Genomic DNA, 55832 nt, shown 5'->3' with positions numbered 1-55832 from the left:
AACAACTGTCTGGACCAAAACAACCCGGTCGATCAGGGCTACGACCTGGACACCGTGCCCGACTGGCTCTCCGGCCCGACCTCCGCTGCGTCTATCACGCTTGTGCACGAGAACCACAGCGACAACACCCAGACCAGCCCAGTCTCGGGTCCGAAGGTCTATGCCGTCAGCGTCCCGCTGGCATGCCCCGGCTCCGTCGTCAGCGGCATCACCGTGCCCCTGTTCACCAACGGCGTCCAGGCCGGCCGGCCCGCCTTGCACATCCTCGGGTTGGGCGTCCGGCCGATGGCCGTGACCGGAAGCGGATCCAGCGCCCAGCACTGGGTCGGCACCTGGGCCTCGGTCCAGGACACCGACGAGGTGCGGTTGTCCGACGACAGCACGGCCACCGCCAACGGCCAGACCCTACGCATCCCGGCCCACGTCAGCATCGGCACCGACAGCGGAAACGGGGTGCGCATCCATCTGTCCAACGCGATGGGCGCCACCCCGGTGACCTTTGACGCGGCCTCCGTCGCCCCACAGGACACCACCGCGGGCGGCGCCACAGCAGCCGCGGCACCTACAACGCTGACCTTCGACGGTTCCCCCTCCGTCACCGTCCCCGCAGGCGGCGACGCCACCAGCGACCCGGTCCCACTGACCGTCCAACAGCAAGCGACCGTACTGGTCAGCTTGCAGGTGCACGGCGCGGTGTCCGCCATGCCCGGCCACGCCGTGGCCCGGACCCCTGTCTGGGCCAGTGACGCCGCCGACCGCACCGGCGACACAGCAGCCGCCCACTACACGCGGACCACCTACACCGGTCTGCCGTACCTCTCCGGCATCGACGTCACCACCTCGACCTCACACCCCACCGGCTCTCTGGTCCTCTACGGAGACCAGAGCGTCAACGGGGACACCGCGAGCGAAGACGGCCGCCATCACCTGAGCGACGCGATCACCAGCGCACTGGTCAACGATCCCCACGGGAACGCCTCCGTGGACTACGGCGTGCTCAACGCGGGGACCGACAGCGGCAACCAACTCCCGCAGATCACCAACAGCGCCACTCCCATCAACGCGCTCAACCCCGAGGACCGCTACGTGCTGGTCCAAGGCAACGTGCGCACCGTCCTCGTCTCCACCGGCGCCGCCGACCTGCTGAACTGCACCGGAAGCGCCTACAGTTGCGCCACCGACGTGGAGGAACGACTGGCCTCCCTCGACACCCGGCTGGGCTCGTACTCCACCGACGACGGCCAGCTCTACATCAATCAGCAGCCGATCACCCAGAACTCCAACATCACCGTCTATCTCGCCACCATCCCGCCTTTCACCGCCGCTCACCCCGGCACCGCGGCCCAGGAGGCCGCCCGCGAGCAGGTCAACAACTACCTGCTCGACGATTACCCCGGCCGGTTCGTCGACTTGGCCGCGGCGGTCTCCACCGACGGCACCGCCACATCCTCGACCGTCAAGGCCGCCGACCTCTCGGACGGCAACCCGTCCGACGCCTACTACACAGACCTCGCCGGCGCATACGTCAACGACGCCGACTCGGGCGCGTTCAACTACCCGCCCAACTGACCCCGCTGCCACCACCCCCTGGCCCCGCCGCTCCCACCACGTGCGGCGGGGCCAGGCCGGTTCGTGCCGACCGACGCCGAGGTCCGCTGTTCTCCCTGAAAAACACTCCCAAGACGCTGTCGAAACGCTCCTCGGTGACCCGCTCAAGCGTCGCGAACGCGGCGACGGACGCGGCGACGGACGCGTTCGCGAGAAGTACGCCCAGGCCCCGTCCACGGCTGCGGATCGTCTCGTAGAGCCGGTCGAGGTGGGCCAGGTTCGAGATGTCGCCGGTCGCCGCGGGGGCCGCTGAACCGATCACTTCGACGGCCCTGTCGACGGCGGTCTCGCGCCGGCCGGTGATGAACACGTGCGCGCCCGCGGCCGCCAGCCCTACGGCACTGGCCAGGCCGCTTGCGATGCCGCCCCCGGTGACGAGAGCGGTCTTCCCCTCAAGCAGTTCTTGGGGGTTGAGGAACATCGGAACGAAAACCGGCGCTAAGCCCTGGGCGTGCTCGGAGAGGCTTTGACCTGGAGTACGAGGAGTTCGCCGAGGCGGAGGCCGACCTGCGGACCTGGGTGGACGCGCGAGCCTGGACGACAGGCGAGGGCCCGAAGGCCCTGTTCGACGCGGCGGTCGGCCGGCTGCGCGAGCGCCGGGTGCTGCTGCCCGGCGTGACGACGCTGACCCGCCTGGTCGCCTGGTCGCCTCGGTGCGGGAGGCGGCGAACCAGCGGTTGTGGGCCTTCCACCTCCCCGACCTGCCCGGGGGGCCTGCGTCCGCTGCGCGATCCGGACGCCGCCGACGAGGTATGACACTCGGTGATGGGTTGTCAGTGGCGCAGGACGCTGACGACCCATCACGCCGGGCTCAAAGCTGGAGGCGAATCAGCAAACCTAAGTGAGGTTGGAGTACCTCAGAGGTGCAGGTCAACCGTGCAAGGTTTCACCTGGGGAGAGGTTGCTCCTAGGTGGCTGCGAGCGTTGTCAGAGTGAGTTGGCAAGATCGCGGCTATGAACAGCACTCCGACCACTCCACCGCGGCCGTTCGACGTCACCGCGGTCTTCCCTCAGCTGGCGCCCCTGGCGCCCCTGGCGCGCACGGCGACTCGGTTGCACCCCCGCCCCGGGTCTCCGTCACCGCAGGACAGTTCCATCGGCGGACCGCTGCTATGGCCCGCCGACGAGCCGTGGCCGCACTGCGACGGACCTCATGTGGTGGACGGAATGAACGAGGCTCTGTCCCCAGCGGACGTGAGGCTGGAACGGCAGATCCGTGCCGCCTCGCGCGGCAGGGGCCTGACCCCGCAGGAGCGAGAGGCCCTGGAGCGAATCCGCCCTCCTCGGAAGTTTCCGCTGAGGGTGGCCATCGCACCGTATGAGGGCTCCATAGCGATGCTGCCGGTCGCACAGTTGTACCTGCGGGACGTGCCCGATCTGCACACGCCTGAAGGAGCAGACCTGCTCCAGGTCCTGTGGTGCCCCTTCGACCACCCGATCATGCCCAAGACCGCGCTGTTCTGGCGGTCAGCAGCCACGGTCACCGACATCCTCACGACGCCCCCCGAACCGCCCGCGATGCAGTTCGACGGCTACCTGCCCGAGCCGTGCCTGCTCAACCCGGAGCAGGTCACCGAATACCCCGACCACCTGGAGTTGAGCAAGGAACTCCAGGAGCAGCTAGGGAACTGGAGCGTGTGGCAGGCAGCCGACACTGAGGTGGACAGCGCCTACGCGTCGTATCCGCAGGAGTTCTACGACAGTGAGTTGGCCGGCGCACCCGGCTGGAAAGTCGGCGGCTGGCCTCGCTGGGGCGCCACCGACCCCGCCCCCCGGCTCTGCCCTGCCTGCGGCAGTGACATGGATGCCCTACTGACCGTCGCCACGTTCGAGGGTGACGACGACAGCAGCTGGCTCCCGAACGAAGTTTGCGAAGACCGAGAACACACCGGTGCGTCCTCCAGCCACACTGGGCCGGAGGGGCAGGCCGTGATCGACTTCTTCCGCGCCCAAGGCATTGAGGTGCACGACCGCGGTAGCGTCCCCCGCGATGCCCGCGTCGCGCCCCTCGGCACCAACCCTGCTCCAAGGCAACCGACCGCCGTCCAGATCGGCAGCGGCTACGACCAGCAGCTCTACGTCTGTCCGGCAGCGCCAGAGCACCCCCACTCCGAGCTGATGCACTAGCCGGCCCCATACACCAGCCCCCGCCCCTCCCGAACCCTCCGTGTCCGAGAGAGCCTTGGGCCTATCGGTGCGTGGTGGGGCGGGCCGGTGTGGACGACGCGGACTCATCCGCTCGTACCTGCGGCTGTACCGCTGGCCCCCAATTCTGGGAAAGTACCCCGCCCCCGGTCAGCGTCGGCGATCGCCCGGCGCGAGCAGGCTGGTAACTTCGGCGATCGCCTCCGGGGAGGGGTGGAAGTACTTCCGTACATTCTCCGCCTTCTTGTGCCGGGACTTCGCCATCAGCATCAGCAGACTCGCCCCTCCCTCGCCGAGGTGGGTCAGGCCGGAGTGCCGCCACTCATGCAGATCCCAGCCCGTACCCGGCTCACCGCCGAGGGCCGTGTGCTCGTCCAGCAACATCCGGGCCTGCCCGTAGGAGAGCCGGGCGAGCCCAGTGTCCGGGCAGACGTCGCGCGGGCTGACGACCTTGCCGGGACCTGGCTTGCGGTGGGTGACGAACACCGGCCCGCGCGTACGGCCTTTGAGCAGGCGGGGCAGCAGCCGGGCGGTGCCCGCGTCAGTTCCAGGGCCTCGCCGATCTCGTCGTCCGTGACGGCCGCCAGTGGTCGGCCCTCGCCGAGCCGCTCGGCGGTCTTACCTACCCCGATCCCGTAGTTGCGGGCCGTGTTCGGGTTGCCGAGCGAGTCGAGGAAGACGTCGGCCGCCGCGCGGACGGTTAGCGCCTTCCCCGCGGGCAGTTGTGACGGCGGACACCACTTTCCCCTTGCCGCAGATAACAGGGACGCTTCATGTACAGCCTGCCGGCCGTTGCCGCAGGTCGCGATCAGCTCACGCCGAGCCCGCTCCTCAGCCGTCAGTCCGCTGCCATCGAGATACCTCATTGCTCCGGCATCGCGCGATCCTCGCCTGCGTCACGACCCCACGTAAACGGGGACCGGACGCTGAGTCCTCGGCCCGGCTCCTACGATGAGGTTCATGGCACGCGTCGAAGATCCGCCGGAACCGTTCTGGGACATCAACAGCGACCGCGGAGTCCAACTGCCGTTGACCGACCTGGCGATTCTGGAGGCTGAGGGGCTGTTGAACGTCACGCTCCCCGTCTCCCTGCTCAGTCTCCTCCGCAAGCAGAACGGGGGTCTGGTCGTGGCCGGTCGGGACGCCTTCCCCACAAGCCGGCCGACCTCATGGGCTCCCGATCATGTGCCCTTCGACGTCGTGATGGGCATCGGCCGCCGCGAACAGGCGCTGTCCATGCTCGACAGTCCGTACCTGGTCGAGGAATGGGGTCTGCCCACGGACGTCGTAGTGGTCTCGGGTGATGGCCACTACTGGATCGGGCTCGATTACAGGATCTGTGGTCGGAACGGAGAACCGTCTGTTACGTGGTTCGATGCGGACGACAACTCGGAACTGGACCTTGCCCCGGACTTCCCTTCCTTCATCGGGCGCCTCACCTCCTCGCTCGACTTCGACGGCGAGCGCAGCGAGGGTTCGCCTGACTGAACTCGCTCGCGAAGCGCTCATACGGGGGCCAACTCCCCGCCCAGGAGCTGCATGGCCGGGGCGAACCTCCCTTGTCGCTGCACTACGCCATCTAGTCCAGCGGGTTCGGCTTCATGTCCCTCGGTTGGTGTCGAACACCGTATGAGCCCGGTACGACCTCGATGCCGGGCAGGACGGCGCTGCCCCTGTTGGAGCCCGGACTGCAGCGCACGGCTCGCGTTCCTGACGCCGCGGCCTCAGTGGCCGCTCAGAGGTGGGCGTCCAGGAACTGCCGTACCTCGGCGATGGTCATGGGTCCCGTGCCGTGCGCCACCGCCTCTCGGTCCTTCAGCAGGACGTAGGACGGGGCCCCGGTGATCCCGTATCGCTCGGTCGCGGCCGGACAGCGCGTGATGTCGATGCGGACGGCCGTCAGGCGGCCCGTGTACTCGTCGGCGATGCCACTCACGACGAGGTCCATCGCCCGGCAGGGCTCGATCGCCTTGGGCCATGTCCCGGTGAAGTACGCGAGGACCGGGACTCCGCTCATCCCGAGGATGAAATCGAACTCCGCGTCCTCACGGGGTTGGTGAACCCGCTTCGCCATGGAAGCTCCTGACCTTGCGTTCCGTCATTCCATTCCCATCATCCCCCGCTCGGTGCGGCAGGCCGGCCGGGGCGGTCGTCCGGCCGGCGTGTCGGAAGGGAGGGACGGGGCCGGCTGCGCGTGGTTCCCGGCCGCGTGGTCTCCGACTGCTACGTCCCGGACCCGACCCGCCAACGATCTGGGCCAGCAGGCCCGGCCTACGCTTGGTTGATCAAGGTCGATCCACCGCAGGACTCGATGGTCTCCGGTGTCGAGCGGGCGGCATGCATGTGAGGCAAACAGCCCATGGTGACCTATGCCTGACAGGGTGTCCATGGGCGTTGGCAGGACGATCATCACAGGTGCCGACTGATCAGGAGTGCCCCGTTGTCCAAGAGTTCACGGGTCACCACCATGGGGCAGCCCCCTCGCGCTGCGACGCGGCCAGATGCGCGTGACGGATCACGACCAGTTCTACGTGATCACCTGAGCCCGACCGCGGTCCCCGCAAGACTGGGTGCCTCTTCCCTCATCGTCCGGGAGGGGGCACCCTGACCCGTTCAAGGAGACTTCCCCATGCTGGTCCGTGCGTCCTCGTTCACCGTCGACCTCGGCGAAGGCGGCTACCTGATCGGCTTCACCGATGACTACGAGTACCCCGAACAGATGCCCTTCGGCTGGCGCTGCGGGCCGGCCACCGACACCGGCGCCGTCGTTCTCACCACCACCGACACCGGCCCTCTCAAGCTGACCGTCCAGATCCACGACGCCCCGCCGGCACCCGAAACCAGCGCCGACTGGGAGCCTGCCGAGGAGATCAGCCTGCGGCCCGACATCCCCGCCCTCCACGTCGCGACCCTCGAACAGGGCGACATCCTCGACGCGTGGCCGGACGAGGAACCTGCCCTGGAATTCCCGTTCTCATCCGAGGGCTCGGACTGGGTGCGGATGCGCCTGTACTGCGACGCCGACGACCCCGAACCGGGCATCGGCGACCACGGGGAACGCCACCTGGTCCAACTCTGGCCCGCGCCCCCCACACCCCCTGTACACCCCGACATCACCGAGGCCGACCGCCAGGCCCGCGCCGAGTACGCCGCGGACATGGCCATGCCCCTGGAGGACTACGCCACCGTGTACACCGACATGTACACGGACACGGACCCGGACCCGGACACGGACCGCGGCGAACAAGACTGACGCGCGTTCCCACACCGGCCAGGGCGGGACTGAAGAAGAGCGGTGTAACTCCTGATCATGGAGGATGCACTGATGAGCAGTAACAACACTGCTGAGGAGGAGAGTTCAGAGGAAGCTGCCCACGGTGGTGTGAAGGAGATCGGCGGCCGGCTACTGATCGCCGCACCCGTCGCCTACGATGTGGCGGCCGTACGAGCGGATTCAGACGGCCGTGCACGACAGTTCCAGGATGCTGGGTGGCCTCGCCGGTGCGGGCTATGGCGCCGAGTTCGGGACGGAGGTCCGCTCCATCGAGGGGACTGTCGGGACCGTGGTCGGCGGCAGTATCGGCGCGGACATTGTGGACGGGATCGAGGAGCTGTTCTGGATGAGGACTTGGCTGGATGGGCTGTTCCGAAAGGGGCGGCCCCGGACCGCAGATGAGAACCCGCTGGAGAGCCGGGCTGAGCTCTCGCCGGAGGAACGCGCGGTTCTGCTCGTGGGAATCCTCGAAGACCCCACGGCGCGCGAGGACGAAAAGTACGACGCGGCGATGTACATGGAGGACTTTCCGGGCCCGCTCGTCGAGTCGTGCCTGATCCGGACCATCCGTGCCGAGGACTTCAGCAGCGTGCTGGCCCAGCACTGCGCGGCGTCGCTCGCCGGCATCTGGGCCCAACAGGACAGGATCGACCGGGACTTCTTCTCAGAGCTTCACCGGACGGCTTTGGATGAGGTCCTCGGCATCCTCGGAACCCGTGCCCCGCACTTGATCCCGCCCAGGGACGGGGAAAGCTGAAGGTCCTTCCAGTAATGGCCTGTTGGTTCAGGCTTGCGCTCTCGGCCTGGGAAGCTCGCGTGGTCTCGTGCCCGTTGTGCCACTGACCGGCGAACAAGGCGGGCGGCGCCTCGGAGGCGTTTCCGGTGACGGCGATCTCGTCAGTCCGTGCGGGGTGAGGCAGCGGATCGCGAAGGAGGGATCCTCTGCCTCGATCGTCGGCGGGTTGTCGGCTCCTGGAGCTGCCTGGCGTCGGGCCGATCAGCGCGGCGCAGGTCGGCGCGGTTTTGGCCGTATGCCGCTGAGGACGCTGCTCAGCCCGCCTGTTCCTGTTCCTGTTCCTGTTCCTGTTCCCATTCCATGCCGGTCGTCGGCGGGAGCACTCGGAGATTCGCCCCGGGCTGCACCCAGCACAGTTCCGTGCCCTCGAGTTCGACGACGGCGCTCCAGCCGGGGGGCAGTTCGGCGAACTCTCCGTACGGCTCCCGGTGCATCCGCATCACCCGGGCCGGGGGAGCCGCGTCATCCGGTGGGCTCTCCAACGGGAGCACCGAATCACCGGGGAAGACGCTTCGCCCCAGGCTGACGCACCGGGCGTGACAGGCCACCTTGTGCGCCGAAGGCCGCTCGTACACGATCGCCACTTGCAGTCGTCCCGAAGGCTCGGTACTACTCATGCTGAGGGTGCCTCCATCAGGGGTCGGAACCAGTGTCACCCAATCGGGCACGCAGGGTCACAAACAACCACCTCCGCGCGGTGACGGCGATGGAGTCGCCTGCCTTCGCCCACCGAGCCGACGTCGGGCCACGCTGAGCCCAATACCATCGCCGCTGCTCTCGGAATGACCCAAACCACGGATGCTCCGTGGCGGTGGGTTCTGAGGCCGACCGCCAAGACCGTTGCGCCTACTGCCAGGTCCGTCAGGTCACGGAGTACGTACATCCACTTCGTGACTTCGAAAGGTCGAACATGCTTGATCGTGACAGGCGAACGCATTTGCTGCCGCTGAAGTTGAACGCGGGTCCGGCGTCGACCGCACTACTCGCGCTTGTTGGTGTCAGCCGCTGCACGCGGCATTGACAAGGATCGTTGTCACTGAGCGGATGGCCCAGAGCCGGCCCGGCGCCCCAGCTGTACAACCAAGACCAGCACCGCCGTGACCGCCAGCACACCATTCAACGAGTCAGCAATCATGACAACGGCGAAGGGTGCGCCGACCATGTGCGGCACCTTGGCAATGATCATGCCAAGGCCCATTAGCAAGGGAAACCATATCGACACGAAGCGCACACCCTGGCGGGGGCTCGCTCCTTTCCGGATCTTCGCCCGCTCCCACCAGCGGTAACCGAAACTGAGAAGAACCAGCAAGCAGCCCATCGCGACGACGGACCAGTCCATGAACCTGAGCATCGATACCCCTCTTCGGCACGGATCTGCCGTACGTGTTGTGTCGGTTGTGCGTGCTGTCCATCGGTGACCAGGGGGCAGCCCAGGTCGCAAGGCGAAGACCTGTGACGACCACGAGCGTAGCCGTGGTCGCGTCAGTGCGAGAACGCCCATGCGTGGTGATCCCGATCGTGGCTGTCAGACCCACCACGATCACCCGAGACCCCAAGGGCGCGGAGATGCGACGAGCCTGCGACATGGGAAGCGCGGCTGGCCGCACAAGATTGCTGCAGCTCCTGGCCCAAAGGTCAGGAGCCATACGATCGCTGTACGGATCCAGTCGATGGCGTTCGTCGACGCGCCGGTCCCCCCACGACGGTGTTGCGGCTGCTTACCGTCGTGCAGAGAGCCTGTCAGGCCAGTCATGCGACGGGAGTGAACGGCTCAGCTTCTTAGCGCGATCTTTGCCGACCCGGCCTCCAGGCGGAGCGAGCCAGTGTGCGAATGACTCTGGCGCCGTGTCACGGTTGACCAATCATCAGAAGTCGCGATCTGGCCGCGGTACTTGCCCTTGCGTGACCAGGCCGGAATGGAGCCTTATGAACGACGGATCGAGCTGGCCCATGGACAAACTCACCGCGCTCCGTCTCGGCAGGAGGCTGGTTGCGGAAGTCCCAGCGTCCAGACAAGGTCGAACTTCGGAGGACGGCCGCCGCGGGATCCGAGGCTCTTGCGGTTGCGGGACTGGTGACCAGCATCAGGTGACGGGTGCTGCGGTGGACCAGACCCTCGGCTGGCTGGGGGTCGGCGGTGCGCTGCGAGCAATTGTCAATATCTGTGGATCAGTTGTGCCCGCTCCAGCGCTGAGAGTGGGAAGCTGGTCTTCTATCAGGCAGTCCCCGTGCGGCAGGGGCGGTGCCATGGGGACGCCTGTGCGAAGATCGCGCAGTGAACGATCTACGCTTCCGTCTCGCTGATGACGGTGATCTTGCCACTTTGGTGCGCCTGCGGGACGACGCCGCCCGTTGGATGCTTGCCCAAGGAGTCGCTGGTCAGTGGCGGCCTGGCGAGCTGGGCGGAGACCACTTCCGCAGGATCATGGAGAACGGGGAGGTATGGCTCGCCGAGGCTGCTGATCGTGTGGTTGGCGCCTGGGAGCTCTGGTGGGAGGACGAGGACGCCTGGGGGTCGCAGCCGCCGACGGCTGGCTATATACACCGGCTGATGGTGGCCCACGGAAGCGTTCCGCCCGGGACAGGACGGCAGCTTCTGCGAGTCGCGGAACGCCGCGTGGCCGAGGCGGGTCGACTGTTGGTCCGTCTGGACTGCCTGGCCACCAACGAGCGCCTGAATGCGTACTATCTCAACGCTGGCTATCGGGTTGTCGGACACAAGGAGGGCAAGCCGCAGCCGGGTGGTGTGCCCAAGTCGTTCACGCTCCTCGAAAAGTCCCTACAGGACAAGTTGGGGCAAGTCGAAGCGGGCGCAAGTGTCAATTCTTGAGGACGGGCGCCTGGCTGAGAGGTGGCTGTCGCTCGGCGATGAGAGTCGGCAGGTCCCGCATGTCGTAGAAGACGACGGTGTCGCGGCCTTCGAGGCGCCCGGCCGGGGTTAGTCCGCCGGCGTAGCCGAAGGCCCGCATGCCGGCGGCACGGGCAGCGTGCACGCCGGGTTGGCTGTCCTCCACCACCACACAGGCTTCGGGATCGACGCCCATCTGCTGGGCGGCGTGGAGGAACAGGTCAGGCGCGGGCTTGCCACGAGAGACTTCGCTGGCACTGTAGATGCGGCCTGCGAAACGTTCGTAGAGCCCGGTGCGGCCCAGAGTGTGCCGCATCTTGTCGTGGGAGCCGCTGGAGGCGACGCACATGGGCAAGGTGAGCGCGTCGAGTGCTTCCGGCAAGCCGTGGACTGGCGCGAGCCCGGCGTCGACGGCCTCGCGGTGGAGCTGTTCGAATCTCTGCGACCAGATCGCGGCCGTGGCGGGGCCGAGCTGAGCGGCGATCTGTTCGTGGATGGCGGCGTGCGAGCGCCCGATGAACCGATTCACGACTTCGTCCTCGGTCAGCGGCCAGCCCAGTTCGGCTCCGAGGGCGACTTGGACGCGTGCGGCGATGCGCTCGCTGTCGACCAGCACGCCGTCGCAGTCGAATATGACGAGTTCAATGGGCTTGATCATCCCCGCAGCATAGGCCCTGCTGTTCACGCGGCGGTGGTGTTCCCAGGGCGTTCGTCCAGGATGCCGTTCTCGAACTTGGCTCCGGATCGAACCAAGGCGACGAGGCGTGCGCCGGTGATCGCGCGCCAATGGCCCTCCTGAGCAAGCGCGGCATCCGTGCGGTGATCCCCGTGCCCGCAGATCAACGTGGTCATCGGCTGCGGCGGGGCAGCCGGGGCGGGAGACCGCCGGCGTTCGACCGTGAGACCTACAAGCAGTGCAACGCCGTCGAACGGTGCATCAACCGCCTGAAGCAGTGGCGCGGCATCGCCACGCGCTGCGAGAACACCGCGGCCATTTGCCTGGCCGGACTCCACATCGCTGGCATCTTCCTCTGGTCCGCCTGCTGACTCGGGGAAGCTGTGTGGTGTCAGCTGACGTGGATCGGTACGCCCATTGTCAGACGCCGCTGGCAGCATCACCGCTGTGAACGCCATCTTCACCACCCCACCGCGGCCGGTCGACATCACCGCGCTCTTCCCTCGACTGGCCCCGCTGGCACGGACGGCGACCCGGCTGCACCCGCGGCCGGGATCGCCGACCGTGCACGACAGCTCCGTCGGCGGCCCCCTCCTGTGGCCCGCCGACGAGCCGTGGCCCCACTGCGTAGAGCCGCACGACAGTGAAGCGGCAGACGAGATGCACGCTCCGGACGAGATCCGGCTCCTGCGTCGCATCCGTGCGGCAGCGGCCGAGCGGCGGCTCCGCGACCCCCAGGCACCCGCGATCACGCCCGAGGAACGGGAGATCGAGCAGTGGCTCCGCGAGGGCCACCCGTGGTTCGACGGCCCGATTCCCATGATCCCCGTGGCCCAGCTCTACGCCCGCGACGTCCCTCTCCCGGCCAGCCCTCCCGGAGCCGACCTTCTCCAGGTCCTGTGGTGCCCTTGCGACCACGAGGAGTTTGCACACCCCCGAACCGCCCTCTTCTGGCGTTCCTCCGGCTCCGTCACCGACGTCCTCGAGGCCCCGCCCGAGCCGCCCGTGATCCAGTTCGACTGGTACCTGCCGGAACCGTGCCTGCTCGCACCGGAACAGATCACCGAATACCCCAGCCCCATGGAGCTGAGCAAGGAACTGCAGCAGCAGTTGGGCGACGTGAACCTGTGGGAGACAGCCGGATTCGCGTGGGACAGCACCGGAGCGTTGGACCCGCAGGAGTTCTACTTCCGCAACCTGTGCCACGCCCCCGGGTGGAAGACCGGCGGCTGGACCCGCTGGGGCCTCACCGACCCCATGCCGCGCTCCTGCCCCGAATGCGGCATCGAGACGACCCCGCTCCTCACCATCGCCTCCACGGAATGGAACTCCGGCAGTAAGAGCTGGATGCCCGATGAGGAACGGACGAACCCGACTCCGTTCCTCATCGGCATCCCGCCCGCGGACTTCACTCTCCTCAACATCACCGACGGCTACGACCTGCAACTCCACGCCTGCCCTGCCTCCCCGGACCATCCACACATCGAGCTGGTCCAGTGAGCCCTCGCGGAAGTCCTCCGCGCCGACGCATACGCCGCGATCGGCGCCGCGATCGACTCTCCAGCCAGCGGCCTTGGCCAACTGCCAGATGATCCGAACTACAGGCCCTAGACCTGCCACAAGATCAATGATCAGAGTGCTCGCTGGCGGACTCGCACGCGGGGTCCGCCACGAACCGGCTCAGCCGATAGGCGGTCGGTTGCACCAGGGGGCCACACAGTATGTCGATCCGGATCATCGACCCGTCGATTCGTGCCTCCCGAAGGCGGTGCAGGTGCGCCCGCAGCTCTGCCTTGTCCCCGGTCTCAAAGATCACTTCCCACCGGCCCGCGTCCAGCGCAGTGCGAGCCGCAAGCCGTTGTCTCTCGGCATCTTGCCGCCGCTTCCTTTTCCTCTGTCCTGGCACCGGCCCAGAATCGCTGGTCGGCGTCGGTGCGGCAACGCGATTGAACCGATCCCACGTCCCGCCCAGTGATCATTTGTCAGTCAGGCTCCAGCCCGCGACGCCGGCCACCTGGTCGTCGGTCCGGGTGTGTCGCTGGTCGACGCGCAGGGAGTGCGGTTTGAGCCGTGACTGCCGGACCAGGCACTTGAGGAGGGTGGCTGCGGGCGAGACCCTAGGCAGGTCATCGATGCCATCGCTTCAAGCTCCGGAGGGAACGCGGCGGTTCAGCCGTCGGAGCTGTGCGGTAACCGGGGGAGGGCATGCAACTGGCAGCGGACAGGGGCCGTTGGCGGCACCCGTCAGCGAGCCTTCACCGCGCTGACGGCCCGGCCCGGCGATGCCGGTGACCTCGACGGGGACGTCTCGGAGCGCTCTGCGATCGTCCGAGCTCACCAGCACGCTGCCGGGCCCCGCGGAAACCCCCGGGCGTCCAGGTCAGACGGATTTCCTTCGCGAAGTGCGCGTGCTTCGGCAGTTCGTCGCCCTGTGGCGCACGACGCTGGGACGGCCGCGCGCGGAGGCGCGCGGCCCGGGGGACGGGTCGCGGCTTGTTCCTGTATGGCGGTCGCTCAGCGGCACCCGTACCCTTAACTTCGCCGTCCTGCGCTACAACCCCGACGGCAGCCAGGGCAGCGGCTTCGGCACCGCAGGCGTCGCGACCGCGGACTTCGGCGGCAGCGACGCGGCCCCTGGCGTGGCATTCCAGTCCGACGGCGAGATCGTCACCGCCGGCGGGGGCGGACCGAACAGCTCCTTCGCCCTGGCCCGCTTCGAGGGCGGCGGCAGCGCACCGCCGCCACCGGCCGGCGTGGACGTGTCGGTGACGACGTCCGGGCCCGCCACAGTCAGCATCGGTGACCGGCCCACCTACACCCCTCCCGGTCAGTCAACCTGCGCTCACGGACAGACTCAACCACCACATCCCCAACGGTCGGGCCCCACAGACGCCACCGCACATCCAACCGCCACAACCACCTGTCCGGCGAACCAACCCGGCCAGAGCCATAGGTGATCGATTCCAAGGGGGTGGCGGTGACGGTCTGCTGACGTTCCTGCGGTTCGAATTGGTCATGCTGGTCCGTAGATGGCACTGTCAGCCTTGCTGATCAGTGCCCAGTAGCGGTCGCCGTAAGACCAGTGCCACCACTCGGTGGGGTAGTTGACGAAGCCCGCGCCGCCCATGGTTCGGGCCAGGATGTCGCGATTGCGACGTGCTTGGTCTGATAGCCCCGAGGCGTCCAGCGGACAGTACTTCTCGTCTCCGGTGCGGTGGCCGTTCACAGCGCCCCCCCATGTCCAGTTCGACGCCATCGGCATCAACGAGCGTTAGATCGAGGGCCGCGCCGGCGCAGTGTGGCGCCACCTCGACCGGGGAGACGAAGGCGCTGGCCTGGCGCCGCAGGTCGACGGGGTCGGTGATGCCGGAGCGGCGTAGGCGGTCCTCGTAGAGGGCAGACCGCCGCGCCTGCTCGGTGCTGCTGCGATGTCCTTCTATGACGAGGAACTTGACGCCGTCGGGAAGCATCTCCGATGCCGAGCGCAAACGCTCGAGCACGCCGATCCGGACCCGGCCGTATGATCCCGCCTCGTCTCGCTCCCGGGGGTCCAGCACAATCACCGGGACCGAGGCGATCTCTGCGAGAGGTTCACCGCAGTCCTGCAGCGGGATATTGAGCACCTTGGGATCACTCAGCAAGATCATGGATCCTGAGCCTAACTAAGTGGTCGGCTGCAGAAGTTCTTCGGGGTTGACTCTCCGGAGCCGGTCGTGGGCGTGTGCGTTGTCAGGCGTCGAAGGCGGTCAGGTGGAGCTGGGCGGCGCGGTCGGGGGCGCTCTGAGCCTGAGGTGGCCGCGACCCTTTCAGCGCAACATCGTTGGAGGTTTCGCCAAGGTTCGGGCCGTTTTCGCCGACGCGCTATCGCGCTGAATCGGTGTCGTAGTCGTGGCGGGCCCGCTCGACGCTGTCGAGGTTGGTGGCGGCCCATTCGGCGAGATGGGCGAAGAGCGGGGCGAGGCTGCGACCCAGGTCGCTGATCTCGTATTCGACCCGAGGGTTCTACCACCTGACCGGGCCCGCCCTCAGCACACCCCGGCAACGGGCCGAGGCGATCGGCGACGCGCTGGGCGAGCCCATCCGGTTCATCGAGCAGACCCGCGACGAGGCGCATGCACAGATGCTGCGGTTCATGCCCGAGCCCGTGGTCGAGACCACCCTCGATGCCATCGGCGAGCCCAACCCCGCTGAGCAGCGGATCAGCCCCGACGTCGAGCGGGTCCTCGGCCGCGCGCCCCGCACCTTCGCCGACTGGGTCCAGCGCCACATCGCCGCCTTCCGGTAATGCCTGTGTAATGCCTGTGCCCGCGCCTGCGCCGTCGGCCTCGACCGGAGGTTCAGAGGCGAGGGAGCCCAGCATCGGTGGATGAAGCCGGAGCTGGACCCCCTCGCGACCGCTCCTCCCGTACGAGGACGTCACACTCTCTGACAGCCCCGCCACCCGTGACGGAGCGTCACCGGTGCGCGGTGGCAAACCCCGGCTTCACGGAAATCTCGCCAGGGCCGGCTATGCACTCGACCGCGTACGGATGAACGTGCGCGGGAAGGACTGCGTGTCCAACCCGGGCGATCGGGGCTGCGGTTGACGCTATGGCTGTGCGGTCGTCGGCTGGATGACCGGCGTCAGGAGGTTGAGGCGCATGCTTGTTCTGGGCCGCTCGCAGGTCGAGGCCCTGCTCGACGTGGACGCGCTGATCGATGCCCTGGAACCGGCGATGGCAGACCTCAGCGCGGGTCGTGCCTCGGTGCCCGACCGCGTCGCCGCCCTGGTGCCCGAACGCGATGGATTCCTGGCCGCCATGCCGGGTTTCCTGCCGTCGGCCGGGGTGCTCATGACCAAACTGGTGTCGCTCTTCCCGCACAACGACGGGGTATCGCTGCCCACGCATCAGGCGCTGATCGTGGCGTTCGATCCGGACACCGGCGAGCCCGCTGCCCTGCTGGACGGTACGGCCATCACCGCGGCGCGGACCGGAGCCTGTTCCGCGCTGTCGGCACGGCTGCTGGCCCGCGAGGACGCGACGGTGCTGGCGCTGCTGGGCACCGGAGTACAGGCCCGGTCCCACGCCCGCGCGATCTGCCGGGTCCGCCCGATCCGGCAGATCCGCGTGGCCGGCCGGGACCCGGCGAAAGCCGCTGCCCTGGCCGAGGAACTCTCAGCCGTCCTGGAGGCCGAGGTCCAGGCCGTATCCGGCTACGCCGAGGCGCTCGAGGGCGCGGACATCGCCGCCGCGACGACCCACGCCGTCGAACCCGTGATCCGTCGCGCCTGGCTGACACCCGGGGTGCACATCACGTCCGTGGGCTACAACCCGGCCGGCCGCGAGATCGACGACGCCACGATCGCCGAAGCGCTGGTGTGCGTCGAATCGCGCCGGGCAGTGCTTGCCCCGCTCCCCGCGGGCAGCAACGACCTGCTCATGCCGATCCGCGACGGCCTCATCACAGCCGACCACGTACACGCCGAACTGGGCGAACTCATCGACGGCAGCAAGCCGGGGCGCACCGCGCCGGACCAGATCACCCTCTACAAGTCGGTCGGCGTGGCAGTCCAGGACGCCGCGGCCACGGCCCTGGTCGTCATGTCCGCCCGCGAGCAGTCGATCGGGGAGGAGGTCACGCTGGGGTGATGCCGCTGAGCAGGCGATCGTGGCGGCGGGATCGGCAACGCACGGCTGACCGGCGGAGCACGTTCGCCCGTTCGCGGCTGAGCACGATGGCGTACCGCTGGTCGACGCGGGCAGGATCACCGCCGTTGCCCTGAAGGCGACCACCCGATGGCCGGGTCCTGGTCGGTTGTCACAGGGATGGTGTTCTGCCGGACGTGGCTGGTGTCGCGCCGAGTGGGGTAGCCGGTCCAGGGTAGGCGGTCCAGGGTTGTGAAGGCGCTGGGTCACCCTCGCGAACTGGTCCGCGCGGCGACGCGGGCACCAGGTGCGATCACGATCCGGACGTTGCCGCAGGCAAGGGTGACTGAGCGCCTCCGCCGGCCGCTCTGAGCACCGAGGCCGGTCGCGCGAGCCAAGAGCTCAGGGGTTCATCGGTCGCTGGGAGTAGGTCCTGTGCCTCAGGCGCGCCTCGCGCTTGCTCGCTAGGGTCGATCACCATGGAGATCACGGGAATCGTTCGCCGTCGGGCGGTGGAGCGTAAGCACGACGTTCTTGAGCGGCTCGTCAGCGAGCGGGACGTATGGGTGTCGACGGCTCACCCCGGTCACGGGCCGCACCAGGTGCCGCTGTGGTTCTTGTGGGATGGGCGTGCAGTGTGGATGTGCACCAGCGCCACTTCCGTGACTGCGCGGAACGTGCGCGAAGAGCCGCGCGTGCGCCTGGCGCTACCGGACACCTTCGACGTGGTGCTCCTCCAGGGTGAGGCAGAGTGCTTCCCGGACCAGGACGTGCCCGGAGGCGCAGCTGACGCGTTCGCCGACAAGTTCGGGTGGGATCCACGCGCGGAAGAGGGATCCTTTCTGTATGTACGAGTGGTCCCGAGGACTGTGCGCGCTTGGCGCGGCGAGCCGGAACTACGCGGGAGGGTCATCATGCGCGACGGGATGTGGCTGGAATAGCGCTTGATCTCTCCGCTTCGCGCCGGAGGCCGGGGCCGGGGCTGCGGTGCTGGTGCCCGCTGTCCGTCCTGCCGAGCTCTACCGCCAGCCGTGGTGTGGTGACCTGTGACCTGTCCTGGAGGTGCCGCCGGGAGACGGCTCCGTGATCGGCCGCGCGGCGGTGGATGACGGCTGGACCGTAAGCGATGCCGTAGGCCGGCAGCCGGGCCGGGTGGCGTCGGCTGCTTGTTCGCCCGGACGGTGTGTCAGATGATGGCGAGCCGGTCCACCAGCAGCTCGACCCTCCGCTCGGTGTCCGCCGGCGGCAGTCGTCCGGCCCGGGTCAGGGTCGCCACCCCGTGCAGGGCCGCCCAGAACGTCTCGGTGAACAGCCCCGGGTGGACGCCGTCCCCGGCGGCCTCGCCGAGGCACTCCAGCAGCGCGGCGAAAGCGTCCTTGAGAGGTTCCGGGGTGTCCTCCCGTGCGTACGGGAGACCGCCGTCGAGCTGGAAGATGGCGTCGTAGACCGCCGGGTTGCGTGCGGCGAAGTCGAGGTAGGCGCGGGCGAGGGCGTACACCCGCTCGCGCGGGCCGTCCGCGGCGGCGGTCGCGGCGCGCACCGCCGCGGCCAGTTCGGCGGCGCCCTCCAGGGCGACGGCACCGATGATCTCCCGTTTGCCGCGGAAGTGGCTGTAGAGGACGGGCTGGCTGTACTCGATGCGCTCGGCGAGCCGGCGCGTGGTGACCGCGTCCCAGCCTTGCTGCTCGGCGAGTTCGCGGGCCGTCGCCACGATGAGACGTTCGCGGCCCGCCCGTTCGCGTTCCTTGCGTTCCTGTACCGACATGATTCGATCCTAGCATCACTAGACAATCGAGCGGCAGCAGTACTAGCGTTGACTCATCACCTAGCAATGATAGATACCAAGAGAGGTCATCATGCTCAACGCACTCGAGGTCGTCACCACCGTGATCGTCGGCGTGATGGTGGGGGTGGAGTTCGCCGTCGCCTTCGTCATGAACCCGATCCTCAACGCGCTCCCGGAGGACAGCGGCCAGCTCGGCCACGCCCACGGGGGCCGGATGCTGGGCGCCGTGATGCCGTTCTGGTACATCGGCTCGCTCGTCCTCGTCGCGGTCTGGGCGGTCGCCGGACGCCACCACCCCGGAACCGGCCTCGTCGTCACCGCCGGAGCGCTACTGCTCCTCAGCGTGGTCATGTCCGTCCTGCTGCTCGTCCCGATCAACAACCTGAACAAGACGTGGACCCCTGAGAGTCGGCCCGCCGACTGGAAGCAGCAGCTGGACCGCTGGAACCGCTACCACTACGTCCGCCTCGCCGTCATCATGGCCGCCTTCGCCCTGCTGGCCGCCGCCCTCGCCTGAACCCCCGGGCCGAGACCGCGCGGGTGGCGGCACTCCTCCACTCCGCAGGCGGTAGCCGACGATTCGCACGGATCTGCGCCGCCCTCGGAACCCAGGACCAAACCTCTTCCGCAGGCGGCGCTGCCTCTGTCGAGATCGCGTCTTCGGCGATGCCAGGCCGTTCGAGAGGCACGGACCTCCGCCTTCTCCGACGGCCTGGCATCCCGGCAGGTCAACCGCTCGCCGGCCGACGGATGCGCTGCGACAGGGCAGGGGCCGTGCCTGTACCTCGTTCGCGTCGAAACGCCCACGCCCGGAATGCCAAGCGCCCGCGCCGGGAACATCCGGTCCGGTCGGCACGGTTGCATCGACCGAGGGACCGGCGCCGCACGGCCGGGGAACACGGAGACCACAAGGTCGTCCGCCCCACCAGGATCCGGTCCCGGGGATCGCGGTACGCCCGCCGTGCTACTTGGATCAAGACGTTATTTCTGCAGGAGGACTGTTTCATGACTGACCGGCCCTTGACGCTCATGGCAGTACACGCCCACCCCGACGACGAGGCCACCGGAACCGGAGGGGTCCTCGCGCGATACGCGGCGGAAGGCATCCGCACGGTTCTCGTGACCTGTACCGACGGCGGTTGCGGTGACGGACCGGGGGGTGTCAAGCCGGGCGATCCCGGGCACGATCCGGCGGCGGTCGCCTTGATGCGCCGTCAAGAACTCGAGGCGAGCTGCGATGTCCTGAAGGTCAGCGATCTGGAGATGCTGGACTATGCCGACTCCGGGATGATGGGCTGGCCGAGCAACGACGCCCCCGGTTCCTTCTGGCGGACCCCCGTACGGGAAGGTGCGGCCCGACTGGCGGAACTCATGCGGCACTACCGACCTGATGTGGTCGTCACCTACGACGAGAACGGCTTCTACGGCCACCCCGACCACATCCAGGCCCACCGCATCACGATGGCGGCGCTGGAGATGACCGCGCTGACACCGAAGGTGTACTGGACCACGATGCCCCGCTCGGGGATGCAGCGGTTCGGCGAGATCATGCGCGAGTTCCATGAGGACATGCCGGAGCCGGATCCTGCCGAGGCCGCCGAGATGGCCAAGATCGGCCTCCCCGACGACGAGATCACCACCTGGGTGGACACCACCGCGTTCAGCGGTCAGAAGTTCGACGCGTTGGCCGCGCATGCAAGTCAGGGCGAGAACATCTTCTTCCTCAAGATGGGCAAGGAGAGGTTCGGCGAGTTGATGGGCTTGGAGACCTTCGTACGTGTCCAGGACGCCACCGGCGCGGCCGTACCCGAGAAGGATCTCTTCGCCGGACTGCGCTGATCCGTCCGACCGGCCGGGAAAGCGCATCGACCGCACGTCGCGATCGAGCGGTCACACACCCGGAGGCCTGTCCACGCGAGTCGCGCTCCGGCAGCTCGCGTCCAGGCCCTCGCCGACGGCGTCGACGCCTGCCCACGATGCCGGCCCGCACCGTACTCGTCGCCCAACCGTCCGGCAACGGCATCGGTGGGAGACCCGTGGGCTGCTGACTCGCAAGATGGCGACAGCTCAGGCCACAAGCCCGGCGGTCTGCTCCGTTGAGGACAGACCGCCGCTGGAAGCAGTTCCGGCGAAGGCCGAAGGCGCGCGGTCGAAGGCCAAACGCCTGGCCCGGACCGAAGTCGGGAGCCGGCTGCCGGCACGGATCGACGCCTGCGTCGGCACATCCCGATCCAAAGGGTCAGTCGGCAGCCTCGTCGGACAGTGTCAGATTGGCCCCCGAGGCCGGGTCGAAGACGTGCAACTTGGCCGTGTCCACCCAGAGTTCGGCTCGGCCACCCTCGCGGACCTGCGTGGAGGCGTCGAGGCGGGTGACGATCTGGTGCCCGCCCGCGCCGGTGTCCGTCAATCCCGAGTCGGCCGCGAGTTCGGCGAGTTCGGAGGTGGCGGTGGGCTGCCACTCGTCCTCGGTGAAGTAGGCGTAGACATCGGATCCCAGGGATTCGACCACGTCGATGTCCACGCTGAACGTCGTACCCCCTCCGGCCTTGCTCCGGTCCACCAGGGCGGCGTCCTCGAAGGCCTCCGGGCGCAGCCCCACGATGAGGTCCCTGGGGGCGTTGTGCCGCTCCAGGGTGCGGCGCAGCCGGTCGCTGAGGTCAAGGACGCCCACCGACGTACGCAGGCGGTTGTCCTCTGTGGTGGCGTGCAGGAAGTTCATCGCGGGCGAACCGATGAACCCGGCGACGAAGAGGTTCTTCGGTTGCTCGTAGAGGCGTTGCGGGGTACCGATCTGCTGCACCAATCCGCCGCGCAGCACCACCACCCGGTCGCCCAGCGTCATGGCTTCGGTCTGGTCATGGGTGACGTAGACCGTGGTGCTGCCCAGGCGTTGCTGGAGGCGGGAGATCTGGGTGCGCATCTGGACGCGGAGCTTGGCGTCCAGGTTGGAGAGCGGCTCGTCCATCAAGAACGCCTTCGGGTCGCGCACGATGGCCCGCCCCATCGCCACCCGTTGGCGCTGACCGCCGGAGAGGTTGGCGGGCTTGCGGTCCAGATGCTCCGTCAGGTCGAGGATACGGGCGGCTTCTTCGACCTTCTCGCGGATGGTCGCCTTGTCCACTTTGGCCAGCCGGAGTGCGAAACCCATGTTGTCGCGCACGCTCATGTGCGGGTAGAGGGCGTAGCTCTGGAAGACCATGGCGATGTCGCGGTCCTTCGGGCTTCTGTCGTTGACGACCTGCCCGTCGATCCGGAGGGTGCCCTCGGTGATGTCCTCCAGCCCGGCGATCATGTTGAGGGTGGTGGACTTACCGCATCCGGACGGACCGACGAGGATGACGAACTCGCCGTCTCCGACACTGAGGTTGACGTCCTTCACCGCCACCGCACCATCGGGGTAGCGCTTGGTGATGCCTTCGAGAACGATCTCTGCCACGGTCGGTCCTTCTTGTCCTGACGAACGGCTGCCGCCGGTCAGCCCTTGACGGCTCCGGAGGTGAGCCCGGCCACGATGCGCCGCTGGAAGAGCAGCACGAAGACGATGATGGGAATGGTGATCACCACGGCGGCCGCGGCGATCGAACCGGTGGGCTGAGCGAACTGACTGCTCCCGGTGAAGAAGGCGATGGCCGCCGGCACGGTCCGGGCCGCCGAGGTCGAGGTCAGCGAGATCGCGAAGAGGAAGTCGTTCCAGCAGAAGATGAACACCAGGATCGCCGTGGTGAACACCCCCGGCGCCGCGAGCGGAGCGATCACCAGCCGGAACGCCTGCGCCGGGGTGGCACCGTCCACCTTGGCCGCCTTCTCCAGGTCCCAGGGGATCTCCCGGAAGAAGGCCGACAGGGTGTAGATGGCGAGCGGCAGGGAGAAGGTCATGTACGGGATGATCAGACCGGTCCAGGTGTCGAAAATTCCGATGATCCGCTCGATGTTGAACAGCGGCGAGACCAGCGAGATGGGCGGGAACATGGCGATCAGCAGTGACATGCCGATCAGCAGGCTCTTGCCGGGAAAACGGAGCCGGGCGACGGCATAGGCCGCCATGGTGCCCAGCACCACCGCGATCACCGTGGAGATCAGGGCGATGCCGATGGAATTGATCAGCGACCGGGTGAACTCGGAGGTCTGGAAGATCCCGCGGTAGTTCTCCCACGTCCACTGGGTCGGGATGAAGCTGCCGTCGGTGAGGGTGCTGGGAGCCTTGAAGGACAGAGAGATGATCCAGCAGACCGGGAACAGGGCATAGACGATCACGATGATGTTGACCAGGGCCCACCCCGCCATCCGTCGCCGTCCGGTGGCGGACATCAGCGTCCCCCTTCCTGGGAGCCGGGGGCGGCTGCCCCGAACAGTTTGATGAAGGCGAAGGCGATCAACGCCACGCACAGGAAGATGAGGACGGAGATGGCCGAGCCGATGCCGAGGTTGAGCGCGGTGAAGAGGTTGTCGTAGCCCAGGATGGACACCGAGCCGGTGTTGTGCGCGCCGGACGTGAGGATGTAGATGTTGTCGAAGATCCGGAAGGCGTCCAGGGTACGGAAGAGCAGGGCGACCAGGATGGCCGGCTTCATCAGGGGCACGGTCACCAGGAAGAAGCGCTGCCAGGCTCCGGCGCCGTCCACCTGGGCCGCGCGCAGCGTCTCCTCCGGCACCAGCGCGAGGCCCGCCAGCAGCAGCAGGGCCATGAACGGGGTCGTCTTCCACACCTCGGCCAGGATGATCAGGCCGATGGCCGGCCACTGCTCGGTGAGGGGAGCGGAACCGGAGGGCAGGAGATCGGCCAGGTAGCCGGTTTCCGGGGTCCAGGCGTACTGCCAGGAGTAGGCGGCGACCACGGTGACGATGCCGTACGGGATCAGGACGGCGGTGCGAACCGTCCCGCGGCCGAAGATGGTGCGGTGCATCACCAGCGCCAGGGCGAATCCGAGGACGAGTTCCACGACCACGGAGACCACGGTGATGAACACCGTGACCCACAGTGCCTGCCACCAGAACTCGGAGGAGAGTACGGCGCCGTAGTTGCTGAACCCGACGAAGTGCGCTTGTTGCGGGAAGCGCAGGTCGTAGCGCTGGAGTGAGAGGTAGATCGCGTAGACGATGGGGTAGGCGGTGACGGCGAGCATGACGATCACGGCGGGCGCGCACAACAGCCAGCCCAACCGGCGCTCCTGCCGGGCCCCTTCGGACAGAGCGCGGTCGTCTCTGGGGGGCGGCGCGTCCTGAGAGGCGGTCGGAGCCGATGGGGTCACGGGATCAGCCCCTTTGAGCTGAGGGCGTCCTTGATCTGGTCACCGATCTTCTGCACGTCCGGTCTCGGCTGGATCCCGTTCGGCGGCGACAGGGTGTGCGAGATCGCGATGGACACGTTCTGGTATGCGGGGGTCTTGGGCCGGATGCTGGCGTTTTCCAGGGCCGTCAGAACGGTGGAGGCGAAGGGGTAGTTCTTGACCAGAGCGGGGTCCGAGTAGAGCGGGCGGAGCGTGGGCGGGAGCCCGCCCTCCAGCGCCGCGGTCAACTGGTTCTGCCGGTTCCGCAGGCACAGCGCCGCCTCGAAGGCGAACTCGGAGTGCCGGGAGTAGGCGCCGATGGCCAGGTCGATGCCGCCGATGGTGGGCCTGGCCGGCCGGTCCGGGTCGACCGCCGGGTAGGGCGCCCATCGGAACTGCTTGAAGAGCGAGGGGTTGTTGGCCTTCATCGAGGGATACACGAAGGGGTAGTTGATCTCGAAAGCGGCGCTGCCGGACTCCATGGCCAGCCGGTTCTGGTCCTCCATCTGATTGGACAGGGACGGGTCGGCCGCGGCCGAGGTGGCCAGGGTCTTCATGACGGAGGCCGCGCGCACGGCGGGCGGACCCAACTTGGGAGCCGTGGCGGTCGCGTTCAGGATGGAGCCGCCGGCGCTCTCGACCAGCGTGTTGAACCAGACCGTGAGTCCTTCGTACTGCGCGCCCTGGATCTCCACGTAGTGCGGCTTGCCCTGCTTCGCCAGACGACCGGCCATCCCGATCATCTCGGCCCATGTTCTGGGCGGCGTGGGGACCAGGTCCTTGCGATACCAGAGCAGTTGGGTGTTCGTGTTGTACGGGACGGCGTACAGCCGGCCCTTCCAGGTGGCCGTCCGCAGCGGGACCTCCAGGGTGTCCCGGGTGGCCGCCGTGCGGTTGGCCCCGGTCCACGGCAGGATCCAGTTGGCTTCCGCGAACTCGGCGGGCCAGGTGACATCCAGCCCGATGATGTCGACCGTGGCGTCCTTGGCGGCCAGTCGGCGCACCAGCTGCTGGCGCTGCCCGTCCGCCGTACGGGGCAGTTTGTTGTAACTGATTCGGTAACGCCCACCGGACCGCTTGGAACAGGCACTTGCCGCACTGGCCAACGCACCTGAATCATCCGGGAAGTTGTACCAGTTGAGCGTCACCGGCCCGCCACCTCCGCCCCCGCAGCCGGCCAGCAGAGCTGCCGACAGACACAGGGCGAGCAGAACCCGCAGGAGGCCACGGATGCCGGACGAACGTGCCACCCTCACACCCCTTCCGGACCAGTACGGGAAAATCCGGACAGAGTGGAGGGAAGCCCGGACCCGCGAAAGGCTAGGCCCGCGCCCGGCTTCACCCCGTACGCCTCTCCAAGAAGTCATCCGATCGGCCGCACAGGACACGGATCACGCCGCACTGGGCGCACGGAACCGCCCCGCGGGTGTGAGGAGCTCAGGGAGTTTCGCCGGAAGAACCCGTGTCCGCCTCCGCCGCGCAGGCAGGGCCGGCAGGCAACACCTCATCCCGTCGTCACAGGTCACGGCCGGACGACCGCGACTGGTCCCACCGCTCACCGTTACCGGCCCACGCTCCTAGCATCCAGTCATGGCACCTGACACCACACCCCAGGACCGGTCACGGCAGAGCACCTCGGCGGCGGATACAGGATCGGTCTTCGATGCCGTCATCGACCGCCGGAACAGCAACTCCATGAAATGGGCCAGTGCACATCAGTTCCTCACAGCCGACGAGGCCGCGGCCGACCCGCTGCCGATGTGGGTTGCCGACACCGACTTCAAGGCCCCCCAGGCCGTGATCGACGCGCTCCACCAGGCCGTCGACTACGGAGTCTTCGGGTATCCCGGTGGCGCGACCGACAGCTACCTCGACGCCGTGACCGGCTGGCAGGCCAAGCGGTTCGGATGGGAGGTCCCCCGGGAGTGGGTGATGCAGACCGCCGGCATCATCACCACGCTCAAGACAGTTGTGCAGGCGTTCTCCGCGCCGGGCGACTCGGTGCTCATCCAGCCGCCGGTCTACGTCCACTTCCACGAGGACGTCCTGCTGAACGGCCGTCACCTGGCGTTTGCGCCGCTGCAGCGGACCGACGACGGATACCGCTTCGACGCCTCGACGTTCGAGGCCGCGATCTGTCCCGACACCAAGCTGTTCATCCTCAGCCACCCTCACAACCCCACCGGGAACGTGTGGGCGGAGGACGAACTGCGGACCATGGGCGAGATCTGCGCCCGGCATGATGTCCTGGTCGTCTCCGACGAGATCCACCAGGACCTCATCATCAACCAGGACCGCAAGCACATCCCATTCGCCTCGCTCGGCGAGGAGTTCGCACGGAACAGCATCACCTGCACGGCTCCCAGCAAGACGTTCAACCTTCCCGGCCTGCAGAGCGCCAACGTCTTCGTGCCTGATCCCAGGCGGCGGGCGGAACTGGCCCGCCAGTACGAGCGCAACGTGTTCCCGCTGGTCAACCTGCTGGGCATGGTCGCTGCCGAGGCGGCCTACGTGCACGGTGTGCCCTGGCTGGAGGAGCTGCTCACCTACTTGCGCGGCAATCACGCGCACTTCGCGCAGGCGGTCAATTCCGCCACGACCAAGGTGCGGGTCCTTCCGGCCGACTCGCTGTATCTGGCGTGGATGGACTGCCGGCAACTGGGGATGGACGCCGAGTCGCTGGACAAGTTCATGCTCACCCGGGCACGGCTGTGGCTGGACAAGGGACAGAAGTTCGGGATCGAGGGCCACGGCTACATGCGCGTGAACCTGGGCTGTCCCCGCTCCACGGTGGACGAGGCCGTAGACCGCCTGCTCGCGGCCGTCGCAGACGCGCCATCGTCCCCGAATCCTGGTGCGCCAGGGCCGGTTGCGTAATCGCCGGTTCCGGGCCTGCGCGTACGGGTGGATCGTGTTCGGCGAACGGCAGGCGGGCGAGGAACACAGCGGGCGTGGAACACAGAGGGTGTTCTGCGTGCGGGCGGAGGCGGCCGCCAGTCCGTCAGGCGGCGCCGATGCGTACTTCGGGGTCGGGGGCGTCGAGCGGGGGCAGGAGGAGATCGGAGAGAGATCTTCGTCGTTCGGGCGTCACGGGGGTTCGGCCTGACCCCGTGCGCTTCGGCCTCGCTCCGACGCGTCACAGCCGCCAGGCGCGCAGGGCGTCGGAGATGGCGTAGATGTCCAGCCGGGTCTCGCGGATCTTTCTGATCAGGTCGGACAGAGCCCCGTAGGGAGGGTCGATTCCTTCCCCGGACTGGTCCATGTACTGGCCGGTGACGAACGCGGCGAACAGGCTGTTGCGGTGGGGGAGCGGTTCAAGACACACGATGGTGTGCAGGAGCGCGGCGGCGCGCCACGCGGCGTCGGGGTTGGACGTGGCGAGGGTCGGCATGCGTGTCTTGTGGCGCGCGACGGCGGCCACGAGGGCCGAGTAGTCGGTGACTGACACGTCGTCATTGCCGAGGGCCGCGTCCTGGACGTCCAGGAGCCAGGGGACATCGATGTGCAGGGTCATCAGGCGGCGGTGGCTCCCGCGCCGCGCTGGGACGGGGGGATCTCGTCCGGGAAGGCCTCGTCGAACTCGGCGCGCAGCCTGTCCGCCCACGAGACCGCGCCGGCCACGAACTGCTTGCGCTGCATTTCGCGGACGCCGAGGTCGTGCATGTACTGCTTGAGGCTCTTGCCCTCGGCCGCGGCAGACACACGCACGGCTTCCATTTCTTCCTCGGTGAAGGTCACGTTCAGTGATGGCATATCGGCATGGTACCTAACTGGTACCTTCTCGCGCGACCTGATCGGACGACCCGGCCGCGAATCGGCGACCCGGGCTGCACCCGGCCTGCCGGACGGCATCCAGGACCCGCTCGAAGACCCGTCGTCGGGCATCCGCCGTGACCGGCCGGGCGCGGAGCTCGCGTGGACGAATACATCGCGGCCCGTCGGGGCGGACCAGGGCGGAGGAGTCGACAGGAGTCGGCGTCCGTGCTCCGTCCGGAGGCTCAGTTGACGGGTTTTGGCGAGCCCACGGGCACCGGTGATGCCGACCCGCGTTCCACGGTGTCGGTGTGGAGCGGAACTCCACCGGCCTGAACCGCTCCATACGGACGATGAACTCGCACGCAACCGGTTCTGGCGGAGGTGTCCGTTGGTGTCTGGCTGTCAGGCGCCGGTGTGTTCGGTGAGGCAGACGTACTGGCGGGGTTCTTGGTCGCCGAGGCTGCTGTAGTCGAGGACGGCGGGGTAGGTCAGGCGGGTTCCCGGCCATTGGGGCGCGCAGTCCTGCGGGGTGTCATGGAAGACGATCGCGTAGTTCCCCGGTTCCGTGACCGCGCCGGCGGATTCGCCGAGTTCGGCGCCGCACTGGTACCTGGGTGCGTCCATCAGAAGCGCGGCGTTGCGTGCGGTGCCGTCGCTGCTGCCTGTCCAGGCGACGCAGTACGACACACCCGGGTCTCCGCCGTAGGGCGGCTCGGAGATGATGTTGACCCTCTGCAGGGCGGGAGCGCCGCCGCACAGGGCGTTGATGCCCTTGAGGTAGTACGGGGCGCCGGCGGCGCAGATGTCCTTCCTGGTTTCACAGCTTGCCGGGCCCTCGGCGGATTTGTAGGTGACGGGCAGGCACGTGGCCGTCTTTCCCGGCGACGCCGTCTTGGCGACCGGCGCACCCTGGGCCGCGTCCGGGGAACCCGACACCGAAGCGGAAGCCCTCGCCGTCTTCGCAGGTCCGTGCCCGCCGGGGGAGACCGTGGCGGAGGCCGTCGTGCCTGGCCCGGCCCCTGTGCCGTGGTGCCACCCGCCCGCGTCCTGTCCGGCGATCAGATAGGAGCCGACCGCGGCCGCGGCGAACACGGTGACACCGGCCGCGGCGACCAGCCCGGTCCGGCGGCGGGTGATCCGCCGCCGGGCCACGGTCCACGCCGCATCGTCCTCGGAGACGGGCAGGTCCCACTTGGCCGTAACCAGATCACCCACCAGAGTCGGTGCCTCGGCCCCCGACTGCAGGACCTGGGTGCTCTGGGCGGCGAGCAACGCCGTGCACTGCCCGGCCAGCGCAGCAGCCGTAGGCCGCTCCGCGGCTGTTTTGGCCAGCGCGGACGTCACCAGCGCGAGGAGCTCATCGGGCACCCCGGCGGTGTCAGGGTCGCCGGACATCACCCGGAACGCGACCGCGTCCGGTGCGCCGGTGCCGAACGGCAGGCGCCCGGTGGCCGCGTAGGCGACCAGGGCTCCCCAGGCGAAGACATCCCCGGCAGAACCCGTAGCCCCGGTGCGGTAGCCCTCGGGACTGATCCAGCCCGCGGTGCCGGTCATCACGCCGGTCCGGGTCACCGAGGTGCCGTCCAGAGCGTGGGCGATGCCGAAGTCCAGAACCCGCGGCCCGTCCGGCGCCAGGATGACGTTCCCCGGCTTCACGTCACGGTGCACCACCCCGGCCGCGTGGACGGCGGCCAGCGCGGCCGCGGTCCCCGCCGCCAGCGCGTACAACCGGGCCCCGGACAGCGGGCCGTGCACGCCGACGTGCTCGCCGAGCGTAGGACCGGGGACATACGCGGTGGCCAGCCAGGGGACGGACGCGCCGGGGTCAGCCGCGAGCAGCGGCACCAGACAGGGCCCGGTAACCCGCCGGGACACCTCCACTTCCCGCTTGAACCGGGCCCGGAACTCGCCGTCGCCGGCCTGCGCGGAGTGAATGACCTTGACCGCCACCCGCCGCCCTTGCGGATCCAGGGCGGCATGGACGGTTCCCATGCCGCCCGAACCGAGCTGGCCGATGACCCGGTACGGACCTATCCGGCGCGGATCACCGGGCCGTGCGGGGTGGACACGCGTGGACAACGAGGCTCCCTGGGACAAGAAGGAACAAGTGGGCCGGCGGGCCGCGCGTCTGGCGCGGGTGGTGGGCCGACCGCCGGTGGGACAGAGCGGTTGCGTGCACTGGGCATGGAGGGCGCGGGCGACGACGCCGTCGGCGCAGCGGTCCGGCGCTTGCCTCGGTACTCCGCGTACGTGTGTACGTTGCGGTACTGAGCCTGGACCTCGCCTCCCGGAAACGGACTCGTGCCGCCGAGGTTCCTGCGATGGCCGACGTGACGGCGCGTCACACGACCTGTGTGGCACGCGGGGTGAAGATGTCCGGCTCGGTGGGCCCGGCGGGCAGGAAGCCGCCGGTCAACGCCACCCCACGGCGGTCACGGCGGCCATGGGTCCCGCCACCGCCGCGACCGTGTCCGCCTGTTGCCCTCCTGCCGCAATCGGCGGGACTGTTGGCCACCGGGAAGCGTCAGGCGACAGGATCGGCCATGAGGGGGCTGCGGCGGGAGAGGCGGTTGTGGTCTCCATACGAGCTCCTTACGGCCCTGACCAGCAGGCACGGGTGACGCGAAGAATCAGGTGCACAGATTAGCCACGACGCGAACACAAGATCTACACGTGAGCCGGAATCGTGATCTTGACGTGAGGCGCCCCCGGAGGGGGCCAGAACACGGACTGGATCCTCGTCCTTCTACTGCCTCCCGCTGCCTCCCGCTGCCTCCTGTGACTGGACACGGTCACGGATCGACCCCCGTGGGCGGCGTTCACACGCCACTTGTGGACCAGTGTTGAGCCGGTGTTCGGCCTGTGTCGGTAGCGGCATGGACACTGACCGCGACCTGGCAGTTCGCCCGTTTCCCGAGCGCGGCGCAGTTCTGGCCGGCCACCCGGCCGATGCGCGGCCGCACTTGGGGAACGGCACGTCTCAATCACCCACACCTCAGGCGTGACCGCCCCGGAGAACCGCTGGGCGATCCGCCGCCGCACCGGCAGCGGATCCCGCGGCGACTGGTTCACCTGCTGGAGCAGACGCTCCCAAGTCCCGTCGGCCGACCACAGGCGGTACCGTTCGTGGACGGTCTTCCGCGGCCCGAACCGTTCGGGCGGGTCAGGCCACTGCACCCGGGTGCGAACCCGGTGCGGATCCCGTCGATCAGCTGCCGGTGATCCCGCCACCGGCCACAACGCCCGTTACTGACCGACAGGAACGGCCGTGGCCGCTCCCGCCCGGTATCAGTCAGATCACCTCGCCCCGTGTCCACATCGACGACCGGGACATGAAGCGGTCACGTGATCAGCCGCCAGGCGTTCATGAACCGCAAGGCTCGGAGACTCCTTGGAACAGACGGTGCTGACGAGGGTCAGGTGGTGGCCAGCAGCAGGTCTTCTCCACTTGACGGGCGAAGGCCGTCGGTGCGATCGGTGAAGTAGCGCTCGGTGAGCAGGGCTCCCGGCACGTGCCCAGGGTTCTTGAAGCCGGCTTCGCGGGCCAGCGTCAGCATTTCCTGCGGGGTGTAGAAGCTGATGAACGGCGTTCCGGACGCTCGTGCGCCTTCCTCGCTCGACCGGAGGCCGGGGCGGTCGGAGGCTTCGACGAGTTCGGTGGGCAGCAGGAAGGTCATGGCAAGCGTTGAGCCCGGCGCAAGCCCGGCAACCTGTCGCAGGGTGGCGGTGGTGGTGTCTTTGGTGAGGTACATGGTGACGCCCGTGGAGACGATGACCGCCGGCCGACCGGGATCGAAGCCGGCGGCACCCGACTGCTCGGACCAGGACGCGTCGGCCTCGAAGTCGACTGGCACCAAGTGCAGCCGGTCGGGGATGCCGTAGCCGAGCTCGGCCAGGCGCCGGCGCTTCCAGGCTTGGGTGCCGGGCTGGTCGACCTCGAAGATCTGCAGGCGGGAGGCGAGCTCCGGCTTGCGCTGGGCGAAGGTGTCCAGGCCGGCTCCCAGGATGACGTACTGGGTCACGCCGCGGTCCGCATGCTCGGCAATCAGGTCCTCGATGAAACGAGCGCGGGCGACGATGGCTGCGCGGAACCCACTGGTGGCCTGCGGGTCCATGTCCGGGCGGTCGCGCCAGTCGGCGCCGGGGGCCGCGAGCTGCAGGCCGATCTCGTCCTCGATCACATGCGGAGGCGGATCGACCTGGAGGTGCATCGCCCGCCAGAGGGCGGTCCGCACCGCGGTGTCGTCCGGTGCCTCGATCTGCTCATGGGGCATAGTGTTCACCCTTCGGCGCGGTCAGTTCTTGGCGGGAGCCTTGAGGCTCCACAGACGCCCGTCGGGGTCCCGGACGGTCATCTCCTGGGTCCCGTAATGGGTGTCCTCGAACGGCGTGACCACCTCGACAACAGGATCGGGACGGAACGAGTCCGCGTCCGGCGCCTTCAGGACAATCCGCGTCTGTGGCTCTTGATCCTGGGGAACCTCGGCGATGAATACGTAGGGACCGTCGCCGTTGCGGAGCTGGCCGGAGTTGTGGTCTGTCGCGAACTCCAGCTCGTAACCCAGTGCCTGGAAGAACTTTGCCGCCTTGCCCCAGTTGTGGGTCGTCAGGAACACGGCTTCGATTCCTTCGGTCGTCATGTCCCGTTCTCCCTCTCAGACGATTGCTGGTTGCTCCCATGAGCATCGTCGAGGTATGCGCGCAACGCGGCAGCGACGAGCGCCGACAACGACATGCCCGACTCGATGGCGTGGTACTTGACCTGCTTGATCAGTCCGATCGGCAGGTACACGTTGAACTGCTTGACGTCCTCATCACCCACAACAGGGATGCTAGCATCCTAGCAAGCTAGCATCACCGATATGGCCGGGTCATCATGGTGACGAGTGTTTCTTCGGAGCTCGCTGCGATGGCGTAAGGTGAGGGATACCGACGCGGGGTGGAGCAGCTCGGTAGCTCGCTGGGCTCATAACCCAGAGGTCGCAGGTTCAAATCCTGTCCCCGCTACTGCCGCAGAGGGCCCGGATCCACAGGATCCGGGCCCTCTGCCATTCCCGGACGATCGCCCGTCTGGCTCCTGCCTGGTACGAGGCGGGGCGGCTGGGCATCGCGGTCTGGCTGCGCGGGCGGTGTTCGGCGTCGTGTCGGTGCGGCCTCGGCGGCAGGATCCGCTCTGGGTGCGGCGTGCGGCGTGCGGCGTGAAGCGTGCGGCAGCTGGTGGTGGGGGCGGGGGTTCCAACCCCGGCCTGGACTCGTGACGGCCCCTGCCTGTCCTCAGCGGCGTTCTCCGAGGTGTTCACGGGCGCATCGATCGACTTGTGCTGGAGTGCGCTCGAACTCGTAGCGTTGCAGACACCACTACGGCGTTACGAAGCCCGTGTCGGCGTCCGCCTCTCATGGGATGCCGGCGTCGGAGTTCGCCGCTCGGATCGATGAGGGGCTTCGTGCGTTCGAACGACAGGGAAAGGCATGGGACACGACATGCAGAAGCGCAGTCTGCGGGACCTCCAGGTGTCGCCCATCGGCCTTGGGTGTATGGGCATGTCCGCCTTCTACGGATCCGCCGATCAGCAGGAGGGCATCGCGACCATCCGGCGCGCCCTCGACCTCGGGGTGAACTTTCTCGACACCGCGCAGATGTACGGGCCGCTCACCAACGAGTCGCTCGTCGGCGAGGCGATCCGGGGGCACCGCGAGGAGTACGTGATCGCGACGAAGTTCAACTACCGGATGGACAGCGCCGTGCCGGGCGACATCAGCACGGTCGGCCCGCAGGACGGCTCGGCCGAGCACGTCCGGAGCTCCGTCCACGGCTCCCTGAAACGTCTTGGGACCGACCGTATCGACCTGTACTACCAGCACCGGGTAGACCCGAACGTACCCATCGAGGAGACGGTCGGCGCGCTGGGCGAACTGGTGGCCGAGGGCAAGGTGCGGTGCATCGGCCTGAGCGAGGCGAGCTCGGAGACCATCCGGCGCGCCCACGCGGTGCACCCGATCACTGCGGTGCAGAGCGAGTACTCGCTGTGGTCACGGGACGTGGAGGCCGAGGTGTTGCCGGCCTGCCGTGAGCTGGGCATCGGGTTCGTGCCGTATTCGCCGCTCGGCCGCGGCTTCCTCGCTGGGCGGTTCACCTCGACGGATGAGCTGGACGCGAACGACTGGCGCCGGGAGAACCCGCGTTTCCAGGACGCCAATCTGGAGGCGAACCAGCGGCTGGCCGCAAAGGTGAAGGAGATCGCGGCCGAGAAGGACGTGACCCCGGCCCAGCTGGCGATCGCCTGGGTGCTGGCCCAGGGCGAGGACCTGGTGCCGATCCCGGGCACCAAGCGCCGCACCTACTTGGAACAGAACGCCGCCGCGGTCGGTATCGCGCTGACCGAGCAGGAACTGGCACGTATCGATGCGGAGCTGCCCGAGGCGGCGGGTGAGCGGTACGACGAGGCAGGGATGCGAGCCGTCAACCGTTAGCACTGACTGAACGAACGAAGGCGGTGAGGGCCCGGATCACGTGCGGTCCGGCCCCACGGCCTGGTTCGACGCCTCATTCTCGGCGCAGTTGCTCGGCCAGCCCGACGATGATGCCCTCCGGGCCGCGGACGTAGCAGAGCAGGTAGCTGTCCTCGAACCGGGCGATCTCGCCGACGAGTTCGGCGCCGTGAGGGCGCAGGCGGGCAACGGTGTCCTCGATGTCGTCGACGGCGAACATCACGCGGTGCGTGCCCAGAACGTTGTGCGGCGGGTTGCGCGGCCCGGCACTGATCACCGCGGGGTTGTGGTACTTCGCCAGCTCGAGCCGGCTGTGACCGTCCGGGGTCCGGACCATCGCGATGTCACAGCGGACGCCGTCGAGTCCGGTGCACTGGTCGGCGAAGGGGCCCTCGACCTCCGCCCTGCCCTCCAGCTCCATGCCGAGTTCCACGAAGAACGCGACGGCGGCATCCATGTCCTCGACGACGATGCCGACGTTGTCCATCCGCTGAATCGCCATGCTGGTTCCTCCTTCTTCCTCGTGCGGCCGGTGGTGGCCGCTGATGCCCCTGGGACGGAACCGGTGGCACGTTCTCGACATACTCGGACCGCAGCACTCCGAAGACTCTGGACCACGCCTCAGCACCGCTGCAGCAGAACCGTGAGTCAGGCGCCACGAGCGAGGGTGAGTGCGGCGCAGGTGGCGGCGCAGGTGGCCGCTCCCACGCAGACGATCATCCGCAGCGCGTGACGTCCCGCAACTCCATGCTTCCTCGCCGATGCGCGGTGCGCGCGCTCGAGTATTGCGCTTCCCCGGTTCCTCACGGTGCCGGGTCACCCTTGGTGGGCGGAGTTCCCCGTTCCGCTCAGCCTCGCCGCACCCGTCCGGGTGTCGCCGTGCGGCGCCGGCGCGAGCTGGGGGCCGCGCTGACCCCCGCGCGGATCCGCGCTGGATGGGGCCGCTGCGGGAGGACCATCGGCATCAGGCCGTGCGCGAGGAGCACACCACCGTACTGCCCGTCCGCTGACCGGCGGTCGCAGCCGGAGACGGGCCGCGCGGGTGACAGTCACCCGGGCGCCTCGTGCGGGTCGCGAGGCCAGCCGTTCGGGCCGACCGGGGTCGTGGTCGTCTTGAAGCCCTCGCTCTTGTTGCCTGGACGGCGAACTCGTTGGTGAACGTCTTGCCGAGGTCCACCGCGCCCTTCCCGTTGCCGACCGGCTTCTCCGTCGCCAGAGAGGTCTTCGGACCGCCCGCGGGCATGAGACCGTCCGGCCGACGCCGGAAGACCTACAGGGCACCCGCGAGGACGGCAGCGGCGGCACCCGCGCGACCCCGGCAGCGCCGAACCGCAGCACCTCCACGATTTCTGACAAAACATCACATACCTTTTCGGCGAGGAACCGTGGTGCCTCGCGCACGGAACGCAGTCGGCGTAGGGCGCGCCCACCACAGTCCTCGTCCATGTCGTCTCCGCTCGCGGCCACGGTGCCCGAATCTGGCTCGACCAGAGACGCAGGCCTCCAGCGGGACGTCGATCCAGGTCCCTCGTGGAGGCAGAACATCGTGCAGAAGATCACTCGTCTCGCCATGGCCGTCGCGACCGCGCTCGCCACAGCAGCCGTAGGCACTCCGTCAGTGTCCGCTGCAGCGCGCAGCGGCGACGGGCACGACCGCGGCAGCCACCATGCGGTCTTCGTCCAGACCGACAACCCGGCGGGTAACCAGATCGTCGCCTACCGGCGTGCGGAGAACGGGCGGCTGACCCAGGCCCGGACCTACGACACGAAGGGTCTCGGGGGTGTGCTGGCCGGGTCGGTCGCCGACCACCTCGCCTCGCAGGGCTCCCTGACCTACGACTCGCACCACGCCCTGCTGTATGCCGTCAACGCCGGAAGCGACACCGTCTCCGTGTTCTCGGTGGACGGCGACCGCCTGGCGCTGCGGCAGGTCATCGGCTCCGGTGGCCGCTTTCCGGTGAGTGTCGCCGTGCACGGCGACGACGTGTACGTGCTCAACGCACTGGACGGCGGTTCGCTCCAGGGCTACACGCTCCACCGCGGCCGCCTCCACGAGCAGGCCGGACGGCACCGCGACCTGGGACTCGACCCGAACGCCACGCCCCAGTTCACCAACACCCCGGGGCAGGTGGGCTTCACCGGCGACGGTTCCCAGCTCGTCGTCACCACCAAGGCGAACGGCAGCAACCTCCTGGTGTTCAACCTGGACCGCTCCGGCACACCCGCCCATTCCCCTGTCGTGACGAATCTGCCGGGCGCCGTGCCCTTCGCCTTCGTCCCCAACGGCCGCCGCGGCCTGTTCCTGGCCGAGGCCGGGACGAACGCTGTCGCAACGTTCACCATCCACCGCGACGGCACCGCATCACAGGAGGCGTACGCGGCCACTGGCCAGTCGGCCACCTGCTGGATCGTCGCCGCCCGCAGCCTGCTCTACGCCTCCAACGCGGGCAGCTCGACCCTCAGCGGCTTCCGTACCTCGGACCAAGGCCGTCGGCTGACCCTTCTGGGCAACACGCCCACCGACCCCGGCACCGTCGACGCCGCGACCACCCCGGACGGGCGCTTCCTCTACGTCCAGACGGGGGTCAACGGCATCGTCGACGAGTTCGAGGTCAACCACGACGGCTCACTCACCCCGCTGGGCTCCCGGACCGTGCCGGGCGGCGTCGGGGGAGAGGGCATCGTCGCCCCCTGACCGGCCACCAGCACGGCATACGGCAGCGGCCCCGCCCACCAGGCGGGTCGCTGCCGCCTCATTCCGCACCTGCCGCATCCCTTCCCCTCCCCTCCCCTTCCCTCCACGCATGGCCATGCCCGATGCCCCGGCAACCCACCCGGCACCGCGGGCTGTTCGCCGACCGCGTCCTGGGCCTCGGCTCCGATGTCCGGTCAGGGAGCCGCGAGAGCGCGGCGTCGATTCGGGATGAGGTTTTCACCCATGCGGCAGCGGCAGGATCGAGGTAGGGCAGACCGCGGCGACGACACGAGATCGTCAGGAGTCAGGGCGACCAACCCAAGGTATCGCTTTGATATATGCCAGCAAGCCCGTGGATTGACTTGGATCTCCGCGATGCTTGATCATCGTTGCAGGGCCCATGGCGGCAACCCGCCCGCTGCTTTCACCCGATCCGGACGCGGTGAACACATGGCGGGTGCCGACCCGCAACTCGCCGAGGGGGAAACAGGGTTGCCCATCCGGCCAGTTCCCGCCGCCTGGCTTTCGCCTCACCGCACCAACCGGTCTCCCAAATACGACAGGAGCACACGTGCGCACAACAGAGCTTACGGTGGCCACTCTCGGACCGGGCGGTGTCGGCGGCCTGATCGGCGCGCTCGCCCGTGACGGACAGCGCGTCATGCACCCGGCCCGCGAGGAGACCGCAGCCGTGCTGAGCGGGGACGGCCTGCACATCGAGAGCACCCGGTACGGAGACTTCACCGCGGCGGTACAGACCGACACCCAGCTGCGCGAACCGGTGGACGCCGTCTTCGTGACGGTCGAGCAGACCGTCCTGGAGGAGGCGCTCGACCGGGTCCCGGCCGAAGCCCTCGGCGACGCGATCGTGGTCCCGTTACTCAACGGCCTTGAGCACCTGGCCGTACTGCGCGAGCGCTACCCGTCCGCCAAGGCCGTCGCCGGCACGATCAGGGTCGAGGCCACCCGCACCGCACCGGGGCGCATCGTCCACGGCGGCTCCTACACCAACCTTGAACTGGCTGCACCAATCGCGGAATTGCCGACCAGCTCCGGCACGCCGGCCGCGGCGTGACCCTCCGCACCCACGAGACCGCAATGCTCCGGGACAAGCTCGCCTTCCTCGCCCCGTTCGCCCTGCCGGCCACCCGATATCAGGCTGGTCCGCCGCGCCGATGCCGCCCACGGGCTCGAAACCCCGGCCAAGGCTCGGCTGGTGGCGGAGGTGGCAGAGGTGGCAGAGGTGGCTCGACCGGCGAACCAGGAGGCCTGATGCAGCGGTTCATTCAATCCGAGGGCAGCTCGCAGGGAAGAGGATCCGGCCGGGCGGCAGCGCGACCCGCCGTCGAGGAGTTCCTGCGCACCCGGGGCGCCGGCGAGATGCCCCACCCCGGCGGAACGCTCCTGGAACACCTGATCCGCGTCGCGAGCCTCCTGGGCGAGTGGGGTGCCCATCCGGACCTGCAGGCCGCGGGAATGTGCCATGCGGCGTACGGCACCGACGGGTTCGACCAGGTCCTGGTGGACGCCACCGAGCGCCACGTCCTCGCCGAGCTGATCGGTGAACGGGCCGAGGCGCTGGTTCACCTATACGCCAGTTGTGACCGCGGCGTCGTGTATCCGCGATTGGGGGTCGGGCAACCCTTGGTCTTCCGCGACCGCTTCACCGGCCGGGAGCACACCCCACCGGAGCCGGACGTGCGCGCCCTTCTCGAAATCACCGCAGCCAACGAACTCGACGTACTGGCACACAACGTCGAACTCGCCGACCGCTACGGCCCGGCCCTGCACCGGCTGTTCACCCGCGCGCGCGACCGGCTCTCCGCCGGGGCCTGGGATGCCTGCGTGCGGCAGCTCAGCCTGAGCATGGACGGCTGACCAACATCACGCATTCGGAGTCAGCACCGCCCACCGCATGACCGTGGGAACATGATCACTGCACCACTCCAAGGGGCACGGCCACGACCCCGGCCCCCGCCCTGTCCGCACGCCTTCACTCTCTGGACACCGGAGCCTCGAAGCCGCCGAAAACGGATGGCCGACAGCCTCCCGCCCGGTCATCCTGACCCAATGGGAGACAGAGCCAACGTCATCGTGGTCCGCGAGAACGACACGCATGAGCTGTACCGGACCGGCTGGGCGGTCGGAATCGACCTCGACCTGCTGGAAGGGCCGACACCGGTTCTCGCCATGCTTCCCGGACTCCGCCAAGACGGCTGGTGGTTGGACGACACCATGGCCCAGGGCGGGATACTGCTCGACCTCGGCCGGAAGGTGCTCCTGTTCTTCGCCTGGGAGGGCCCTAGCACTGAGCTCCGCCACCGCGCGGCCATGTTCGAGCTGATCCGAGCCGCGTGGCCGGGCTGGGAGGTCCGCTGGCTGTACGACGGCTCGGCCGAACTGCGCGAGTACGTCGGGCTGGACCCGGAGTACGTCCGCTGCCGCAATTCGGACCCCTCTTTGGCCCCGCTCCTCGCCCCCGACGACGAGGACTTGGCCGGGCCCGACCCAGGCGGTGTGGTGATCACGGTCAGCACCGGCCGGTGCCACGTCGCCTCTGACGCCTTCGACCACCCTGTCCGCGAGGGCGCCGTCCTGCTCGACCGCCTGGCAAACGCCCCCGGGCACGGAGCCTGCCACTTGCACGTCAACGCCGGCATCCACCTCGACCCGGAACGCCGCCGTCTGGGCTGGTGGTCCCTCTACTCCTCGCCACAGGCTTACCAGGTACCAGAGTTGTGGCCAGGCTGGGCGGTGGAGTTCTGGCAGGACGACTGGGAACGGCACGTCAGAGCCAGCGACCGCTTCTCTCCGGCGGCGTTCGACGCCGGAGAGGAAGCCAGAGCCGCGGTGCTCGCCGAGGCCGGGGAGCGCCGGGCTATCCGGGCCCGCAACCGCGCCCAGGTCACCCGTCTACGGACCGCACCGGCTCGATCCCAGGCGGGATGACGGAAACCGGGCTGATCATGGACCACTGGCCGGTATCACGTATTCAAGCTCAGTAGCAGCCTGAATACTTACTGGAGGACATGGCCTTGGGAAATTGATGCTTCGTGATCGGGGTCGAGCACCACCATGAACCTGTTGCCTTCCGGATCCGTCATCAGGGCATCCATGGGGTCGTGGAGTTCCACCAGAGAGCCGCCTTTGGCGATCAGCGTCTGAACCTGTTCGGCGACCGTTCCGATAAGGACGGTGACGACCGGCAGCACGGCGGGAGATTCCGCTTTGCCGACGCTGTACGCACCATGACCCGGGATGCTGCCCCAGAACCTGATCATTTTCTCTGGGTCTACGGCATCAAAGTGAACCTGCATGCTGCTGTCTCGCTTTCATCTGTGCAACCGGCCGAAAACGGCCTGCTGAATCAATCCGGCAGGCCGTTACGGATGAACGGACTTCAGCAGTCGAGCACGGTGTTGTGCGTGACTGCGATTCCGGGTTCGCTGAAGCGTCCGTGGTACTCGACATGGAGGGTCACCTGAGTGTTGTACGTCTCCTTGTGGCCATCATGCACGCAGTTGAGCCCCGGGGTGGTGAGGTGCCCGCTGTAACTCCTCCACCCGCTGTCCTTTTGCTTCACCGCGTGCCAGTACCCGTCGTGGGATTCGTACCGCTGAAGATCCGCCCGGGCCCGGCATTTGTCGGGCGCCGGAGTCGAACACCCCGTGTAGCGCCCCTGGGCGAACGGCGGGCCGTTATGGGTGACCTGGAACGGCTTCTCACCCAGGAGCGTGCACCACGCGGCTACGTCAGTAGGGCTCTTCGCGATGGCCCACGTGGCCGCCACCCACTCCACGATTCGCAAGGCCTGGGTCGACGGCGGCTACCGCCAGCACCTCGTCGAGCACGCCGCCGCACTCGGCATCGACATGGAAATCGTCCAACGCACCCCAGGGAGCAGGGGTTTCACCCCCTGCCCAAACGCTGGACCGTAGAGCGGACCTATGGATGGCTGAAGTTCCACCGCCGCCTGGCCCGCGACTACGAGACCCTGCCCGCCCGTTCCGAAGCCATGATCCACCTCGCCATGACCGACCTCATGGCCCGCCGCCTCACCGGCGAAGCCACCATCTCCTGGCGCGACCCGACATCAACGGATCAAAAACCAATTCCGGGATGAAACATCGGGAGAAAATGACCTCTCTGAGCTTATTCGTCCCGTGCGATCCGCCCGGCGGACCAGTGAGGCCACCGGCTGCGACGGGGCAGACGTGGAGGCAGGCCGCCGGCCTTCGATCCCGAGACCTACAAGCAGCACAACACCGTCGAGCGGTGTATCAACCGCCTGAAACAGTGGGCGTTTTCAGTGTTGTCCCTCCAGGATGAGGACAGTTTGGCGATGACGGTCATGCGGTTGGGGATGATCCGGGATCCGCGGAAGATCTGCCAGGACTTCAGCCGTGCCATGGCGCTCTCGACCGGAGCCTTGGCTTGGGCGAGGGCCGGGTTGACGGTGTGCTGGGTCAGGGTGAGCTCTCCGCCGGGTGGGCGCTTGAGGCCGGTAGGGGCTGGCCTTGCTGCATCACGCGAGAAAGTGATCGAAAGTATGTCCACCATCTACTTGGATGACGTACGGTCACTACGCTCGCCGGACTGGCCGAGCGAGCGGGAAGAGGGAAAGATGCGTCACAGGATCGCGACCTTGGCCGCAACCACCGTTATCGCCGCCAGTGGGGTACTCGCTACCGCGTCGTCGGCATCGGCAACTGTTGACCCGCCCCCGGGAAGTTGGGACCACACGTGGACCACCTCGGACGCCGGCCAGGGCGGCACGGTCTACATCGCTGAGAACGGCGACATCGTCACACTCTGCGACACGAACGCCGACGGGCGGACTCCTCACATCGAAATAGTGTACGAGGACGGCCCCGGTGACTGGGGCTCGGCCTACGCACTCGTCGCCTCGGGCGGGGAAGGATCGTGCATCTCCGCCAGAGCTTCACAGGGGGGCGCGTACAACCTCCCTGAGAACAAGGAAATCGGGGTCACGATCTGGCTGGGGCCGCTCTACCATGGATACGGCGAGTCCACGCACTATTACCTCAACGACCACTAGGCTCGACCTTTCATGACGGTCCGTCCGTTCGTCGGGCGGAGCATTTCGGCTTGCCGATGGCCCGGCTGTCGCGTCGGGTGGGCGCCGGGTTCCACGGGCCCGGGGCGGGGTCTGGTCGTCGGGGTGGGCTTCGTGGCTGGTCAGCCGGGGTTCGGAAGAGCTTTCAGGCGTTCAACCGCGCTGGTGCCCGGCAGCGGCAGGACACCGGCCGCAAGTGGGCGAAGAAGGTCGTACGCGACCACGACCGGCTGGCGGTCGAGGATTTCCGTCCGAAGTTCCTCGCCGAACCACGATGGCCCGCAAGGCCGCCGACGCCGCGATCGGCGTGACTAAGTGCCCGAAGACCGAGGCGGCTCAGGTCAGCCTCTTCTCCCGGTGGGACGATCTCGTCGCCAGGGTCGGCTCAGCCCCTGTGAGGGCTGGGCCGAGTCACTTCCTGCCGAGCCGCCGGCTGCCCCAAGGTCTCTGCAGATCCATCGGCGACGGAGTCGTTCCCGCCTAACGCGGCCCGGACGGTTCGGCCGGCCGGTTCGGCGGAGCCTTGGCATTCTTCGTGGCGGCTCCCGCGACGGTTGCCAGGTCTTCGCCCGAGAAGCCGGCGCGGCTCAGCACTGCCAGGGATTTGTTCGTCGCCAGCGTGCACAACGCCAGCTCTGCCGCCTCCTGTTCATCGGCCCCCGCCGCCAGCAACGCCTGCTCCAGCATCGCCCGCAATCCGTCGATCATGGCGCGGACCATCGCCCGTCCCTCCGCGTCAAGCGCCGGGAACTGCGTCGCCGACACCGTGAGCAGGCAGCCGTCCGGGACCGTCGGGTCGGCGATTCGGTTCAGGGCGACCTGCAGGAAGGCGGCCACAACGGCGCTCGGGCTCGGGTGGGGGCCGGACAGTGCCTGCTCGTACAGCGGGTGGTAGGTCTGCGCGTACCGTTGGAGGCTTTTGCGGAAGAGGGCGCTCTTGTCGCCGAAGGTGCCGTAGAGCGAGCCCCGACCCAGGCCCGTGCCCTCGGTCAGGCGATCGATCGAGGCCTCCGAATAACCCCAGCGCCAGAAGACGTGCATCGCACGTCGTAGTGCCTCGTCCACGTCGAATTGCTTGCGGCCTGCCATGGTCCGTCAGTCTACACATCTTGTACCGATCGTTCAAAGATGTGTATGGTCGTCGGCATGACAAGCTTGAGTTCGCTGCGGCTGCCCGACGGATTCCTTGACGTCTTCACCAGCCGGCTCGTGGAGGTGAACGGACTGCGGCTGCACGCGGTCACCGGTGGGGACGGCCCGGCGCTGCTGCTGATCGGCGGGTGGCCCCAGACCTGGTACGCCTGGCGGGAGGTGATGCCCGCGCTCGCCCGACGGCACACCGTCGTCGCCGTCGACTCGCGCGGGGCCGGGCTCTCCGACAAGCCCGACGACGGGTACGACGCCGGCACGCTCGCCGCCGATCTGGTCGCGTTGATGGCCGCACTCGGGCACGACCGGTTCGACGTGGTCGGCCACGACATCGGTACGTGGACCGGATACGCCCTCGCCGCCGATCACCCCGAGCGGGTGGGCCGGCTCGCCGTCCTCGAAGCAGTGATCCCCGGTCTCACGCCGTCCCCGCCGTTCTTCGGCCCGGCCGCGGTCAACCTGAAGCTCTGGCAGTTCGGCTTCAACCGGCTCACCGACCTCAACGAGGAACTGGTCCGGGGACGGGAGCGGCTCTTCTTCGGCTGGCAGTTCGCCACCAAGGCCGCCACGCGGACCGCGATACCCGAGTACGCCGTCGACGTCTACGTCGACGCGATCACCGCGGATCCTCACGCGCTGCGGGCGAGCTTCGCGTACTACCGGGCGCTGGACGAGACGATCGCGCAGAACGAGCAGCGCAGCAAGACCCGGCTGACGCTGCCGGTGCTCGGAGTCGGCGGCGCGCTGTGGAGCGGCGCGAATGCCGCCCAGACGATGCGGCTGGCGGCCGACGACGTCACGGGGGTCGTCCTCGACGACTGCGGCCATTACCCGGCCGAGGAGCAGCCGGCGCGGTTCGTCGAGATCCTGGAGGACTTCCTCGTGGCCAACCGGTAGCAGGCACGCCACACGGCTGGACTTCGCGAACGACAGGCGGAGCTTCGCAAACTCCGCTACGTGGTCGAGCAGGCCTTCGCCCTCCTCCACCAGTTCAATCGCCTCGCCATCCGATGGGAAGGACGCCTCGAACTCCACGACGCGTTCGTCTCCCTGGCATGCAGCCTCACCTGCTGGCGACGCCTCAAGAAGGCCCACCCATGATCCTGATACGAGCTCTCAGGGCGTGCAGATCTTTGACTCGCCTTTTTGATCTTGGTTTGGATGGGGTCGGTAGCGAGGAACGTGGTGACGTCGGCTGGTGTGCGGAAGCGGGCGGTAGAGGCACTGATGCGGTGGCCGTGTGCTTCGAGCAGTGGGCGGACTTCCTGACTCGCGCGGCTGATGGTCATGGCGGTGACTCCGAAGAGCTGGCCGAGGAGGTCCATGGTGGCGAGTTCGCGCAGGTGGAGCAGGGTGGCCAGGATGCGGTCGGCCGGGGCCCGGTCTGTCGGAGTGGGCGATGACGCGCAGCGCCGCGTCCGATGCTGTCGGAAGCACAGGCGAGGAATGTCCGGAGCAGGTCGCCGACCTCGCGCGGTCGCTCCACGTAGAGCATGTGGTCGGAGTCCAGTTCGGCGACGGTGAGACGGTCGCCCGAAACCGATCGGCAGCCGGTGACGTACTCCGCTCCGGACGGACGAAGCCGGATCGTTGGGCGATCACGATCAGGGTTGGCACGGTGGGCGGCGGAAGCACGGGTGGGCCCGCCTTTTCGGAGTACGCGGTCACCACGGCCGCAGCGTCGAACCGCCGCCGCCGCCGCCGCCGCCGCCGCCGTCGACGACCGTCCGGGTCCGCGGTCAAAGCTTCACGGGTGAGCCAGGTCCGCAGATGGACCGGGGTCACCAGGAGCCGGTCGGTGAACACCGGTCCGTACGTCGGCCCGTCTCCCGCCTCCCGTCTCCCGCCGACGGTCGCCCTCACGTCGCCCATCGCGCCCGGACTCCCGGCGCGCCACCCGGCGCCGAGCGAGTTCTGCGACCGACTGGCCCAGATGTTGGTGCGACAGCGTCCTCACCGACCAAGATCAATCGCACGTCGGCCCAATAGGATCGGAGGCATGACGACATCCATTGCCAGCAGTGCCTTCGACTCGCTCCGCCTCGATGCCGTGCCCGACCAGGAGGCGCTGCGCCGGACCTACGAACTCCCCGGCGAGGCGGCCGTGCGCAAGCAGATGACCGAACTCACCGAGCAGACCAGGCGGTTGATCGGCTGCTCATCGTTGGTCCTGGTCGCCAGCGCGGACGCAGAGGGCAACTGTGACGTTTCCCCGCGCGGCGGTCCTGCCGGGTTCGTCGCCGTCCTGGACGCACGGACGGTGGCGATACCGGACGCGACCGGCAACAAGCGTCTGGACACCTTGCAGAACGTCGTCGCCACCGGACGGGCCGGGCTGCTGTTCCTCATCCCGGGGCGCACCACGACGCTCAGAGTGAACGGCCGGGCCTGCGTCTCGACCCGCCCGGAGCTGCTGTCGCAGCTGACCGCCGTGGGCAAGCCACCGGCCAGTGCCCTGGTGGTGGGGATCGAGGAGGTCTACCCGCACTGTCCCAAGTCGCTCCTGCGCAGCGCGGCCTGGAAGCCGGAGCAGTGGCTGTCGGCGGACGCCCAGCCGACCTCCGCCGAGGTGACGCTGGCCCAGCTTGGGATGCCGGAGCTGACGATCGCCGACATCGAGCAGGCGGAGGCGGACTCGCTGAAGTACCGGTACGAGTGACGGGCCGACCAGCGATTGCCGAACCCACCAGCCTCGCCGAAGCCGCAGATCAGCACGTCCCGAGATCAATCGCGGGGCGTCCCGTAATCGTCCTTCCGCGCACCCCTGTTGACCGGTGCGTCGGGCCCGCGCGGGTACGGTCCTGCGGAGGTGGTGGCCGCTGACGCCGTGTGGCTTCCACACCTGGAGCCTGTCATCAACAGCGGGCGGAGCTCTGTGACGTGAAGCCGCTCTCCGTCGAAGGATTTCGGTTGCTGGAGATCAATGCCTGCTCCTACGGTCGGCACCATGGCGGATGACGAACTCACGCGCGCGACACGGTTGCTGGACGCCCAGGCGAAGGCCGAGCGGCTCTTCGCGGAGATCGAGGAGCGTCGGCTCGTGACGCCCGGCGAGGGGGAACGGGCGGTCAGCGACCGGATCCGGGACCTGGCGAACGAGATGTTCGGCACGACCAAGCACTGGCACAAGCGGATCGTGCGGTCGGGGCCGAACACGCTCCTGCCGTACAAGGAGAATCCGCCGGACCGGGTGATCGGCGCGGACGACATCGCGTTCGCCGACTTCGGGCCGATCTTCGAGGAGTACGAAGCCGACTTCGGCCGGACCTTCGTCCTCGGCGACGACCCGGTCAAGCACCGCCTGCGCGACGACCTGCCCCGGGTCTTCGCGGCTGGGCGACGCTACTTCGAGGCCGACCCGGACATCACCGGCCGACGACTGTACGCCGAGGTCGAACGGCTCGCCACGGAAGCCGGATGGGAACTGGGCGGCTGGCACGCCGGGCACCTGGTCGGTGAGTTCCCGCACGAGACGATCGACGGTGCGGACGTCGAGTCCTACATCGCGCCGGACAACGGCACCCCGCTGCGGCGCACCGACAAGGCCGGGCGCCGCTGCCACTGGATCCTGGAGGTCCATCTCGTCGACCGCGGCCGCGGGTTCGGTGGCTTCTACGAGGAGTTGCTCGACCTCGGCTGATCCGTCACGCCCGCTTGGTGCAGGGTGAGCCACAACCGGTCCCGGGTCAGCGGGAGTTGAGTGAGGCGGACGCCGGTCGCGGCTCGCAGGGCGTTGACGAAGGCGGGGGCGACCGGGTTGAAGGGGCTCTCGCTCATCGACTTGGCGCCGAGTGGGCCGATCGCGTCCGCGGTTTCCATGAAGTGGACCTCGGTGCGCGGGATGTCGGCGTACTGGGGGAGCCGGTAGCGGCGGAAGACGGCCGTCTCGACCGCGCCGCGCTCGTCGATGCGGACGTTCTCGAAGAGGGTGGCGCCGAGTGCCTGGGCGACGCCTCCCTCGACCTGGCCTCGGCACTGCAACTGCATCGGGTTCATGACCTTTCCGGCGTCGGCAGCGTGGACGACGCTGCGCAGGATACGGATCTCGCCGGTGCCGGTGCCGGTGCCGGTGCCGGTGCCGGGGGCGACGGCGAGACGGAACCACTGTGCGTTGAAGGCGACCGAGCGGGGGAGTGCCGCCGAAGTGCCCCTCGGCGGTGAAGGAGACGCCGACCCGCGCACGCCGCCTGGTAGCGGTGGTCGATGTCCACCCCGGCCGGGGCCTGGACAAGGACGTCGTCGTACGAGTGCCGGACACCCTCGGTGAGGGTGGAGTTCGCGCCAACCGTCGGGGCCTCGATGGCCTCGGCGGTCAACACGTCGCTGCGGGCGCCGTACAGCCGTTCTTGTCATCGTCCTTCCAGTGCGGAGAGAGCTCGCGCTCGTAGTCATCGCGGATCCCCATACGCGATCGGCAGAGAGGTGATGGCCTCAGTGAGCGTGTACCCATCGGCGTGCCCCGAGGGAGCGGGGGAGGACGGCGAAGCCCAGAGCGGTGGCTGCGAGGCCGCGGCGAAGGTTCTTGAGCACCGCCAGGAGATGCCGGGCGGATCGCCGCCGGCACGACCTTGGCGAAGGCGTCTCACTTTGCCGGCGGAGCGAATTCATCGAAGAAGCGGTCATGCACCGGATCCGGTCAGCGGCATCGCCTCCTGACACAGACACGGATGGGTCAAGGCCCGCTCCTGCCACTCAGCCGGCGGCCCCGAACCGCGGCGCGTCCTCCGCGATCACGTACAGGCGCAGCCGCTGAAGCGCAGTGGGTGGCGAGGGCCCCTGCCGCGGTCTGTGGCCCGGTTCACGCTGATGGTGTGAAGGTGGGTGCGGCAGGGACTCTTCCTCTCGACAGTCCCGATCGGCGGGAAGTCTTCGACCTGCGGCCCCGGGCGCATGGCCAGATACGGTCAATTCCCCAGGTCATAGATGTGATGCCAAGATCACAAAGTGTGGCAGACCCGCTGACAGCGTGATATTCGTTTGATCGATCATTCCACTTGCATACAATTCGCTGGGGGCGATGTGCTGTCTAGGGTGCCATCGGGGGGCAGCCATTTGGAGTTAGGCCTTCTCGGGCCACTTGAGATCCGAGTCGACGGGCAGCTGTTGGACATATCCGCGCCACGGCTCAGAACGGTCCTGGGGACGCTCCTGCTGAGTCCCGGAAACACGGTTTCTACTCGGCACTTGGCGGAAAGCCTTTGGGAGGACAATCTTCCGGCGGATCCAGCCAATCAGGTAGCCGCCTGCATCTCCATGCTGCGCCGTATGTTCAGGCAGGGTGGAGCGTCACCGGAACTCCTTGTCACTCGGCGGCCGGGCTACCAGCTGATGGTGGGGGCCGGGGTGCGCATCGACGCGATGGTCTTCCGTGACCTGCAGGAAGAAGCGCGCGCGTCCAGCGAAGCGGACGATCCCAGGCGGGCTCTGTCCCAGCTGAAGTCGGCGCTGGGGCTGTGGCGCGGTGGGGTTCTCTCCGGGATGGACTGCCGTGCCTGGCAGCCTGAGATCCGTCGGCTGGAGGAGGAGTACATCGCCCTGCGCGAGCACTGCTCCGATGTCCAGCTCGGTCTGGGGCTCAACGAGGATGTGGTCACGGAGCTGTCGGTATTCGTCGAGCAGTATCCGCTTCTCGAGCGGCCGCGCGCGCAACTCATGCTGGCGCTCTTCCGGTCCGGCCGACAGGCCGACGCGCTCCAGATGTACCGAGCCACAGCAGAACTGCTGCGCGAGGAGCTGGGCGTTTCACCGGGCGAAGACTTGCAGCGGATGCACAAGAGCATGCTGCAGGGAACTGCAAACACTCCTGCCAGGAAGAGGACCTCGCGCGAGCGGACCCCGGTAGCACATGCCGGTTCTTTCACCGATCCATACGGTCCGCCCTGCCAGCTGCCAGGCGATCTGGCCGAGTTCGTGGGCCGCAGGGAAGAGATCGACACCCTGCAATCGGCGATCGCGCCCGGGAGCGGAACCGTTCCGGTCGCGGTGATCGTGGGTCCGGGAGGCACGGGGAAGACCGTTCTCGCTGTCCACACGGCACATCAGCTGCGTCAGACGTTCAACGACGGGCAGCTGTACGTCAACCTCCGCGGCATGGACAGCGATCCGGTGTCGGCCGAGGAGGCCCTGGCCCGCTTCCTGCGGGAGCTCGGGCTGTCGGGCGCGGCGATACCCGATTCCCTGGACGAACGCGCGGCGCTCTTTCGCAGCCTGGTCGCGGGCCGGCGGATGCTGCTGGTCCTGGACAACGCCGGCGACGTCCGACAGATCAGGCCGCTACTCCCCGGAACGGACACGTGCGGCGTACTTGTCACCAGCAGGACCCGGCTCACGACCGTGCCGAACGCGCACGTGCTTGAGCTGGATGTCCTGGGCCGGGATCAGGCCCACCTGCTGCTCTGCCAGTTGGTCGGGGAGGAGCGTGTCGAGGCGGAGCCCGACGTGGCTCGCAAGCTCGTCGAGTACTGCGGCCGCCTGCCGCTGGCCGTGCGGATCGTCGGGGCGAAGCTGGCCTCCAAGCCGCATTGGTCTCTGCGCAGGGCCGCCTCCAGGCTCGTGGACGAGCGACGTCGGCTCGACGAGCTCGCGCACGAAGGACTGGAGGTACGAAGCAGCCTCGAGCTCTCACATCAAGGACTCAGTCCGCAGGCGCGCCGGCTCTTTCGCAGATTGGCGCTCCTGGCGGCGCCGGACTTCGCCGAGTGGGTCTGCGCACCCCTGTTGAGTCTGTCGGTCCTGGAGGCGGAGGACCTTCTGGAGGAGCTGCTGGACGCTCGTCTCGTAGACGTCGTCACTCCCATGGGGAGCCCCAAAGCTCGCTACCGGATGCATGATCTCGTACGGTTGTTCGCCTCGGAATGCCTCTCTGAGACGGAGCCCGGCGTTGAGCGGGCGGCGGCCCGGCAGCGTGTGGCCGCGACCACCCTGGCCCTGGCGGATCTGGCGCACCGTGAGGTGTGCGGCGGGGACTTCACCGTGGTTCACAGCCTTGGCTCACGGCCCTACGTATCCGAGGACGTGATCCAGCTGGCGGCCGGTGACCCGCTCGACTGGTACGAGGCGGACCGGTCGACCATCACCGCCTTGTGCGCCCAGGCCGCGGAGCACGACGAGGACGAGATCGCCTGGGACATGGCTGCCACGTCAAGATGCCTGTTCAGCATACGTTTCCACTTCGACGACTGGCAGCACACCCACGAGGTCGCTCTCGCGACAGTACAGCGGCAGGGCAACAAGCGGGGAGAGGCCGCCCTGCTGCTGGGGCTGGGCGATCTCGACCTGACGAGGCGGCTCTACGAGCGGGCACTCCCGCTGTTGGAGCGCTCCCGGGAGCTGTTCCTGGAGGTCGGTGACCGGCATGGGTACGCACTCGCCCTGCGCAAGGCCGCGTGCGCGGACCGCATCCAGGGGCGGACCACGATTGCCCTGGAGCGTTGGCGGGAATGTCTGCCGATCCTTCGGGAGGCAGCAGACCTGGAGGCGCAGATACAGGTGCACCGGTGGATGTCGCAGACCCTCTTGGAGCTGGGCAGGGATGAGGAGGCGGAGGGTTCTCTGCGCGTCGCGGTGCGGATGGCCGAGTCGTTCGAAGGGCGCAGTGCGGCGCAGGTTCACCTCGCTCAGGCAGATCTCCGGCTTGCCCGCGGTGAACTCGATCAGGCGGCAGCGGCGTACGAGACCAGTCTCCGGGCGACCAGTCGGCTCGGCGATCTCAGCGGCCGTTGCGCAGCTCTGCTGGGGCAGGGCACGGTCGACGTACGACGACGCAGGATCGCGCAGGCACAGGAGCGTCTGGGTCAGGCCCTGGATCTCGCGCGCAGCATCCAGGATCCGTTGCTGCAGGTCGAGGTGCTGCTGAACCTCGCGGCCGCGCACGTGGCGGAGGGCCATCAGACCAAGGCCTTCGTACTGCTGACCGAGGGTGAGGAGTTGTGCCGTCGGATGGGTGCCGCTTCTCGGAGGGAGCGCTTCACCGCGGCCCTTGCGGATCTGGCTGGGCGGTCGACTGACATCGGTCAGGCGACCGACATTGCCGGCAGGCAGGTGGAATAGGTGTTGGAGCCGTCCCGGGCGCAGATCACCACGGTCGCCCCCTGGCGGGGGCAGGCCTGGACCTGCAGGGTGCGTTCGTCGCTCCAGCCTCGCATCCGGAACTCGCCTTGGCCCAGGTGCTCCAGAGCGCAGAAGGGTCGTCCGGCCAGGAGGAGTTGGGGTGTGCCGCTGCTCATCGCGATCTCCGCCGTGACGACGTCGCGCAGGGCGTTGCGCGGAAGGAAGTGCCCCGGCTGTTCCCAGTTCGCAAAGGATTCGGGGAGCGGGAAGCGGCACGCGTAGCGCCGTACCTCGTCCGGGATGAGCGCGACCTTCGGGCGCAGTTCCAGCGACGCGGGGGCTGTCAGTCTGGCCTGGAGGTGTTGGGGGAACAGCTTGGCCAGTTCCGCGGTGTGGTAGAGGTCGATGACGAGGTGGACCAGCTCTTCACTCTCGTCATTGACCAGGACGTGCTGGCGCCAGGAAGCGGCGAACGACATGGTGCCGGGTGTCCAACGGTAGCTGTCCTCGACGAAGACGGCCCGCGCGCCGTGGTTGCTGACGATGGGCAGGTGCAACCGGCACAGCCCCCACGGAGGACCGCACTTCGCGGACTGTAGGCGTGTGAACCGGGCACCGGGGGAGAGGGCTATGAGGCGTACCGATCGCAGTGGTGCCGGCAACGATCGGAGGACCTTCCACAAGGCCGGCAGGCGCCGCAGCCAAGGTGTCGCCGCGTAGTCCTGGAGGCTCGGTCCTCCGGTGTCGGTGCGGTTCGGGTCCCCTCCGAGGCTGTGGAGGGCAAGGACGCGGCGGCCCTGGACAGCAGCCAGCGGCGCGGCACCCCACGCCGAGAGTCCGCCGATCTCGGCACGCAGCTGGTCAGGGTCGTACACAGCGGAGATCTCGGTGCTGTTGGGCAGACCTCTCCCCAGCGGGTCGTGGATTCTCGGGAGCTCGATCACGGCTTCACCGGAACTGGTCGAACGCGAGCTTCACGACCATGCCGGTCACGACGACCAGCAGGACGATACGGACGAAACCGGATCCGCGTTTCAAGGCGGTCCGCGCGCCCAGTGTGGCTCCGGCGATGTTACAAAGGGCCATTCCCGCGCCCAGGAGCCAGAGCACCTGTCCCTGGGCCGCGAAGACAGTGAGTGCGCCCAGGTTCGTTCCGACGTTGACGACCTTGGCGAGCGCCGAGCTCTGGAGGAACTCGAGCGACAGCAGACTGGTGAAGGTCATGATCAGAAATGTGCCGGTGCCGGGACCGAAGACCCCGTCGTAGAAGCCGATCCCGCAACCGGCGAACGCCACCACCATGAGCCGGCGGCGCCTGCTGATGGCGTCCGCGTCCTCGATGACCGAGCCGAAGTTCGGGCGGAGGGTGACGAACACGGCCACGGAGATCAGCAGCGCCATGATCACAGGACGGAACCAGTCGGCCGGCAGGCTCGAGGCCGAAAGTGCCCCGAACCCGGCTGAGGGTACGGCCAGGGCCGCGGCCGGCAGCGCGACCGATCGGTCCAGTTTCGTCCGGCGGGCGAAGGTGACGGCCGCCACGGTGGTGCCGGTGATGGCCGTGAGCTTGTTCGTGCCGAGCGCCGTGGAGGGCGGAAGCGTCGGAAAGGCCATCAGCAGCGCCGGGATGAGCACGAGTCCTCCGCCCCCGACCACGGCGTCCACCCAACCGGCAGTTGTCGCGGCGACGAGCAGCCCGGATATTCCTACGGCGTCCATCAAGCCCTTCCTGTGGTGCGTGACCAGCCGGTCGAAGACGGTGCGTTGATGAGGGCGAGGCTCACAGCACTCCAGTGATCTTCATGAGCGCGGGCAGGACCCGGGGGCGGGGCATCATGCGCTCGGCCCAGCGCGGAGTGGACCGCAGGGAGTAGCACCGGCGCAGCCACCGGTCGGTGCCGTCGAAGCGCGGAGTGAACGCGGACCGGCCATGAGCCGCAATGTGGTTGTCCACGACGACCAGGTCCCCGGGTGCGAGCACGACCTCGTGGCACACCTCTTCCAACGCTTCCGACAGGGCCCGCAGAGCACTGGAAGCAACGGCGTCGTCGCTGGTCGTGGTGTGGGAGTTGAAGCGCATGAACAGGTCCGGCTCCTGGCCGAACAGCACGGGGTGAAGGCCCGACGACGGGCGAGGCCCAGCGATGTTGCGTGAGAACGACGTCGGGTAGGCACTCTTGAACACGGGGGTGCGCAGAACGTCTCGCTGCCCGTCAGTCAGCAGAGCGTACGCCTCACGGACCGACGCGACGCGGGTGGCCGCAACCCCTTCGTGGTCCTGACGGAGGCAAAGCAGACCCAAGAAGTCGGGGCGCAGCGGGTGGTGAACGTTCTCGGTGTGGAAGTCGAAGGCTACGGATCCGCTGTTCTCGATGCGATGCTCCTCCCCGGGAACAGGGTGGACCTCGTGGATCAGGGTCCCGTCCTTTTCGTCCTCATAACCGACCAGGGTGCCCAGCAAGTCCGCCACCAGAGTGAGCAGCCCGGCCGAGCCGTGCTCGGCAAGCTCGCCGGCGCGGTGCTCCAGCGGGGTGGCGGGGAGTTCTCCCACCGGCAGGCCCCGGATGAGGAAGAAGCCCTGCTTGGAGGCGCCGGCAGAGAAGTCGATCAGCTCGGATCGCAGCGCTGACGGCATGTTGAGCAGCAGGTCACTTAAGTCGGAAACGTTCTCCGCCTTGCGAGTCGCCGTGCTCAAGGCGAGTGTCCACATGTTCCGGGCGTCGGTCTCCGACAGCTGGTGTCCATTGCGTATGGTCGTCGTCGCTTGCACAACTGACTCCTGAATCAAGTTTGTTGTCCCTGATCTCCTGACCAGGGACGACAGACGCTACGGAGCACCCCTGCGGCTTCGGTGTCAGGTCTCTGTCGAAGTGATGCCAAGGTCGAACAGAATGATCACGTAGCTTCCCCGGACGTCACTTCACGCACGATCCAGGGGAGGAAGCCGTGCCTGATCCACGTCACGCGGGCAAGGAAGGCGAGCGCGTCTCGGACCGGACCTTCCAGGTACTCGGGGCGATACGCGAGCTGGGTGACGGCCCGCATGCACTGCGCGCCATCGTCGGCCGGACCGCACTCAGCCGTTCCACCGTCCAGCGCCACATCCTGTCGGGCTTACGGTACGGATTCATCCGGCAGCCCAGCCACGGGCACTACGCGCTCGCCGAAGAGCCGGAGGACTGGACTGTCCCGGCGTACCAGGCCCTGCCTGTCTCAGGCGTAAGCCGGCGGTTCCTCGCCGCGCTCAGCCGGGAGCCCGGACACACGGCGCGCCTTCACGTGGCGGTCCTGACCGACGTGCCGATGCAGATGTGTGTCGCCCGGCGGTCGGAAGCCGCAGTACCGCCTCTGTCCGATGGGGAGCTGGGCAGCACTCACCCTCTGGACGCCGACGCTGCGGGACACGCGATCCTGGCCCATCTGACCCTTCCCCACATGGACCGAGAAGAGCGTCAGGGGATCCGGACCCGCGGTTGGGTCGCGTCAGCGGGCCCCGTGGCGGGGACCCGGATGCTCGCCGCCCCGATTCTCAGATTCGGCGTGCCCGTTGGGTCGCTGAGTGTGACGGCGCCGGCAGAGGCTCTCCGCAGCACGCTCCCACACTGCGTGGGCTCACTGCGCCGCGCCGCCACGGCACTCTCCAGAGCTGCCGTTCAACCGGCCGCGACTGGATTCGTCGAACACTCCCGAGTCCATCACGAATAGATAAAATGCAAAAGTGCCTCTACCGGCAGGCAGAGGCGCTTTCGTACCGGATTCAGTAAACGTATCGGGTCCAGCCCTGGCCGGGAACATTCACCTCATGCCCCTTCCGGTTGACGTAGGCGAATCCGCAGTCGACGGTGACGCTTCCCGTGCCAGATACATACCCGCTGGTCTTCTGGAAGGTGCCACCGCTCTCATTCATGCATTCGGCCCAGGCGCGAACCTGGCGGCTGCAGGGGTTGCTGGTGACTTTGACTGTCACCTTCTGCCTGGCGGTGTTGACCGTGGCGTTCGCGCTGGTGATACAGCTCGGGTCCGCACTGGCCGACGTGGCCGTCAGCACCGGGATACCACCGATGGCAGCGACCGCCGCCGTCGCGGCAAGGGACTTCTTGAATATAGCGGTGACCTGCACGGGAGTCATCCCCTTCGAAAAGTAATCCTTTAAGGAGGACCTTCTGTCCGCCTGGAGATAATTAGACGTGCAACAGGAACAGGGTTTCAACGAATTTGTCGGAAGAGGTCAACAACTGACCTGTCGGAACAGGCTCGTCACCGAGGGAAACCTCAGCACCTTCCGCCGCCGCGCCGACTCCGGCAACGTCATCTGAAATGAGTTGGCCAGATAGAAGGCGAGGCGGCAGCCGGCTCCATGGCAGGCACTGTTATGCCGACAACTTCTGACATCTACAGCTGACATCAACGTGCCGGACGGCGGCATGCACCAGCACCCCCGGGCGACATGCGTGCCACAAGCCGAACTGCTGACAGCGAGGCCGGATGCACCGCCCCTAGTGAGCTGGTTCGGAGATGCGTGAGCAGTAGCGGCAGATCCGGTCGAGGATCTGGTCGGCGGTTTTGGTCCACTTGAACGGCCGGGCCTCG

Annotated in this window: 50 protein-coding genes, 1 tRNA gene and 11 pseudogenes (1 of these 62 running past the window's edge); 31 read left to right on the top strand and 31 right to left on the bottom strand. The window is 68.0% G+C overall.

Going from position 1 to position 55832, the window contains the following annotated elements:
- Positions 1 to 1569 carry the 3' portion of a hypothetical protein gene (locus tag ACFYW8_RS38085; protein ID WP_389089694.1) on the top strand. Its footprint begins 543 nt before the window's first position, so the window shows 1569 of its 2112 coding nt (coding positions 544-2112); its start codon lies beyond the left edge, outside the window; it ends in the stop codon at positions 1567 to 1569.
- Here the strand turns inward: ACFYW8_RS38085 and ACFYW8_RS38080 are convergent.
- Entirely contained in the window at positions 1550 to 2029 is a 480-nt protein-coding gene (locus ACFYW8_RS38080; protein WP_389089692.1) for an SDR family NAD(P)-dependent oxidoreductase, read from the bottom strand. The two genes, ACFYW8_RS38085 and ACFYW8_RS38080, sit on opposite strands and share 20 nt — an antisense overlap.
- Positions 2030 to 2079: 50 nt before the next feature.
- On the opposite strand from ACFYW8_RS38080, the pseudogene ACFYW8_RS38075 reads away from it, so the two are divergent.
- Both ACFYW8_RS38075 and ACFYW8_RS38070 read left to right on the top strand, forming a co-directional pair.
- A pseudogene (locus ACFYW8_RS38075) lies at positions 2080 to 2291 on the top strand (DUF4158 domain-containing protein); the annotation flags it as partial.
- A 619-nt stretch (positions 2292 to 2910) separates the two neighbouring features.
- The gene (locus ACFYW8_RS38070; RefSeq protein ID WP_389089689.1) at positions 2911 to 3735 is read left to right on the top strand and encodes a hypothetical protein; all 825 of its coding nucleotides are present in this window, start codon (positions 2911 to 2913) and stop codon (positions 3733 to 3735) included.
- Between the two features lie 168 nt (positions 3736 to 3903).
- On the opposite strand, the pseudogene ACFYW8_RS38065 reads toward ACFYW8_RS38070, so the two are convergent.
- Positions 3904 to 4517 (bottom strand): annotated as a pseudogene (locus tag ACFYW8_RS38065) (site-specific integrase).
- Positions 4518 to 4713: 196 nt separating this feature from the next.
- On the opposite strand from ACFYW8_RS38065, the gene ACFYW8_RS38060 reads away from it, so the two are divergent.
- Positions 4714 to 5241, top strand: coding sequence for an SMI1/KNR4 family protein (locus ACFYW8_RS38060; protein ID WP_389089686.1), 528 nt, complete (start codon positions 4714 to 4716; stop codon positions 5239 to 5241).
- 247 nt (positions 5242 to 5488) lie between these two features.
- On the opposite strand, the gene ACFYW8_RS38055 is transcribed toward ACFYW8_RS38060, so the two are convergent.
- Positions 5489 to 5827 carry a thioredoxin family protein gene (locus tag ACFYW8_RS38055; RefSeq protein ID WP_389089683.1) on the bottom strand — a complete coding sequence of 113 codons (339 nt, stop codon included), beginning with the start codon at positions 5825 to 5827 and terminating at the stop codon, positions 5489 to 5491.
- A 555-nt stretch (positions 5828 to 6382) separates the two neighbouring features.
- Here ACFYW8_RS38055 and ACFYW8_RS38050 point away from each other — a divergent pair.
- A complete protein-coding gene (locus ACFYW8_RS38050; RefSeq protein WP_389089680.1) occupies positions 6383 to 7006 on the top strand; it encodes a hypothetical protein in 624 nt (207 codons plus the stop codon).
- Positions 7007 to 7235: 229 nt separating this feature from the next.
- Positions 7236 to 7784, top strand: a complete 549-nt coding sequence (locus ACFYW8_RS38045) for a hypothetical protein (RefSeq protein ID WP_389089677.1) — start codon at positions 7236 to 7238, stop codon at positions 7782 to 7784.
- 293 nt (positions 7785 to 8077) lie between these two features.
- Here ACFYW8_RS38045 and ACFYW8_RS38040 read toward each other — a convergent pair whose 3' ends face one another.
- Both ACFYW8_RS38040 and ACFYW8_RS38035 read right to left on the bottom strand, forming a co-directional pair.
- Positions 8078 to 8440, bottom strand: coding sequence for a hypothetical protein (locus ACFYW8_RS38040; RefSeq protein WP_389089674.1), 363 nt, complete (start codon positions 8438 to 8440; stop codon positions 8078 to 8080).
- 416 nt (positions 8441 to 8856) lie between these two features.
- Positions 8857 to 9162, bottom strand: a complete 306-nt coding sequence (locus ACFYW8_RS38035) for a hypothetical protein (RefSeq protein WP_389089671.1) — start codon at positions 9160 to 9162, stop codon at positions 8857 to 8859.
- A gap of 936 nt (positions 9163 to 10098) precedes the next feature.
- On the opposite strand from ACFYW8_RS38035, the gene ACFYW8_RS38030 reads away from it, so the two are divergent.
- Entirely contained in the window at positions 10099 to 10653 is a 555-nt protein-coding gene (locus tag ACFYW8_RS38030; RefSeq protein WP_389089669.1) for a GNAT family N-acetyltransferase, read from the top strand.
- Here ACFYW8_RS38030 and ACFYW8_RS38025 read toward each other — a convergent pair.
- Positions 10643 to 11329: an HAD family hydrolase gene (locus tag ACFYW8_RS38025; RefSeq protein WP_389089665.1), complete on the bottom strand. Its 687-nt coding sequence runs from the start codon at positions 11327 to 11329 to the stop codon at positions 10643 to 10645. The genes ACFYW8_RS38030 and ACFYW8_RS38025 overlap by 11 nt on opposite strands.
- Positions 11330 to 11448: 119 nt before the next feature.
- Between ACFYW8_RS38025 and ACFYW8_RS38020 the strand changes: the two are divergent.
- Both ACFYW8_RS38020 and ACFYW8_RS38015 read left to right on the top strand, forming a co-directional pair.
- A pseudogene (locus tag ACFYW8_RS38020) lies at positions 11449 to 11718 on the top strand (IS5/IS1182 family transposase); the annotation flags it as partial.
- 76 nt (positions 11719 to 11794) lie between these two features.
- Positions 11795 to 12847, top strand: coding sequence for a hypothetical protein (locus tag ACFYW8_RS38015; RefSeq protein ID WP_389089662.1), 1053 nt, complete (start codon positions 11795 to 11797; stop codon positions 12845 to 12847).
- Between the two features lie 1051 nt (positions 12848 to 13898).
- On the opposite strand, the gene ACFYW8_RS38010 is transcribed toward ACFYW8_RS38015, so the two are convergent.
- From ACFYW8_RS38010 to ACFYW8_RS38000, 3 genes and pseudogenes are all read right to left on the bottom strand, one after another.
- On the bottom strand, positions 13899 to 14144 hold the full coding sequence (locus tag ACFYW8_RS38010; RefSeq protein WP_389089659.1) for a hypothetical protein: 246 nt from the start codon (positions 14142 to 14144) through the stop codon (positions 13899 to 13901).
- A 216-nt stretch (positions 14145 to 14360) separates the two neighbouring features.
- Positions 14361 to 14474, bottom strand: a complete 114-nt coding sequence (locus ACFYW8_RS38005; protein WP_389089767.1) for a hypothetical protein — start codon at positions 14472 to 14474, stop codon at positions 14361 to 14363.
- A gap of 734 nt (positions 14475 to 15208) precedes the next feature.
- Positions 15209 to 15346: pseudogene (locus ACFYW8_RS38000) on the bottom strand (winged helix-turn-helix transcriptional regulator); the annotation flags it as partial.
- A 4-nt stretch (positions 15347 to 15350) separates the two neighbouring features.
- Between ACFYW8_RS38000 and ACFYW8_RS37995 the strand changes: the two are divergent.
- The 3 genes and pseudogenes from ACFYW8_RS37995 to ACFYW8_RS37985 all read left to right on the top strand — a co-directional run.
- Positions 15351 to 15632 (top strand): annotated as a pseudogene (locus tag ACFYW8_RS37995) (NmrA family transcriptional regulator); the annotation flags it as partial.
- Positions 15633 to 15987: 355 nt separating this feature from the next.
- Entirely contained in the window at positions 15988 to 16977 is a 990-nt protein-coding gene (locus ACFYW8_RS37990; protein ID WP_389089656.1) for an ornithine cyclodeaminase family protein, read from the top strand.
- Positions 16978 to 17453: 476 nt separating this feature from the next.
- On the top strand, positions 17454 to 17915 hold the full coding sequence (locus ACFYW8_RS37985) for a pyridoxamine 5'-phosphate oxidase family protein (RefSeq protein WP_389089653.1): 462 nt from the start codon (positions 17454 to 17456) through the stop codon (positions 17913 to 17915).
- Between the two features lie 245 nt (positions 17916 to 18160).
- On the opposite strand, the gene ACFYW8_RS37980 is transcribed toward ACFYW8_RS37985, so the two are convergent.
- On the bottom strand, positions 18161 to 18739 hold the full coding sequence (locus tag ACFYW8_RS37980; RefSeq protein ID WP_365874818.1) for a TetR/AcrR family transcriptional regulator: 579 nt from the start codon (positions 18737 to 18739) through the stop codon (positions 18161 to 18163).
- Positions 18740 to 18830: 91 nt separating this feature from the next.
- On the opposite strand from ACFYW8_RS37980, the gene ACFYW8_RS37975 reads away from it, so the two are divergent.
- Positions 18831 to 19277 (top strand): DUF1772 domain-containing protein, encoded by a 447-nt coding sequence (locus ACFYW8_RS37975; protein ID WP_365874820.1) that lies wholly within the window; start codon positions 18831 to 18833, stop codon positions 19275 to 19277.
- 488 nt (positions 19278 to 19765) lie between these two features.
- Positions 19766 to 20599, top strand: coding sequence for a PIG-L family deacetylase (locus ACFYW8_RS37970; RefSeq protein WP_389089647.1), 834 nt, complete (start codon positions 19766 to 19768; stop codon positions 20597 to 20599).
- Positions 20600 to 20999: 400 nt separating this feature from the next.
- On the opposite strand, the gene ACFYW8_RS37965 is transcribed toward ACFYW8_RS37970, so the two are convergent.
- Genes ACFYW8_RS37965 through ACFYW8_RS37950 form a run of 4 tightly spaced genes read right to left on the bottom strand, consistent with a single transcriptional unit; the run spans position 21000 to position 25277 of the window.
- Positions 21000 to 22196: an ABC transporter ATP-binding protein gene (locus ACFYW8_RS37965; protein ID WP_389089644.1), complete on the bottom strand. Its 1197-nt coding sequence runs from the start codon at positions 22194 to 22196 to the stop codon at positions 21000 to 21002.
- 38 nt (positions 22197 to 22234) lie between these two features.
- Positions 22235 to 23068 carry a carbohydrate ABC transporter permease gene (locus ACFYW8_RS37960; protein WP_365874826.1) on the bottom strand — a complete coding sequence of 278 codons (834 nt, stop codon included), beginning with the start codon at positions 23066 to 23068 and terminating at the stop codon, positions 22235 to 22237.
- Positions 23068 to 24009 carry a carbohydrate ABC transporter permease gene (locus ACFYW8_RS37955; RefSeq protein ID WP_389089639.1) on the bottom strand — a complete coding sequence of 314 codons (942 nt, stop codon included), beginning with the start codon at positions 24007 to 24009 and terminating at the stop codon, positions 23068 to 23070. The genes ACFYW8_RS37960 and ACFYW8_RS37955 overlap by 1 nt, the downstream gene beginning before the upstream one ends.
- On the bottom strand, positions 24006 to 25277 hold the full coding sequence (locus tag ACFYW8_RS37950; protein ID WP_389089636.1) for an ABC transporter substrate-binding protein: 1272 nt from the start codon (positions 25275 to 25277) through the stop codon (positions 24006 to 24008). The genes ACFYW8_RS37955 and ACFYW8_RS37950 overlap by 4 nt, the downstream gene beginning before the upstream one ends.
- A gap of 340 nt (positions 25278 to 25617) precedes the next feature.
- Here ACFYW8_RS37950 and ACFYW8_RS37945 point away from each other — a divergent pair, with 340 nt between their 5' ends.
- Positions 25618 to 26904, top strand: coding sequence for a MalY/PatB family protein (locus tag ACFYW8_RS37945; RefSeq protein WP_389089634.1), 1287 nt, complete (start codon positions 25618 to 25620; stop codon positions 26902 to 26904).
- Between the two features lie 259 nt (positions 26905 to 27163).
- Here ACFYW8_RS37945 and ACFYW8_RS37940 read toward each other — a convergent pair whose 3' ends face one another.
- From ACFYW8_RS37940 to ACFYW8_RS37910, 7 genes are all read right to left on the bottom strand, one after another.
- Positions 27164 to 27541 (bottom strand): toxin Doc, encoded by a 378-nt coding sequence (locus tag ACFYW8_RS37940; protein WP_389089631.1) that lies wholly within the window; start codon positions 27539 to 27541, stop codon positions 27164 to 27166.
- Positions 27541 to 27780: a hypothetical protein gene (locus ACFYW8_RS37935; protein WP_365874836.1), complete on the bottom strand. Its 240-nt coding sequence runs from the start codon at positions 27778 to 27780 to the stop codon at positions 27541 to 27543. Before ACFYW8_RS37935 ends, ACFYW8_RS37940 begins: the two co-directional genes overlap by 1 nt.
- Positions 27781 to 28185: 405 nt before the next feature.
- Positions 28186 to 29862 carry a serine/threonine protein kinase gene (locus tag ACFYW8_RS37930; RefSeq protein WP_389089627.1) on the bottom strand — a complete coding sequence of 559 codons (1677 nt, stop codon included), beginning with the start codon at positions 29860 to 29862 and terminating at the stop codon, positions 28186 to 28188.
- 588 nt (positions 29863 to 30450) lie between these two features.
- Complete coding sequence (locus tag ACFYW8_RS37925) at positions 30451 to 30960, bottom strand: hypothetical protein (RefSeq protein ID WP_389089624.1); 510 nt, start codon at positions 30958 to 30960, stop codon at positions 30451 to 30453.
- A 239-nt stretch (positions 30961 to 31199) separates the two neighbouring features.
- The gene (locus ACFYW8_RS37920) at positions 31200 to 32057 is read right to left on the bottom strand and encodes a class I SAM-dependent methyltransferase (protein ID WP_389089621.1); all 858 of its coding nucleotides are present in this window, start codon (positions 32055 to 32057) and stop codon (positions 31200 to 31202) included.
- A gap of 21 nt (positions 32058 to 32078) precedes the next feature.
- The gene (locus tag ACFYW8_RS37915) at positions 32079 to 32423 is read right to left on the bottom strand and encodes a VOC family protein (protein ID WP_389089618.1); all 345 of its coding nucleotides are present in this window, start codon (positions 32421 to 32423) and stop codon (positions 32079 to 32081) included.
- Positions 32420 to 32605 carry a CopG family transcriptional regulator gene (locus ACFYW8_RS37910; protein WP_365874842.1) on the bottom strand — a complete coding sequence of 62 codons (186 nt, stop codon included), beginning with the start codon at positions 32603 to 32605 and terminating at the stop codon, positions 32420 to 32422. Before ACFYW8_RS37910 ends, ACFYW8_RS37915 begins: the two co-directional genes overlap by 4 nt.
- Before the next feature lie 111 nt (positions 32606 to 32716).
- Here ACFYW8_RS37910 and ACFYW8_RS37905 point away from each other — a divergent pair.
- A tRNA-Met gene (locus ACFYW8_RS37905) sits at positions 32717 to 32790 on the top strand.
- 474 nt (positions 32791 to 33264) lie between these two features.
- Complete coding sequence (locus ACFYW8_RS37900) at positions 33265 to 34254, top strand: aldo/keto reductase (RefSeq protein WP_389089614.1); 990 nt, start codon at positions 33265 to 33267, stop codon at positions 34252 to 34254.
- A 73-nt stretch (positions 34255 to 34327) separates the two neighbouring features.
- Here ACFYW8_RS37900 and ACFYW8_RS37895 read toward each other — a convergent pair whose 3' ends face one another.
- Positions 34328 to 34774, bottom strand: a complete 447-nt coding sequence (locus tag ACFYW8_RS37895) for a VOC family protein (RefSeq protein WP_389089610.1) — start codon at positions 34772 to 34774, stop codon at positions 34328 to 34330.
- Positions 34775 to 35818: 1044 nt separating this feature from the next.
- On the opposite strand from ACFYW8_RS37895, the gene ACFYW8_RS37890 reads away from it, so the two are divergent.
- From ACFYW8_RS37890 to ACFYW8_RS37870, 5 genes are all read left to right on the top strand, one after another.
- Positions 35819 to 36967: a lactonase family protein gene (locus tag ACFYW8_RS37890; protein ID WP_389089607.1), complete on the top strand. Its 1149-nt coding sequence runs from the start codon at positions 35819 to 35821 to the stop codon at positions 36965 to 36967.
- Between the two features lie 571 nt (positions 36968 to 37538).
- Positions 37539 to 38042, top strand: coding sequence for a ketopantoate reductase family protein (locus tag ACFYW8_RS37885; protein WP_389089604.1), 504 nt, complete (start codon positions 37539 to 37541; stop codon positions 38040 to 38042).
- A 197-nt stretch (positions 38043 to 38239) separates the two neighbouring features.
- Positions 38240 to 38845, top strand: a complete 606-nt coding sequence (locus ACFYW8_RS37880; protein WP_389089601.1) for a DUF6817 domain-containing protein — start codon at positions 38240 to 38242, stop codon at positions 38843 to 38845.
- Positions 38846 to 39037: 192 nt separating this feature from the next.
- Positions 39038 to 39916, top strand: coding sequence for a hypothetical protein (locus ACFYW8_RS37875; protein ID WP_389089598.1), 879 nt, complete (start codon positions 39038 to 39040; stop codon positions 39914 to 39916).
- Between the two features lie 104 nt (positions 39917 to 40020).
- Complete coding sequence (locus ACFYW8_RS37870; RefSeq protein WP_389089595.1) at positions 40021 to 40452, top strand: hypothetical protein; 432 nt, start codon at positions 40021 to 40023, stop codon at positions 40450 to 40452.
- Here the strand turns inward: ACFYW8_RS37870 and ACFYW8_RS37865 are convergent.
- Positions 40368 to 40757: a hypothetical protein gene (locus tag ACFYW8_RS37865; protein WP_389089777.1), complete on the bottom strand. Its 390-nt coding sequence runs from the start codon at positions 40755 to 40757 to the stop codon at positions 40368 to 40370. The two genes, ACFYW8_RS37870 and ACFYW8_RS37865, sit on opposite strands and share 85 nt — an antisense overlap.
- Between ACFYW8_RS37865 and ACFYW8_RS37860 the strand changes: the two are divergent.
- A pseudogene (locus ACFYW8_RS37860) lies at positions 40668 to 40943 on the top strand (hypothetical protein); the annotation flags it as partial. The gene ACFYW8_RS37865 and the pseudogene ACFYW8_RS37860 overlap by 90 nt on opposite strands.
- 174 nt (positions 40944 to 41117) lie before the next feature.
- Positions 41118 to 41267: pseudogene (locus ACFYW8_RS37855) on the top strand (IS5/IS1182 family transposase); the annotation flags it as partial.
- 6 nt (positions 41268 to 41273) lie between these two features.
- On the opposite strand, the pseudogene ACFYW8_RS37850 reads toward ACFYW8_RS37855, so the two are convergent.
- Positions 41274 to 41473 (bottom strand): annotated as a pseudogene (locus ACFYW8_RS37850) (transposase family protein); the annotation flags it as partial.
- 43 nt (positions 41474 to 41516) lie between these two features.
- Here ACFYW8_RS37850 and ACFYW8_RS37845 point away from each other — a divergent pair.
- Together ACFYW8_RS37845 and ACFYW8_RS37840 are read left to right on the top strand one after the other, a co-directional pair.
- On the top strand, positions 41517 to 42026 hold the full coding sequence (locus tag ACFYW8_RS37845; protein WP_365874858.1) for a hypothetical protein: 510 nt from the start codon (positions 41517 to 41519) through the stop codon (positions 42024 to 42026).
- A 182-nt stretch (positions 42027 to 42208) separates the two neighbouring features.
- Positions 42209 to 42360: pseudogene (locus ACFYW8_RS37840) on the top strand (RNA-guided endonuclease TnpB family protein); the annotation flags it as partial.
- Between the two features lie 164 nt (positions 42361 to 42524).
- On the opposite strand, the gene ACFYW8_RS37835 reads toward ACFYW8_RS37840, so the two are convergent.
- Positions 42525 to 43133, bottom strand: a complete 609-nt coding sequence (locus ACFYW8_RS37835) for a TetR/AcrR family transcriptional regulator (protein ID WP_389089591.1) — start codon at positions 43131 to 43133, stop codon at positions 42525 to 42527.
- A 57-nt stretch (positions 43134 to 43190) separates the two neighbouring features.
- On the opposite strand from ACFYW8_RS37835, the gene ACFYW8_RS37830 reads away from it, so the two are divergent.
- Positions 43191 to 44090, top strand: a complete 900-nt coding sequence (locus ACFYW8_RS37830; RefSeq protein ID WP_389089588.1) for an alpha/beta fold hydrolase — start codon at positions 43191 to 43193, stop codon at positions 44088 to 44090.
- A 60-nt stretch (positions 44091 to 44150) separates the two neighbouring features.
- Complete coding sequence (locus ACFYW8_RS37825) at positions 44151 to 44294, top strand: hypothetical protein (RefSeq protein ID WP_389089585.1); 144 nt, start codon at positions 44151 to 44153, stop codon at positions 44292 to 44294.
- 146 nt (positions 44295 to 44440) lie between these two features.
- Here ACFYW8_RS37825 and ACFYW8_RS37820 read toward each other — a convergent pair.
- Positions 44441 to 44557 (bottom strand): annotated as a pseudogene (locus ACFYW8_RS37820) (transposase family protein); the annotation flags it as partial.
- A gap of 635 nt (positions 44558 to 45192) precedes the next feature.
- Here ACFYW8_RS37820 and ACFYW8_RS37815 point away from each other — a divergent pair.
- Together ACFYW8_RS37815 and ACFYW8_RS37810 are read left to right on the top strand one after the other, a co-directional pair.
- Positions 45193 to 45852 carry an MSMEG_1061 family FMN-dependent PPOX-type flavoprotein gene (locus ACFYW8_RS37815; protein ID WP_365874864.1) on the top strand — a complete coding sequence of 220 codons (660 nt, stop codon included), beginning with the start codon at positions 45193 to 45195 and terminating at the stop codon, positions 45850 to 45852.
- Between the two features lie 288 nt (positions 45853 to 46140).
- On the top strand, positions 46141 to 46833 hold the full coding sequence (locus tag ACFYW8_RS37810) for a M24 family metallopeptidase (protein ID WP_365874866.1): 693 nt from the start codon (positions 46141 to 46143) through the stop codon (positions 46831 to 46833).
- Here the strand turns inward: ACFYW8_RS37810 and ACFYW8_RS37805 are convergent.
- Positions 46806 to 47367: pseudogene (locus tag ACFYW8_RS37805) on the bottom strand (molybdopterin cofactor-binding domain-containing protein); the annotation flags it as partial. The gene ACFYW8_RS37810 and the pseudogene ACFYW8_RS37805 sit on opposite strands and share 28 nt — an antisense overlap.
- 845 nt (positions 47368 to 48212) lie before the next feature.
- On the opposite strand from ACFYW8_RS37805, the gene ACFYW8_RS37800 reads away from it, so the two are divergent.
- Entirely contained in the window at positions 48213 to 51242 is a 3030-nt protein-coding gene (locus tag ACFYW8_RS37800; protein WP_389089764.1) for a BTAD domain-containing putative transcriptional regulator, read from the top strand.
- Here the strand turns inward: ACFYW8_RS37800 and ACFYW8_RS37795 are convergent.
- The 4 genes from ACFYW8_RS37795 to ACFYW8_RS37780 all read right to left on the bottom strand — a co-directional run bounded on the left by ACFYW8_RS37795 (position 51206) and on the right by ACFYW8_RS37780 (position 55362).
- Positions 51206 to 52186 (bottom strand): aspartyl/asparaginyl beta-hydroxylase domain-containing protein, encoded by a 981-nt coding sequence (locus ACFYW8_RS37795; protein WP_389089579.1) that lies wholly within the window; start codon positions 52184 to 52186, stop codon positions 51206 to 51208. The genes ACFYW8_RS37800 and ACFYW8_RS37795 overlap by 37 nt on opposite strands.
- A gap of 4 nt (positions 52187 to 52190) precedes the next feature.
- Positions 52191 to 52961 (bottom strand): TSUP family transporter, encoded by a 771-nt coding sequence (locus tag ACFYW8_RS37790; protein ID WP_389089577.1) that lies wholly within the window; start codon positions 52959 to 52961, stop codon positions 52191 to 52193.
- Positions 52962 to 53022: 61 nt separating this feature from the next.
- Entirely contained in the window at positions 53023 to 53937 is a 915-nt protein-coding gene (locus ACFYW8_RS37785; RefSeq protein ID WP_389089575.1) for a TauD/TfdA family dioxygenase, read from the bottom strand.
- A gap of 1062 nt (positions 53938 to 54999) precedes the next feature.
- Complete coding sequence (locus tag ACFYW8_RS37780; protein ID WP_389089572.1) at positions 55000 to 55362, bottom strand: hypothetical protein; 363 nt, start codon at positions 55360 to 55362, stop codon at positions 55000 to 55002.
- Between the last annotated feature and the right edge of the window lie 470 nt (positions 55363 to 55832).

The organism is Streptomyces sp. NPDC002742 (genome assembly GCF_042888885.1).
Classification (GTDB): Bacteria; Actinomycetota; Actinomycetes; order Streptomycetales; family Streptomycetaceae; genus Streptomyces.
The sequence above is the reverse complement of the archived record's forward strand: the minus strand, read 5'-3'. Positions and strand labels throughout refer to the sequence as shown.

What these genes read in the sequence shown, in the direction of transcription:
- ACFYW8_RS37980 (WP_365874818.1), bottom strand. Translation starts at nt 18,739, where the DNA reads ATGTCGGTACAGGAACGCAAGGAACGCGAACGGGCGGGCCGCGAACGT.
- ACFYW8_RS37985 (WP_389089653.1), top strand. Translation starts at nt 17,454, where the DNA reads ATGGAGATCACGGGAATCGTTCGCCGTCGGGCGGTGGAGCGTAAGCAC.
- ACFYW8_RS38055 (WP_389089683.1), bottom strand. Translation starts at nt 5,827, where the DNA reads ATGGCGAAGCGGGTTCACCAACCCCGTGAGGACGCGGAGTTCGATTTC.
- ACFYW8_RS37975 (WP_365874820.1), top strand. Translation starts at nt 18,831, where the DNA reads ATGCTCAACGCACTCGAGGTCGTCACCACCGTGATCGTCGGCGTGATG.
- ACFYW8_RS37830 (WP_389089588.1), top strand. Translation starts at nt 43,191, where the DNA reads ATGACAAGCTTGAGTTCGCTGCGGCTGCCCGACGGATTCCTTGACGTC.
- ACFYW8_RS38050 (WP_389089680.1), top strand. Translation starts at nt 6,383, where the DNA reads ATGCTGGTCCGTGCGTCCTCGTTCACCGTCGACCTCGGCGAAGGCGGC.
- ACFYW8_RS38040 (WP_389089674.1), bottom strand. Translation starts at nt 8,440, where the DNA reads ATGAGTAGTACCGAGCCTTCGGGACGACTGCAAGTGGCGATCGTGTAC.
- ACFYW8_RS38010 (WP_389089659.1), bottom strand. Translation starts at nt 14,144, where the DNA reads ATGCTGACTGTGGCGGGCCCGGACGTCGTCACCGACACGTCCACGCCG.
- ACFYW8_RS38060 (WP_389089686.1), top strand. Translation starts at nt 4,714, where the DNA reads ATGGCACGCGTCGAAGATCCGCCGGAACCGTTCTGGGACATCAACAGC.
- ACFYW8_RS38035 (WP_389089671.1), bottom strand. Translation starts at nt 9,162, where the DNA reads ATGGACTGGTCCGTCGTCGCGATGGGCTGCTTGCTGGTTCTTCTCAGT.
- ACFYW8_RS38045 (WP_389089677.1), top strand. Translation starts at nt 7,236, where the DNA reads ATGCTGGGTGGCCTCGCCGGTGCGGGCTATGGCGCCGAGTTCGGGACG.
- ACFYW8_RS38005 (WP_389089767.1), bottom strand. Translation starts at nt 14,474, where the DNA reads ATGGGCGGCGCGGGCTTCGTCAACTACCCCACCGAGTGGTGGCACTGG.
- ACFYW8_RS37835 (WP_389089591.1), bottom strand. Translation starts at nt 43,133, where the DNA reads ATGGCAGGCCGCAAGCAATTCGACGTGGACGAGGCACTACGACGTGCG.
- ACFYW8_RS37895 (WP_389089610.1), bottom strand. Translation starts at nt 34,774, where the DNA reads ATGGCGATTCAGCGGATGGACAACGTCGGCATCGTCGTCGAGGACATG.
- ACFYW8_RS37790 (WP_389089577.1), bottom strand. Translation starts at nt 52,961, where the DNA reads ATGGACGCCGTAGGAATATCCGGGCTGCTCGTCGCCGCGACAACTGCC.
- ACFYW8_RS37875 (WP_389089598.1), top strand. Translation starts at nt 39,038, where the DNA reads ATGGGAGACAGAGCCAACGTCATCGTGGTCCGCGAGAACGACACGCAT.
- ACFYW8_RS37970 (WP_389089647.1), top strand. Translation starts at nt 19,766, where the DNA reads ATGACTGACCGGCCCTTGACGCTCATGGCAGTACACGCCCACCCCGAC.
- ACFYW8_RS37815 (WP_365874864.1), top strand. Translation starts at nt 45,193, where the DNA reads ATGACGACATCCATTGCCAGCAGTGCCTTCGACTCGCTCCGCCTCGAT.
- ACFYW8_RS37810 (WP_365874866.1), top strand. Translation starts at nt 46,141, where the DNA reads ATGGCGGATGACGAACTCACGCGCGCGACACGGTTGCTGGACGCCCAG.
- ACFYW8_RS37940 (WP_389089631.1), bottom strand. Translation starts at nt 27,541, where the DNA reads ATGACCCTGCACATCGATGTCCCCTGGCTCCTGGACGTCCAGGACGCG.
- ACFYW8_RS37935 (WP_365874836.1), bottom strand. Translation starts at nt 27,780, where the DNA reads ATGCCATCACTGAACGTGACCTTCACCGAGGAAGAAATGGAAGCCGTG.
- ACFYW8_RS37880 (WP_389089601.1), top strand. Translation starts at nt 38,240, where the DNA reads ATGCAGCGGTTCATTCAATCCGAGGGCAGCTCGCAGGGAAGAGGATCC.
- ACFYW8_RS38025 (WP_389089665.1), bottom strand. Translation starts at nt 11,329, where the DNA reads ATGATCAAGCCCATTGAACTCGTCATATTCGACTGCGACGGCGTGCTG.
- ACFYW8_RS37845 (WP_365874858.1), top strand. Translation starts at nt 41,517, where the DNA reads ATGTCCACCATCTACTTGGATGACGTACGGTCACTACGCTCGCCGGAC.
- ACFYW8_RS37915 (WP_389089618.1), bottom strand. Translation starts at nt 32,423, where the DNA reads ATGACGACCGAAGGAATCGAAGCCGTGTTCCTGACGACCCACAACTGG.
- ACFYW8_RS38080 (WP_389089692.1), bottom strand. Translation starts at nt 2,029, where the DNA reads ATGTTCCTCAACCCCCAAGAACTGCTTGAGGGGAAGACCGCTCTCGTC.
- ACFYW8_RS37960 (WP_365874826.1), bottom strand. Translation starts at nt 23,068, where the DNA reads ATGTCCGCCACCGGACGGCGACGGATGGCGGGGTGGGCCCTGGTCAAC.
- ACFYW8_RS37900 (WP_389089614.1), top strand. Translation starts at nt 33,265, where the DNA reads ATGCAGAAGCGCAGTCTGCGGGACCTCCAGGTGTCGCCCATCGGCCTT.
- ACFYW8_RS37920 (WP_389089621.1), bottom strand. Translation starts at nt 32,057, where the DNA reads ATGCCCCATGAGCAGATCGAGGCACCGGACGACACCGCGGTGCGGACC.
- ACFYW8_RS37945 (WP_389089634.1), top strand. Translation starts at nt 25,618, where the DNA reads ATGGCACCTGACACCACACCCCAGGACCGGTCACGGCAGAGCACCTCG.
- ACFYW8_RS37990 (WP_389089656.1), top strand. Translation starts at nt 15,988, where the DNA reads ATGCTTGTTCTGGGCCGCTCGCAGGTCGAGGCCCTGCTCGACGTGGAC.